Origin of the sequence: Bartonella sp. OT172YNZD (genome assembly GCF_042193725.1) — a bacterium.
Taxonomy (GTDB): Bacteria; Pseudomonadota; Alphaproteobacteria; order Rhizobiales; family Rhizobiaceae; genus Bartonella; species Bartonella grahamii_A.
The window spans coordinates 57,672-115,342 of the sequence record NZ_JBHILZ010000005.1; the positions used below are offsets into that span (position 1 = coordinate 57,672).

A 57,671-nucleotide genomic window follows, 5' to 3' on the forward strand; every position below is an offset into this window, starting at 1 on the left:
TCTATTTGGCTTTTCATGATTTGTCGAAATTGTGATTGATTAAGATTTTTTTTGGCAGTTAAGCGGTTGATGATTTGGGGAGGAATAGCATTTAAGATGACATTTGCATCGGCATTTTTAAGTGCTTTGCTATAAGCAGATGTCGCTTTTTCAAGGGCTGTGAGTTTGTGGTTGGTTATTGTATGTGCTTGAGTTGTTGATGTGATAAAGACAGTGCATAAAAAAATGAGAACGAGAAAACAAATTCGCGGCATTAGAAACCTTGTTAGTTCATTTGAAGAGATTCAATGCATTATAAAGGAAAAGCGGAAGAGCAAAAAGTCTCTTGCGCTTTTGTATGAGAAGAATATCCACAAAAATGGAGGCTTTTGCCTCCATTTTTAAAATCAAAAGAATGCGTATTGATTGTTTAAACAGAATAGTACATATCAAATTCAACAGGATGGGGTGTTGTTTCGTAGCGCAAAACTTCTTGCATCTTTACTTGAATGAAGGAATTAATCTGATCATCATCAAAAACGTCGCCGGCTTTAAGAAAGCCACGATCTTTGTCAAGTGCTTCAAGCGCTTCACGCAGACTTCCTGAAACGGTAGGGATTTCTTTGAGTTCTTTTAAGGGAAGATCATAAAGATCTTTATCCATAGCATGTCCGGGATGAATTTTGTTTTTGATGCCATCAAGACCAGCCATTAAAAGGGCTGCAAATGCCAAATAGGGATTTGCTGTTGGGTCTGGAAAACGAACTTCTACGCGTTTTGAATTTGGTGAGGAGCTCATTGGAATACGGCAAGATGCAGAGCGATTACGTGCTGAATAGGCAAGAAGAACAGGAGCTTCATAACCAGGAACCAAACGTTTATAGGAGTTTGTGGATGGGTTGGTAAAAGCATTGATTGCTTTTGCGTGCTTAATAACACCACCGATAAAAAATAAACAGGTTTCTGATAGTCCGGCATATTCATTTCCTGCAAAAATGGGTTTGCCATTTTTCCAAATGGAGATGTGGACATGCATTCCAGAGCCGTTATCACCAAAAACTGGTTTTGGCATGAAGGTTGCTGTTTTTCCATAACTGTTTGCTATTTGATGTACAACATATTTAAAAATTTGCATCTTGTCAGCTTCGCGAACGAGTGTATCAAAACGAATACCCAATTCATGTTGGCCTGCTGCTACTTCGTGATGGTGTTTTTCGACTTTTACGCCCATATCTTTGAGTGCTGTGAGCATTTCAGAACGCATATCTTGGCAGGAATCAATCGGCGGAACAGGAAGGTAGCCTCCTTTTATTCGTGGGCGATGTCCTAGATTGCCTGTTTCATATTCTGTATCATCATTCGAAGGAAGTTCACTTGAATCGAGTTTAAACCCTGTGTTGTAAGGGTCCGTTTTATAACGTACGTCATCAAAGATAAAAAACTCTGCTTCTGGACCTACATTGATTGTATCTCCAATGCCTAAAGATTTCATATAAACCTCAGCCCTTTTGGCGATAGAACGAGGATCTCTACGATAAAACTCACCAGAGACAGGATCAAGTACATTACAAAATATGACCAAAGTAGATTGAGCAAAAAAAGGATCAATATGTGCTGTTTCTGGATCTGGCATTAAAACCATGTCAGATTCATTAATTGTTTTCCAACCAGCAATTGAAGAACCATCAAACATAACACCATCACTAAAAGTATCCTCGCCGATCTCTGCGATATCCATTGTAATGTGATGTAATTTTCCTCGTGGATCAGTAAAACGTAAATCAACAAAACGGATTTCGTTGTCTGTAATTTGTTTGATAATATCTGATGCGGTTGTCATATTCAATTTCCTTAATATGGCGTTGAGGTGGATAAAAAAGTGAATTTTTTTGTTATTTATTAAAGGGCATCGATACCGGTTTCGTCCGAGCCTATACGAATGGCATCGTCAATGGAAAAGACAAATATCTTTCCATCTCCTATATGTTTGGTTTGAGCTGCTTTACGTATTGCATCAACAGTTTGTTCCAGTTTTTCATCGGACACAACAATTTCAATCTTTACTTTAGGTAGAAAGTCAACAACATATTCCGTACCACGATAAAGTTCTGTATGTTCCCTTTGACGACCAAAACCTTTCGCTTCTGTTACTGTAATACCATGTAATCCAATTTTTTGAAGCGCTTCTTTCACTTCATCAAGTTTGAAAGGTTTTATAATGGCTTCAATTTTTTTCATGCTGAAATTATCTCCAACGTTATTTTGTCTTTTTAGACTGCATCACATTATATTGACAACTGTAAGATGTCCAATAGATACTTTGTACACAAAAAGTCGAAAATAATGACATTCTATACTCTTTTAGGAGAGTTTCTTTTGTAGAATAAATTCAAATACTGTTTTTTGAAAAACATCTTACAATTCTTTTACAAGAATTAAATAATATAATAAAAGAGTTTTGTTTCTTTTTTGTTAGATAATACTTGACTTATAAGGATAATTAGACGTTTTCCATATTGATATTGAATGAAAAACCCTAATAACGTAAGATTTTTTCATTTCAGATTTTTTTTATCGTCAATCAATCAAAACGATACCTTTGTATATCATAAATAGTACGAGTGTGTGAATAAAAAGATTTGAAAAAAGAAATAAAATGCTTTTTATGAAAGCTTTCAATAACTAAAGGTTTTACAATATTAGGGAGTAGGGGAGACAAATATTGAAAAAGGGTGTGATGATACCGATTATGCTCTTTCATAAATGTAAAGGTGGTGTACAATAATGGATTTATTATTATAGCATTCATAGATGCCGTCGTGAAATGGGCTTGAGAGCGTTGAGAAATGTTTTTTTTAAAACAGATGTGTGAATTAGCAACGCAAATATATTCCGTGAATAAATACTCAATTATGCGTGCGTTCCTATTGGGCAATACGAAAACTGAAACAGCTTATAAAGCGCTAAATTGTTTCAGTATTTGCTTCAAACATGTTGCACCACTGGAATTAGGTGTTGGTTTACAGGTAATAATAAAAGTACAGGCTTTGTTAGTATGCTGTATTTTACAATGGAAAGCGTTTTTAAGAATTGGAATTATAAAGAGATGGGCGCAGTAAAACATCTTTTAGAAATTTTCCCGTATAGGAAGCTGGATCCTTAATGATATCTTCAGGGCGTCCAATTGCAACAATTTCGCCACCGCGATCTCCACCTTCTGGTCCTAAATCAATAATCCAGTCAGCTGTCTTTATAACATCAAGGTTATGTTCAATGACTATAACTGTGTTGCCTTGCTCGACTAGTTCATGCAGCACTTCAAGAAGTTTGGAGATATCATGAAAATGTAAACCTGTTGTCGGTTCATCCAAAATATAGAGTGTACGTCCCGTTGTTTTCCGTGAAAGTTCTTTTGCAAGTTTTATACGTTGTGCTTCCCCACCAGAAAGTGTGGTTGCTTGTTGTCCTACTTTTATGTAACCCAATCCTACTTTAATGAGAGTTTCCATTTTATTATGAATAGCGGGAATAGCTTGGAAAAATTCCTTTGCCTTTTCAATTGTCATATCCAAAATATCGGCTATAGACTGTCCTTTGAATTTTATTTCTAGTGTTTCTCGATTATAGCGTTTTCCTTTACAGACATCGCAAGTAACATAGACATCAGGTAAAAAGTGCATTTCAATTTTTATGACTCCATCACCTTGACATGCTTCGCAACGTCCTCCTTTAACATTAAATGAAAAACGCCCAGCTTTGTAACCACGGGCTTTTGATTCTGGAAGATCGGCAAACCACTCACGAATCGGTGTAAACGCGCCTGTATAGGTTGCGGGATTAGAGCGTGGGGTGCGTCCAATGGGGGACTGATTGATATCAATAACTTTATCAAGAAATTCTAATCCTTCAATTTTGTCATAGCTGGCAGGGTTATGATGACTGCCCATGATATGATGTGATGCTGCTTTGAAAAGCGTTTCAATAAGAAATGTTGATTTTCCTCCTCCAGAAACACCTGTTACGCATGTGAAGGTTCCAAGAGGGATGTTTGCATTGATATTTTTGAGGTTATTTCCTTTGGCGCCGATGACTTTAAGTGTTTTCATTTTTGATATTTTGCGTCGTTCGGCAGGTATTTTAACAGCCATTTTTCCTGAAAGGTATTGGCCTGTGAGAGAGGCTGAATTTTCTATAATTTCCTGTGGTGTTCCTTGCGCTATGATTTCTCCACCATGAACGCCCGCGGCAGGGCCCATATCGACAACATGATCTGCTGTGAGAATAGCATCTTCATCATGTTCAACGACAATAACTGTATTGCCAAGATTGCGCAAATGGCGCAGCATGTCCAAAAGGCGTTCATTATCGCGTTGGTGTAAACCGATAGATGGTTCATCTAAAATATAAAGAACGCCTGTAAGACCAGAACCAATTTGGGATGCTAACCGGATGCGTTGGCTTTCTCCACCTGAAAGCGTTCCTGAATTTCGAGACAAGGTAAGATATCCCAATCCTACATGATTTAAAAAAGCTAAGCGTTCGCGAATTTCTTTTAAAATACGTATGGCGATATTACGTTGTTTTTCTGTGAGATATTGATGAAGATTGGCAAACCAATTATCTGCATTTAGAATAGAAAGATCTGATATTTGCCCTATATGCATTCCGTGAATTTTTACAGCAAGTGCCTCTGGTTTTAAACGATAACCGTGACAAGCTGGGCAAGGCGAAGAAGACATATAACGTTCGATTTCTTCTCGAGACCAAGCTGAATCGGTTTCTTTCCAGCGTCTCTCCATATTGGGGATGATTCCTTCAAAAGGTTGGGTCGTTTTATGCAAACCAGAATTATTTTTATAGATAAAAGAAATTTCATCTCTTTTTGTACCGTAGAGAATAGCATGTTGTGCTTCATTAGAGAGTTCACACCATTGATCTGTGAGTTTGAAACCGTAAGCATTTCCTAATACTTCTAAGGTTTGGCTATAATAAAGTGAATCCGATTTAGCCCAAGGAGCAATGGCTCCATTCTTTAGGGTAAGATTTTTATTTGGCACAATTTTCAGTGGATCCATTGCCTTTTTGATACCCAATCCATCGCAGAGAGGACAGGCCCCAAAAGGATTATTGAACGAAAAAAGGCGTGGTTCAATTTCAGGAATAGAAAAACCAGATATAGGGCAGGAAAACTTTTCTGAAAAAATGAGTCGTTTGTGTGTATCATTTTTTGATTTATAAGCAGATTCCTTTGTCGTGTCTTTTTGTGTCAAAGGTTGGTCTGCCATTTCAGCTATGGCAAGTCCATTTGCTAGTTGTAAACAGGTTTCTATACTATCAGCCAAGCGAGAGGTGATATCCTTTTGTAAAACAATGCGGTCTACCACGACATCTATGTCATGTTTATACTTTTTATCAAGAGGTGGAATGTCAGAGATTTCATAAAATTCGCCATCAACTTTAGCTCGTTGAAATCCTCTTTTTAAAAGTTCTATTAGCTCTTTTTTATATTCTCCCTTTCGTCCTCGCACTAAGGGTGCCATAATAAAAATTCGTGTTCCTTCTGGTAGGGACATAATTTGATCCACCATTTGGCTTACTGTCTGGCTTTCAATAGGAAGTCCTGTCGCAGGAGAATGAGGAATACCAATACGTGCAAAGAGAAGACGCATGTAATCGTGGATTTCAGTAACGGTACCTACCGTTGAACGAGGATTGCGACTGGTTGTTTTTTGTTCAATCGAGATAGCTGGAGAGAGGCCGTCTATGCGGTCGACATCAGGTTTTTGCATGACTTCCAAAAATTGGCGTGCATAGGCTGAAAGGCTTTCGACATAGCGGCGTTGTCCTTCAGCGTAAATTGTATCAAAAGCTAAGGATGATTTCCCTGATCCAGAAAGTCCTGTTATAACAATGAGTTTGTCACGAGGCAGATCGAGATCAATATTTTTAAGGTTATGCTCACGTGCACCACGAATGGAGATATATTTTTGATAAGTCATATTTTACCCTTGGCATATGTGACAAAAACTGAGCACCTAAAATGGAATAAAACTGTTTTTTTAGAATTACAATGTGTTTAACTGCTTTTATGCCAAAAGAAGGTACAAGTTTTGTGAAAAGAAAAATACAAATAAGCAGCTTTTTATTCTCTCGTAGTGGAATAAACTATGCGTTTTTATCATCTTTTGTTATAATTACACGGATACAATCATTGGAAAGGATAGCAATATCCATATTGAAGGTCAATTGCAGACATGTAAATTGAAGGTCAAAATGGTTATAACTGTTATAAAACAGAGTATTTTACGAATTAAATTTTGGAGTTTATGCGATGGCTGGTAGCCTTAATAAAGTTATTTTGATTGGTAATCTTGGTGCGGATCCTGAAATCCGCCGTTTGAATTCTGGTGATCAAGTGGCAAATTTGCGTATTGCTACTTCAGAAAGTTGGCGTGATCGGAATACAAATGAGCGAAAAGAACGTACTGAGTGGCATAATATTGTTATTTTTAATGAAAATCTTGTCAAAGTTGCAGAGCAATATTTAAAAAAAGGCAGCAAAATTTATATTGAGGGGCAGTTACAGACACGAAAATGGCAAGATCAAAATGGAAATGACCGTTATACAACAGAGGTTGTTTTGCAAAAGTACCGTGGCGAATTACAAATGCTTGATGGCCGGGGAGCAGCGGGCGGGGAGCAAGGAGCGAGTCAAGGGGGGAGTTATAGTGGTAGCTTTGCCGATAGTAACTCAAATCAGAGAAATACTTTTAGTCAAAATAATAATCAATTGGGAGAAAGTTTTTCACACAAATTAGATGATGACGTACCTTTTTAAGAGTCTTTAATTGCAGTAGTTGCAGTTTTTTGAAGTTTAGCGAAGTGGAGATTGTTGATCATTATTGATAATTTTTAACACAAATTAATAACATCTTGAAAAATATTGTTAAATTTCTTTTTTATAATGGGGGAAGAAATTAGCATTTTGGTATTTTTTTCGATATAAATAAAATAAAATGATTCTTTTTTGAAAGTTTTGAAATTGTGACCGATCTTACTCCACAACCAGAACGTGATGTGCTAACCGGTATTGAACCAATCAGTATTATTGATGAAATGCAACGCTCCTATCTCGATTATGCGATGAGCGTGATTGTTTCACGTGCACTCCCCGATGTTCGTGATGGTCTTAAGCCTGTTCATCGACGTATCCTTTATGCTATGAATGAGATGGGGCTTGCTTTCAATAAGTCGTATCGTAAATCTGCTGGTGTTGTTGGTGAGGTTATGGGGAAATTCCATCCCCATGGTGATGCTTCAATTTATGATGCTTTAGTGCGTATGGCGCAGGACTTTTCTTTAAGAAATCCATTGATTGATGGTCAGGGAAATTTTGGTTCCGTTGATGGTGACCCACCCGCGGCCATGCGCTATACTGAGTGTCGTTTACAAAAAGTTTCAGAAGAACTTTTAGCTGATATAGATAAAGATACTGTTGATTTTCAGGATAATTACGATGGGCGTGAGCGTGAACCGGTTGTCTTACCAGCGCGTTTTCCCAATCTTTTAGTTAATGGGTCAGGGGGGATTGCTGTGGGAATGGCAACCAATATTCCTCCCCATAATCTTGGTGAAGTTGTTGATGGTTGTATCGCTTTGATTGATAATCCCAATATTACACTCGATAAAATAATTGAAATTATTCCTGGGCCGGATTTTCCTACAGGGGGCATTATCCTTGGCCATTCTGGTGTCCGTGCAGCTTATGAAACAGGGCGTGGCTCAATCATTATGCGTGCTAAAGTTGATATCGAAGAAATTCGCAGTGGTCGACAAGCAATTATTGTGAGTGAGATCCCTTATCAAGTTAATAAGGCAACGATGATTGAGAAAATGGCCGAATTGGTGCGCGATAAACGCATTGAGGGAATCTCTGATTTGCGTGACGAATCTGATCGTGATGGATATCGGGTCGTTATTGAGCTGAAGAAAGATGTTGTTGCGGAAGTTGTTTTAAACCAATTATATCGGTATACGCCGCTACAAACATCTTTTGGTTGTAATATGGTTGCTTTGAATGGAGGAAAACCCGAACAGATGACGTTGCTTGATATGCTTCGTGCATTTGTTTCTTTTAGGGAAGAAGTTGTCAGTCGGCGGACAAAATATCTTTTGCGTAAAGCACGTGAGCGAGCACATATTTTAGTTGGTCTTGCCCTTGCGGTTGCCAATATTGATGAAATTATAGCGCTTATTCGCAAGGCTCCTGATCCGCAGACAGCACGTGCACAGTTAATGGAGCGACGCTGGCCAGCGATAGATATCGCACCTTTGATTAAACTTATTGATGATCCTCGTCATATTATTCATGAGGATGGTACTTATAATCTCTCTGAAGAACAGGCGCGTGCTATTTTAGAATTGCGTTTGCAACGATTGACAGCCCTTGGGCGTGATGAAATCGCTGATGAGTTGAATAAAATTGGTGTGGATATTGCTGACTATCTTGATATCTTGGCATCACGCGTACGCATTATGTGTATTGTTAAGGATGAGTTGAGTGCTCTTCGTGAGGAATTTGCAACGCCGCGACGTACCGTATTTGGTTTTGGTAGCGCTGAGATGGAGAGTGAAGATCTAATCGCGCCAGAGGATATGGTGGTAACGGTGAGCCATAGTGGCTATATTAAACGTGTGCCTCTTAATACCTATCGTGCACAGCGACGTGGTGGTAAGGGGCGTTCTGGTATGTCCACAAAGGATGAGGATTTTGTAACGCGATTGTTTGTTGCCAATACGCATACTCCGGTTCTTTTCTTTTCATCACGTGGGATTGTTTATAAGGAAAAAGTTTGGCGACTGCCGCTGGGAACACCCCAATCGCGTGGGCGGGCTTTGATCAATATGCTTCCCTTACAACAAGGTGAGCGTATTACGACGATTATGCCTTTGCCTGAAGATGAAGCGAGCTGGAGTGCATTGGATGTTATGTTTGCGACAACCCGTGGAACTGTGCGTCGTAATAAATTATCAGATTTCGTTCAGGTTAATCGTAATGGTAAAATTGCAATGAAACTTGATGAAGAAGATGAAATTCTTTCTGTTGAAACCTGTACAGAACATGATGATGTTGTTCTAACAACAGCCAATGGACAATGTATCCGTTTTCCAGTTGTTGATGTTCGTGTCTTTGCTGGGCGTAATTCTGTGGGAGTTCGTGGTATCAATTTAGCTAAAGGCGATAAAGTCATTTCGATGACAATTTTAGAGCATGTCGAGGCGACGTCCATTGAGCGTTCTGCTTATATTAAACGCGTAATGAATGAACGGCGTGCTTCTGGTGCAGATGCTGATGTTGAAGATATTGTAACTCTTGATGAGGAAGATGGGGGTGCTGAAACAGAGTTAACAGATGAACGTTATGCAGAACTTCATGTACGTGAACAAATGCTTTTGACGGTGAGTGAGTTTGGTTATGGTAAACGCTCTTCGTCCTATGAATTCCGGATTTCGGGACGTGGCGGAAAAGGGATTCGTGCAACAGATCCATCTAAAACAGCTGAAATTGGTAAATTAGTAGCCGCTTTTCCGGTGAAGGCGCAAGATCAAATTATGTTGGTATCAGATGGGGGGCAGCTTATTCGTGTCCCTATTGAGGGAATTCGTATTGCTGGGCGTTCTACTAAGGGAGTCACAATTTTTAATACAGCCAAGGGTGAAAGAGTCGTATCGGTTGAACGTATTTCTGAACCTGAAGATGATACGAGTTCATTAGATGATGAAGGTGAGAAGCATTTAGATACAGTTGATATGAGTAAAGAAAAGTAATTTTGAAGAGGGTGGAGTAAAATCATGAAAATTGCTTTTTATGCAGGTTCTTTTGATCCTCTTACAAACGGTCATCTTGATGTTTTGAAAGGGTGTTTTGTGTTAGCTGATAAGGTAGTTGTCGCTATAGGGGTGCAGGCTGACAAAAAAACACTCTTTAGCTTTGAAGAGCGTGTTGATTTCATTACCCAGGTAGGGAAAGACTTGTTTGCTGCAGATTCTAATCGATTGCAGGTTCTTTCATTTAGCAACCTTCTAATTGAGAAGGCGCGTGAAGTTGGTGCTTCATTTCTCATTCGTGGATTGCGTGATGGTACTGATCTTGATTATGAAATGCAAATGGCAGGGATGAATGGCGTTATGGCTCCTGAATTGCAAACTGTTTTTTTGCCGGCAAGCGTTTCTGGGCGTGCGATAACTTCTACATTGGTACGCCAAATTGCCTCTATGGGAGGTGATGTGACACCATTTGTACCGCCCAATATTGCACAAGCTTTAAGCTCGAAATTCAAATTTTTTAGGGGAGAATAATTGTGTCTCGTAGAATTTTTGCTGTTTTGATATGTGTGTTTTGTTTTTTTTCACTGTCCGCTGTCGTCGGTAATTCTAGCCTAGCAAGTGATGCGAGTCTTCTTGTTTTATCTCTCAAGGATGGTGATGTCATTATTCGTCTGCGTTCTGATTTGGCGCCAAAACATGTTGCGCAAATCAAAAGATTAACAGAGGAGGGGGCTTATAATAATGTTGTGTTTCATCGCGTTATTCCTAATTTTATGGCACAAACTGGTGATGTAAAGTTTGGAAAAAAAGGCAGTAGAGATTTTGATCTGAAACGCGTTGGTATGGGTAGCTCAAATTATCCCAATATACCGGCAGAGTTTTCAAAGCAGCCGTTTAAGCGTGGTACTGTTGGGATGGCACGGTCACAAGATCCGGATTCCGCGAATTCTCAATTCTTCATTTGTTTTGATGATGCTGCTTTTTTAAATGGTCAGTATACGGTTGTTGGAGAGGTGATAAAGGGGATGGATGTCGTTGATAAAATAAAAAAAGGTACGACAAGTAATAATGGATCTGTAAAAAATCCTGATGTTATTAATGCTGCTACTTTACAAGTTGAGAAATGAATCAAAGGAGCTTTCTATATGGTTGAGAATAAAAATCCAGAGAATACTTTAATTCTTGAAACAACAAAGGGCAGAGTTGTTATTGAGCTTTTGGCTAATTTAGCGCCTTGTCATGTTGCACGTATTAAAGAACTGGTACGTGAAGGTGCTTATGATAATGTTATTTTCCATCGCGTTATTGATGGTTTTATGGCGCAAACTGGGGATGTGCAATTTGGAAAGAAGGATAGTGAAAAATTCAATTTATCACGTGCGGGTATGGGGGGAGCAGAAAAACCAAATTTAACAGCAGAGTTTTCAAATCTTTCTCATAAGCGTGGTACAGTTTCTATGGCACGTAGTCAGAATCCAAATTCTGCTAATTCTCAGTTTTTTATTTGTTTTGCAGATGCTCCGTGGCTTGATCGTCAATATTCCATATGGGGACAGGTTGTTGAAGGTATGGAAAATGTTGATAAAATTAAACGTGGTGAACCTGTTGCAGATCCAGATGCAATTACCAAAGCCGTTATTGCTGCAGATGCAAAATAGTATAAATTATACTGATTTCAATTGTAAGTTTCTAAGAAAAAATACTCTTTTCTGATCAATAAAGGCACACGAAACTCTTTTGGAGTATTACGCTTATTCTATTGCAGCATTATGTTTGAAATACATATTAAGACGGATAAGAGCCTTACTAGCTGCTCCAATTTTCCTAGCAAGGTGGGAAAACTAGTATATAGATCATTGGTGTAATCTTTAAAACAAGAAGACAGTTTAATTTTAGAAGAATATAAAGGCGCAGAAGTAAAACAAATGGCTAGTCTTGCCATCTCCTTTTTAATTCAGCTTTACTTTTTTAAAGTATCTAAAGCAATATCGTTTAAATAATGAAGATTATGTAGAGCTTTACGCTTGTATTTTTCTCATTTTTTAATAGAGGAACGCTCCAAACGGAATATACTTATGTTGCACATTTACGTATTTTTTTAAGAAGCATTTCTCAGTACATATCAACATTCACTTCTACGATGACATTCATGGCGTGTATAGTTTTTAAAGCTATAAATAGTATAAATTTATTATGCACCACCATCTTTAAAGCTTGTAAAGGAGGCAAGCGAGTATCATCATACGCTTTTTCAGCCTCTAATGTTACGATAGAGCTTTTGGTATTTGAGAATCTTTACCAAAAGCATTTTTAGTATTTTTATTTACACGTTAATTTCTTTTGTGAAGTATCTCAAGTGCCAAGAGCTATCTCAATATTGTGAGTGGATAAATGGTTATGCTCATTTGCGCTTTTATTAAGCGTGAGGATCGCCGTTCCCAATAGATGAAAAACGTTTATCTGTAAAAGTAAAGAATATTGTAAGCTGTACAATGCGTTCAGAATTTTCTTCTATGCGTACAAAATTACTGCTTATGGAATTATGTGAAGATGAGATTATTGTGATAATAATTTTTCAGTTCTATTAAGGCTTTAGTGCGTCAAGCGTAGGTATTTTGGGGTATGATATTATAAGGATTTTACTATTTTTCTGGAGCTAGATTATCATGTTTATTATGGTGATTTCTTAACAAAAAATGTTCTTTTATCTCTTTTAATTTTTTATGCTGGTTACAATATTGAGCAAATCAAAAATTAATTCATAAAGCTTATAACAGTGCTCTTAAGGGGATATCTTTTTTCTTTCTATAGAGATATGCATTGATGGAATCAAAAAGACAAGAGTTATGATAAAGACATTTCATTATAGAAAAATTGCTCAAGATGGGTATGCACGTCGAGGCGAAATTATAACGGGGCGAGGATGTGTTCGTACACCCGCATTCATGCCTGTTGGGACGGCAGGAACCGTTAAGGCTATGTATATGGATCAAATACGTGATCTTGGTGCAGATATCATTTTGGGGAATACTTATCATTTAATGTTACGTCCAGGAGCTGAACGTGTTGCGCGTTTGGGAGGATTACATGAATTTTCACGCTGGAGCGGGCCTATTTTAACCGATTCTGGTGGCTTTCAGGTTATGTCATTGGCGGGAATCCGTAAAATTACTGAACAAGGTGTGATTTTTCGCTCTTACATTAATGGAGCTTACTATGAAATGAGTCCAGAGCGTTCTATCGAAATTCAAGAACTTCTTGGTGCGGATATCCAGATGCAGTTGGATCAATGTGTTGCATTACCTGCAACTGAAAAAGAAATGGAAGAAGCTATGGAACTTTCATTGCGGTGGGCGCAGCGTTGTAAAACAGCTTTTGGAGATCAGCCAGATAAAGCATTGTTTGGGATTGTTCAAGGTGGTGATAATATGAAATTGCGTGAACGTTCTGCTCAAGCATTAAAAGAAATGGATTTAAAAGGTTACGCTATTGGAGGGGTTGCTGTTGGTGAGCCGCAGAGTGTTATGAAAGCAGTATTGGATACTACTTGTCCGATTTTACCAGAGGATAAACCACGCTATCTTATGGGAGTAGGGACACCTGATGATATTTTACAAAGTGTTGCTCGTGGTATTGATATGTTTGATTGTGTTATGCCGACGCGTGCAGGACGTCATGGTTTAGCTTTTACCCGCTTTGGTAGAATTAATTTGCGTAATGCGCGTTATGCAGAAGATCCACATCCTCTTGATCCACAGTCACTTTGTCCAGCAGCACATGATTATAGTTGTGCTTATTTGCATCATTTGATCAAATCTGGTGAATCTCTTGGGGGTATGTTGTTGACTTGGAATAATCTTTTTTATTATCAACAATTGATGCAGGGAATTCGTGATGCCATTGAAGAAGGCTGTTATGCTGATTTTTGCGCTGAAACTCGTGCTCTATGGGCACAAGAACGCTAAAATATTAATTGTAATATAGCGCTTCATTTTTTTATTGAATTTATTCTTGCACTTACAAATTTATCTGAAAATATGAAATTAGAAACACCTTCCAAAATTATAAAATTGTACTATCCTAAGATATATAAGATATAACAGTGCGTTTTTATAGGGCATATATTCTTTTTCTAATTACTATATAAAACAGAAACTGTTACTCCGGTACGCGCTACCTGATCCGGAGGAAAACAGTTTATTTCTGTTTCTGATGACTGTTTAAAGCAACAATGTTAATGAGGCGTTAGCGAACTCTTAAAGAAGGATGAAAATTGTATTTTTATGCGCTACTTTATGTTTTTTATTACTAATGGTAAAGAATGGGTTATATACTATCGCATAGATAAATTTTTAGAAAATTAAAAGAAAAATAAAATAATATTACAACATTTAAAGTGTTATAATTTTATATTTTAGGTTTATGTCTTAATATAATTCTTATTTACAATAGATTTATGTAATATTATTAATCTATACAATAAAAAACTATAGATTTTATGTCATAAAAAAATTTAATTATTAATCATAATAATTAGCATATTTATAAAATATCGATAAATATATTGAGACCAAGCTTATTATATTTGTTTTTTGCTTTGTTTATAGAATTTATCTGAAAATAATCATAATATATTTACGTGAATATTTTAATTTACAGATATGAGTTAGATATCTGATGCGATTTCTCTGTTAGATGAGGGAGGGATAAAGATGCCTAAAGAGGATATTTAATAAATCTAGAAACCAAGCATGAGATTTTTTTAAAGGACTCTGTAATAGTTTATAAGAATGCTGTAAAGTTGAAATTATAGCTTACCGATTTGGAGGATCTGCATTCAGGTAAGAAAAATAAAGCAACAATGATTTTGGAAGAAGTTTAATTTTTGTATCAAGATAATGATGGGATATTTTTCACTTGTTTGAAATGCATTATTCGACAAATTTTAGAATTATTTATAGGGTATAGTATATCGTTGCAAAATAAAGGTTTCACTGTAAAATTGGAACTGCTGAAAAGAGGAAACAAAGTTTATTATCTGGCAGATCTGATAAAAATAGGTAAATACATCTATAACCTTGAGGTTTTCAAAGATTTTCCGTTAAAGAATCTTACTTAAAATTTCATAAAATGCTTTATATGTTAAAATATTTCTAAAACTTTATTGAGGACTATTGGGCATGCGTATAACAATTTTTTGAATTTTTGTTTGTGTGTATTACAGATATCTACAGTTAAAACTCCTATCCAGAAGTGGTGATATGAAGGATTTTTATAAACAAAAAGTTCTTGCATTGGGAATTGATTCGAGAATACGGCGTTTAATAATTTTAGCTCTTGCAGTGGGGAGTTTTGCTATTGGTACTGCAGAGTTTGTTGCAATGGGGCTACTGCCAGAGATGGCACGAAGTTCATATGTTGATATTCCTACCGCTGGTCAATATATTTCTGCTTATGCATTAGGAGTTGTGATTGGAGCACCTCTTTTAGCTGTGGCAACAGCTCAGGTATCACGCAAAACTGTTTTGATAGGATTGATGCTTTTTTATGCTTTAGCAAATATTGCTAGTGCCTTTGTTTCTGATTTTCGCATATTAGTAGTATTACGCTTTCTCAGTGGACTTCCCCATGGACTCTATTTTGGGCTTGCGGCTATGGTTGCCTCTTCAATGGTAGAAATGAAAGAACGTTCTAAAGCTGTTGGATATGTTATGCTTGGCTTAACAATTGCAACCGTTTTGGGAGCACCCAGTGCTACTTGGATTGGTCAACTTATTGGTTGGCAGATTGCTTTTGTCCTTGTGGGTATGATTGCTTTATTTTGTTGTTTTCTTATTTGGAATTTTTTACCTTGTGATTCAAGTTTTCCAAAAACGAATCCTTTGCACGAAATGCGTGCATTAAAGCAAAAGCAGGTGTGGCTTCTTTTGTTGATGGTTTCGGTGGGAGCGTCAGGATTATTTTCTGTTTTCACTTATATCAAGTCAACACTAATGCATATTTCTGGTGTTTCACTTGAATGGGTACCATTTATCATGCCGTTAGTTGGATTGGGAATGGTGGCAGGAAATCTTTTGGGTCCTAAATTAGCTGTTAAAATTGGTATTTCTCCGATGATATTTTTTTCTATGCTTTGGAGCGTATTTGTTTTTTTTCTTTTTTTCTTTTTATCCTATGCTCCGTTAACAGCAGCAATAGGATGCTTTTTTGTTGGGACTTCTTTTGCTGCTATGCCTTCTATACAAACAAAAATTATGGATGTTGCAGTACAGGGACAGATTTTGGCAGGAGCATTAATGCAGTCTGCTTTTAATATTGCCAACGCTTTTGGTGCAGAATCTGGAGCATTAGTTTTAAAATTGGGCTATAGTTATGAATATACGGCTGTTTTAGGAAGTGTTCTAACTTTGTGTGGATTAATGGTTTTTTGCGTCTCATGGTATATGGAGAAGTATGCTTAATATTTTTCATTTTTTTAATGAAGAAGATATTTTTATGTTTATTTAATTATTGGAATGTCCTGTTGGATTTTTTAATATGCAGTAAGAAATGCGCAGCGATAATGGAATAGCAAAACAAAATAAAAAACCAATGAGCACTATAAAAAGAGTTTTTGCTGCTAAGATCATTCCTATTGTTCCTCCAGGATTAAAGAGTCCAGCAAGATTGGTGATAACTCCGGTTAGAGTTGCACTCAATGCAGCTGAAAATAGTTGTACGGAGGTAAGGGATTCACTGGCACGTAGAGCATCTTCATCATTTGTACATTGTAAAATCCGTGTGAGCAAATGTGGCCATGCTATGCCCGCGCTGATTCCAATAGAAAATAGTGCTAAGCAAATAATAAAAATACATTCAAGTGTGGAAACTTCTGTTGGGATGAGCCATAAAAGAATCGCTATGCCTAACAGTTTTAATAGGGGCGAGTATATAATGATGTTGCGAATTTTTTTTGTGGAGACAGCAGCACTTGAGAGGGCTCCACACGTCCACCCTAGGCTCATAAGTGCTGCTATATAACCGGCAATAAGTGGAGCTTGTCCATGAAGTTCTTGAAGAAAAAGTGGTAAATAAAGTTCTATACTATACACGACTGTTGTCATAACGAGTATTAATGCGTAGACAGGAAAAATTTCAGAAGAGAAAGAAAAGGATTTGCGTGGCAACATAGGATGAAAGCTAGATGATTCGATTTTTGCTAGAACAAAGAGGAGACTAAGTCCGATAACTAATCCGCAAATTTTTGCCATTGTTGTGTCCATAGCTCCTCCAACAGAAATGATAAGAATCAATAAGGTGAGTATGAGAAGCTGGAGAAGAGGGAGGGGGGATGTTGGAACATAGTTTTCATTCTTTTTAGGTAAAATTTTAAAGGCTATGAGTGAGAAGAATATAGCTAACGCGCCAATGATCCAAAAGGATGCTCTCCATAGATCATAATATACAGAAATTCCTCCGATCGCTGGTCCTAGCAAGGTTGATATTCCCCACATTCCGGAGATAACACTTAATGCGTGTGACCATAAAGAAGGGCTAAAAACAATACGTACCATGGAATAGGATAGAGACAACAGAGAACCACTTCCCAATCCTTGAATAAAGCGTCCTATTAAAAATAATGGCATAGATGAAGAAATGCTGCACAGGAAAGTGCCTAGGGTAAAGATAAGTCCAGAGATCACATAAGCGTTGCGAGGACCTAATTTCCCTAATATTTTTGTTGAAAGTGAAGTACCAAGGAGTGAAGCTGTAATAAAGACAGTTGCCACCCAAGAATAATATATCTCATTGCCAATATGCTTCATAAGGGAGGGTAAAATAGTAATAACAATATAAACGTTGGTGGCGTGTAACACAACACCACCTGTAAACGTTAAAAAGCAAAGACCATTTTTACCCAATAAAAGCGCAGACCAGCTTTGTTTTTTCACTTTTTTTTGCTATTTAATAAAAATTTATTCTCTTTTTACTTATAAGGGACTTCTTTGAATTTGCCAAGAGAAATTCAAAGCTCTATTTAGAGCTTTGAGTTTTAATTTAAGTAATAACTTAATTGCCCATTGCTTTTTTGAGATTCTCATCAATTTTATCGAGGAAGCCTGTTGTAGAAAGCCATTTTTGTTTAGGCCCAATCAAAAGTGCGAGATCTTTAGTCATAAAACCTTCTTCGACGGTTTTGATACAAACTTCTTCCAATGTCGTGGAAAAGTTTTTTAATTTTTTATTATTATCTAGTTTAGCACGGTGTGCCAGTCCACGCGTCCATGCGAAAATAGATGCAATAGAATTTGTTGATGTTTCTTCATTTTTTTGATGCTGACGATAATGGCGTGTTACGGTGCCGTGTGCTGCCTCTGCTTCAACAATTTTACCGTCAGGTGTCATGAGAACAGAAGTCATGAGACCAAGAGAACCGAAGCCTTGGGCAACAATATCAGATTGAACATCACCATCATAGTTTTTACATGCCCATACGTATCCACCTGACCACTTTAATGCAGAAGCAACCATATCATCAATAAGACGGTGTTCGTAATATAATTTACGGTTTTCAAATTCAGTTTTAAATTCCGTATCGAATATTTCTTGAAAGATATCTTTAAAACGACCATCGTAAGTTTTTAGAATGGTATTTTTTGTTGAAAGATAAACTGGAACATTCCGTTGTAGTCCATAATTAAAGGATGCGCGGGCAAAATCACGAATTGACTCATCAAGGTTATACATAGCCATAGCAACCCCTGCGCTTGGGGCATCAAAAACATCATGTTCAATAACTTGATTGTCATCACCTACAAATTTAATACTTAATTTCCCTTTTCTTGGAAATTTAAAATCTGTTGCCTTGTATTGATCACCAAAAGCGTGACGTCCGATAATAATTGGCTTTGTCCAGTTAGGAACAAGGCGAGGGACGTTTTTACAGATAATGGGTTCGCGAAAAATGACTCCTCCTAAAATATTGCGGATTGTGCCATTAGGCGATTTCCACATTTTTTTTAGGTTAAATTCTTTAACGCGTGCCTCATCAGGTGTGATAGTTGCACATTTTATGCCAACTCCATATTTTTTGATAGCATTGGCAGAATCGATAGTTACCTGATCATTGGTTGCATCACGATTTTCGACGGAAAGATCATAATATTTGAGATCAATGTCGAGATAGGGATGAATTAATTTATCTTTGATATATTTCCAGATTATACGGGTCATCTCATCCCCATCAAGTTCAACAACGGGGTTTTCCACTTTGATCTTTACCATTAGAAGTCCTTTTTCTTTTAAGCGATATTACTTTATAGTACTTTCAAGTTTATAATGAAAAGTAAAAACAAGGGAAAAAAGCATTCAAATATGAGCTTTTAGAATTTATTATCAATAGAGTGTAAAATTTTGTTGGGAGGTTTAATTTTTGAAAAGAAGTGATGTGTTTGCAAATTTATAATTATTCTATGATTGATGAAGAATCTGTTTAATAGATAAGGTAGTTAGATCACTGGGCAACAGGGATCATGCGTTCTTATTATCAGAGATTCCATTTAATAAGTTGATCGTATTCTAAATTACATTTTCTTGATTTGTTGTGTTAGGTGAATAAGAATCTATTTTTATATCGCCATTTCAATACTAAGATTACGGTCTATTTGTCCATAGAAAAGTTTAATGTGATACAAAGGCACTGTAATTAGAAATGCTTCATATAAAATGCGTTTGGGGTAAATTTCAGTTTTGAAGGTTGGAAGAAATGTATAGGTGATGTAGTTGATTTTAATTTAAAAATGAACAGTGTACGCAAGAATATGGCTTATAAATTTACCGTATCGCGAGCTAGAACCCTCTAATTTTTATATTTTATCGATTTTTATTGTTATTAACTGTACGCAGTAAAGCACTATCCTCGAAATGCAACAAAGAAATTAACCACCTAATAATTCTTGTATCCTTTTTACGAAGAGATTCCTTTTAAAATCTTATTCCCTCATTTTTATTTATGCATCCCTCATTTTTAAAAACACAAATAAAATGAATATATTACACATAGAAAAAAGGCTAATGGTACGCCCAAGGGGAATCGAACCCCTGTTTCCGCCGTGAAAGGGCGATGTCCTAACCGCTAGACGATGGGCGCAAACCAATGATGAGGCTTATAGAGAGGATTGTTTTACTTCGCAAGCCCTCTATGTCGTTTTTTTTGAAAAAAGTGTGTTTTATTGAATAATTTTTGAGCGATTCCTGTTTGGATTGTTTCTTTTCAGTTTGAGTAGTAGGCAAAAATGATCAAAAAAGCATTTTACATTTTAAATGTATTTATTTTTTGCATATTTTATCGTTTGTTATCTTTGCTTGCACATGAGAATATTATTTAACTTTCTTGAAGAGCCTTTATAAAGAAGATTTCTCATTTGAGCTTATCATAAAGCAAAAACTGTATAATTTATGAAGTAGAAAGAAAATATTTATTATAAAATTAACATATAATACATATATTCTTTCATTTTAACAAAACATAAAAATATATCTGTATGATAAAAAGAAAATATTAAAGTAATTTTTATATAATATATTAAAAAAATTTTCTTATCTTTAATTTTACATGTCTGTAAACAATTTAAAATTAAAAAAACCTTCATTTTTTCTCGCACATATTGAGAAGGTTCTTTATCTGAAAATGAATTAGCGTGGGTAAAGGGCAGATTGAGGTTTTTGTCATTTCAATTTGCTAGTTTTTTGAAGGGGTGGCAATAAGTTGAGGTAAAATATTCGAATTTTGCAAATTTATTGTCCATATTTATAATGTTTCAGAATTATGGTGTGCACATATTAAGTCTTGTTTTTTACTTTAAATGTAAGATTCTATTTTGATAGATGGTGCGTTAAGATTTTTTCATTAAAGATTTATAGTTCAAGCTATGGAATGGTAGGAAGGAATGTGGTATTATTTACTGATCTACTTTATTTTATCCATTCTCTTAATTTATCATATGAAAGAATGTTTTTTGTTCAATACTTGTTGATTTAGAAGAGATGTTTTTATTTTTTCTTACCAAGTTTTCAATATTCTTTAACTTGTTATTGATTACTTTTTAGAACTTTTTTATGGCAACTTGTATTTATTATTTTTACAGATTTTCATTCTGAATTAGATCTTTTATAAAGATTCTAAACTCTTTGAAGACAATAAATATTATATTTTCAGGAATGTTGATTGAACAAGCGGGAATAATTCTATTGGAGAAAATGAAGTGAATAGAGTGGGGTATTTCTTTTGTTCTTATGGATGTAAGTATTCTTTGTGTTGAGTAGCAAATCATTTAAACGATTTTTCAGTGAAGATAGGGATCAGTGGTTAATAATGGCAGAAGCTTTAAAAGTTGGTATTGCGGGACTTGGTACGGTTGGTACTTCAGTTGTTCGAGCTCTATGTGAAAAAGCGAATAGTTTAGCTTGTCAATGTGGGCGATTCATCAAAGTTGTTGCTGTTAGTGCGCGCGATAAAAGCCGTAATCGTGGAATTGATCTCAGTGATATAAAATGGTTTGATTCACCTGTGGAGTTGGCTGCTTCTGATGAGATTGATGTTTTTGTAGAGTTAATTGGTGGTAAATTGGATGTGGTGTATACCGCTGTTAAGAGAGCGCTTGAGGCAGGACATCATGTTGTAACAGCCAATAAAGCTCTTCTTGCTCGACATGGAGTAGAGCTGGCTATAATTGCAGAAAAAAAAGGTGTTTTTCTTCATTTTGAAGCAGCTGTTGCAGGGGGAATTCCTGTCATCAAAGCGATGAGAGAATCACTTGCCAGTAATTACATATCGCGAATTTATGGTATTCTCAATGGAACCTGTAATTATATATTAACACGCATGTTTACGGAAGGTCTTTCATTTAAAGATTGTTTAGCAGATGCGCAGAGACTGGGGTATGCTGAAGCAGATCCAACTTTTGATATTGAGGGAAATGATACTGCTCATAAATTAGCTTTGTTGACAAGCTTGGCATTTGGAACAGCTGTTTCGTTAGATGATGTTTATGTTGAAGGAATTCGTAATATTTCGCAAATTGATATTCGTGCAGCTGATGAGTTGGGGTATCGGATTAAGCTTTTAGGGGTTGCATTAAAAACGGATTCTGGAATAGAGCAACGCGTTCATCCAACAATGGTACCAACATCCTCAATGATTGCACAGATAAATGGCGTAACCAATGCTCTTTCTATTCAAAGTGATTTATTAGGTGAATTACTGTTTTCTGGTCCTGGCGCCGGAGGAATGGCAACAGCATCAGCCGTTATTGGTGATTTGGCTGATATAGCAAAAGCGCGTTCTGGTTTTCAGTATGCACCTGTTTTAAGATGTCCAGCATTAGAACTTTCTCCTCATAAAAAAGCACGTATTTCGCATCATGCAGGTGGTTATTTTATTCGTTTAAATGTTCATGATCGTACTGGTGTTTTTGCCGCGGTAGCAAGGCATATGGCTGATAATCACATTTCATTGGAATCGATTGTTCAAAGATCTTTTGTAGAAGATCAAATTGAAAAAACAATTATTTTAATTACGCATGAAACAACAGAGGCGAATGTACGACAGGCACTTGCAGAAATTGAAAAAGATGGACATCTTGTTGCAAAATCTCAATTTATTCGTATTGAACCGATGGTAGAGAATTGATAACTTATCTTGATAATGACAAAAAGGTAAGCTTGAGTTTTTTTATCTTTTGTGGAAAATTTTCATCTTTGCCAAAAACTTTATTCTTAGTATTTAATAAGGATTCATATTTTTTCTGGTATTCATTCGGTAGGATTCTTTCATATGCCCACAACTCAGAAGATTTTAAATGGACTTGATCGTATTTTGACGCTTGAATTGGTACGTGTTACTGAACGTGCTGCTGTTGCTGCTGCACGCTGGCGCGGACGTGGCGATGAAAAAGCTGCGGATCAGGCTGCTGTCGATGCAATGCGACAGGAACTTAATCGATTGCCTATTGATGGTACAGTGGTGATTGGTGAAGGTGAGCGGGATAAAGCGCCTATGCTTTATATTGGAGAAAAAGTAGGTCTTCAAAGTGGATTGGCAATCGATATTGCACTTGATCCACTAGAGGGAACAACACTTTGTGCTAAAAATATTGCCAATTCTTTGGCAGTAGTTGCAATTGCTGAAAAGGGTAATCTCCTTTACGCTCCTGATGTTTATATGGAAAAAATTGCTATTGGTCCTGGTTATCCAAAGGGAGTAGTAGATATAGATGCTTGTCCTACCGATAATATCCATTCTCTTGCGAAGGCTAAAGGAGTGGCTGTTAATCAGATTGTTGTTTGTATTATGGATAGACCTCGTCATGAAAAATTGGTTAATGAAGTACGAGCGACAGGGGCATCGATTCGCTTGATTGGGGATGGAGATGTTGCTGCTGTTATTGATACAACTGATCCAGAAGAAACAGGTATTGATATCTATATGGGGATTGGTGGAGCACCTGAAGGTGTTTTAGCTTCTGCTGCTTTGTGCTGCATTGGAGGACAGATGCAAGGTCGTTTGCTGCTTGATACAGAAGAGAAAATTGCTCGTGCAGCTAAAATGGGGATTAGTGATCCCAATAAAGCTTATACAATGGAAGAAATGGCAAAGGGTGATGTTTTGTTTTCAGCAACAGGAGTGACAGATGGCAATATGCTTTCTGGTGTTAAATTTACATCTCGTTACATTCAAACGGAAACTCTCGTAATGCGCTCCCATACAGGTACAGTCCGTAATATTAAAGCACGGCATAGAGATCATTCAAAATTTGATTAACGTTTTCTTTTTTTATCACTGAAAATAGAGGGAGTTTTTTTAGGGAATACGCTTCCATGAATCTACTTTCATGGAAGCGTTTATAGATATGAGAATACCTTATTATGAGAGTTGAACAGAATGCACCCAGCCATGGGTGTCTTCTTTATTGCCTTTTTGAAGATCAACGAGCTGTGTGCGAAGTTGTCTTGTAACTTCTCCAACTGTTTCATTTCCGATAATAAATTCACCATCTTTGTATTTGAAACGACCGATTGATGTGATAACAGCGGCTGTACCACAAGCAAAGACTTCCCTAAGGTGACCACTTCTTGCATCTTCCTTGAGCGATTCAAAAGAATAAGGGCGCTCTTCTATTTTTAATCCCATTTGTTGAGCTAACCTTAAGATTGAATCACGGGTTATTCCTGGAAGAATAGTGCCGTTAAGTGGAGGGGTTATAAGTGTATTATCTGCCATAATAAAGCAGACATTCATACCACCAAGTTCTTCAATCCATTTATGTTCAACCATATCAAGGAAGAGTACTTGGTTACAATTATTTTGCGTTGCACACTTTTGTGCCAGTAAGCTTGCTGCATAGTTTCCGCCACATTTTGCAGCGCCTGTGCCCCCTGGACCAGCACGGCTATAATCTGTTTCAATCCAGACGCTGACAGATTTTTCTTCTCCTTTGAAATATGATTCAACAGGTGAAGCGATGATGCAGAAAATATATTCTTCAGAAGGGCGAACTCCCAAAAAATTTTCATTACCAAACATAAATGGACGTATGTAGAGACTCGCATTAGGATGATCAGAAACCCATTTTTGATCAATTTTTACTAATTGATGAACGGCATCCAGAAAAATATCTTTTGGCAATTCTGGCATAGCTAAACGTTGTGCTGATTCTATAAAGCGTTGTGCATTGGCATCAGGACGGAAGAGCAAGATGCGCCCATCTTTTGCACGATATGCTTTTAAACCCTCAAAAATTTCCTGTCCGTAATGTAAAACGGTACTTGCAGGGTTAATTTCTAAAGCTTTATATTGAGAAATGATGGCATTATGCCAGCCTTTGTCTTCAGTCCATTGAATAGTACACATGTGGTCTGTAAAAAATTGACCAAAACCGGGACTTTTTAAAATTTCTTCACATCTTTCTTCTGACAGAGGAGATGGGTGTTTTTCTATTTTAAAGGGAAGCGATGATATGGGAGATTTCATAAAAAACCTTTTGAGTATGTTTCATTTTTATTAATAAAAATAATGAGATATTTTAATCACAACTCTATTATTAACAAAACCTTTGTGTCAATGTTTTATTATAGAACACAAAGAGGCTTATTATAGAATTCAAAGGTTATGGTAGATGTTTTAATTCTATTCTCGCTTCTTTTTCTCAACTTTATAAAGTACGCTGGAACTTTTTTCTATAATTATCGTTTTCTCAAAATAAGTATCTGAATAATTTTATATATGCATATTTTCTAGAAATTTAAAGGTAAGGGAATTGAGAAAAGGAATCCACTATGATTGATAAAAATTATCACACATACGAAAAACGTATGGCTGCAGAAAGAAGAGATCGTGAACAACGTGTTTCAATTGCTAAGGGTATTTTTGCTATTCTTCTTGCGGTCGTTATTATCTGGTTTATTTTTGGTTTTTTAGGATCTTTTTTTGCAAAATCTCCTGAACATAGTTCGCGTTATAATACTCCAGAAACAAGCCAAAGCGTAACAACACCTAAAAAAGATTTAAATTCGCTCCCTTCTGTACCTTATACTTATAAGGGTACGTAGTGATTTTTTTATAAATCTAATCTTTTAGATAGGGTGAAAATCGACGTAGATTAAAGAATAAAGTCAGCACAAAAACATAAAAAAGATTGGATGATTTTAAGCTCTGAAGTTTTTGATAAGTAATTAAATGGTATGGAAGTAAATAATGCAACGGTTTTAATAACTGTTGCATTATTGGTTTAGCGTGTGATGAAGCAACTTCCTCCAGAATTCTTTATATCTTCACAAAGATTTATGGCTTCATTACGGTTTTGCGTTTGAATCCGAACACGGTAATAAGTACCTTTTCCTGGTATAAAAGCAGGTTGAATATTTAAAGAACGGGCACCGATAAGGAATCCAAATTTAGATTTCATATTTTTTAAAGAACTTCTAGCTAGCTCATGCGTTGGTTGAGATGCAAGTTGTACGTAATAACTATCTGAATTTTGCGCTGCGACTCTGTTTGGTGATGTGAGGCGAGACGCGGCGAGTGTTTCAACTTCTGTATTTCTTTCTGCATGAGAAGGAATAGGGATAAATTTTTCTTCAATATTTGAGCTAGAAGTATTTTCTGCGATTATTTTATCAATATTATTTTTGAGATCATGGTCTATTTCTGGATTGTTTATATCAGAATCATGCGACGAAACAAAGGACGAATCTTGAAGTTCATTAGGAGTTTGATCAATGCTTTCTTCAGATTGAGCAGCAGTTTTACTCTTTGTTTGATGCACGGGAGCTAGTGTAACTGTACCATCTTGATTTACAATAACAGTTTGTACTTCTTGCGTGGGAATAGTATGATTTATGGCTTCTGTAATGGCATCTTCAACATCAGATTCATTTAAAGAAGAAAATGAAACGTTTGAAGATTCTTCAGGATTTAATTCTTTTAAATTTTTAGGTTGTTCAGAGTTATCAATAAGAAATTGTTGTGTATTTTCTTGTTTCTCATTTTGTTCAATTGTTTGTTTATAAATATCTAAATTATGTGCAACATCACTTTTTGTTTCAGTTGTTTCTGATTTGAATTTAAAAGGCGTATTATCAGCGTAGATAATGACCGTTTCTTCATTTTTTTGCGATGGCATAAAAAAGTGAGAATAACCAGCAAACCCAATTCCTATTAAAATAAGTATAAAAATACCTTTAATGAAAGTTTTACCAAAAATAAAACTTTTTAAGGGAGGAGGAGCTGATGGATGCGTGGGAACCTCATCTGAGCTTGTGGATGATGAATTCTTGCTAAAAGAAGGAAAATTATATTCCATATTGGCAGAAGAAAAATAGTCGGAATTTTGTTCTTTAGAGTTTATATAAACACCTTCTTTTGAATTTTGCATAGACTGATGAAAAATTTCACTAAAAACCTCATTTTTCTGTTGTTTTTGAGAAAAATTATCCGTTAGGACATTTCCTATATTGAGTACATCAGCAAATTCTTCTTCTAAACCACCACTAGTTGGCACATCATATTCTGGCGCTTCATACGGGACTTCTGGAACCATAATAGGGCCAGTTTTTTCTACGATTTCCTCTGAAAATTTATAAGTATCAACATTGGGAGGGGGAGTATCTCTGTGCGTGTAGTTATGGGCAAGAAAGCCATCCGTTTGTTTTGTATTCAAAGAGACTGATGAGGAAAGAAACTCATCTGAATTATTTTCATTATGTGAAATTTCTCTATTTGGGTTAGAGACACCTTCGTTGTTATTGATGTATTGGGCTTGAGCCTCATTATGTCTTGGAACTTTTTCGCTATAAGTTTCTTCTTGTGAGGGATTTTCTTCAAAAAAATGGGGATAATTGGTTGTATGATCTTCTTGTGAAGCCCCCTTTAAATAAGATTGTTTATCAACTAGTGGAGAATCCAAAGGTGAGGAGAAGGTACTTTTTGTTTGATTTCTTGCAGTGTTTTGTCTTTGTGACACAAGGTTAGAAGATGAGAAAAATTCGTTTTCCTCTGTAGAAGAGGAGACATCAGGATAATCTTTTTTAATCCAATTTTCTTGATCAGCTGAAATTTTATAGGGATGGTTTATAGGAGTGTCGTAGAGGTTTTGATGGTCATCATAAGTTTGTTGTATATCTGCAGTTTTAGGCTGTTGTGAATTTGTTTGTGAAAAACGATTGGTTTGTTCAAAAGATTCTGGAATCTTTCTCTTATTTTCGTGCTTTTCAGATTTATCAAAAAAGAAATTTTTTGATTCTGATTGTGAAATAAGGTTACTTTTCTCAAGAAAAGGATTAGCACTGGTTGCTGTTGTTTTCTGTTGAGGTGATTGATTTTTTGGGATTGGTAATGGAGAAAGCGCATCTAAAATTTGTTCTTCATCATGACTGCTAGATGAAGAATATTTCTCTTCAGATAAATTATTTTGTTTTGAATGGTTGAAAGAAGCAGCTTGTGCAATATCTGAGGCTGTTGCGTTGCTGGTTGCATGCAAGTCCCATTGTTTTTTTTGATCATCAAACGGTAAGTCATGTGCTAAATTATTTTCAAGTTCCTCTTCTAGAAAGGACAAATCAAAATCATCATCATGGGATGATGTTTCGGGGTGAGATGTTGGTCGATCTGTCTGTAAAGAAGATTGCTCATTTTGGTTTCCGCTTTGTTTGTGCGGATTAAAAATGCGTGTAAGCCTTTCCACAGGATCATGGTGTTCATGATCGTGTGTCGTTTCGTATAGATTCTTGCGATCGTTATCGCTCATAGCTTTTCTCACATGGTGATTTGCATCTACGTGCAATCAATGGTTGATTTTGATTTGTTATATTAAAACTATAAATTTTCCCCCTCTCATGCAAGGATACATGAAAAAGTTTATCAATAGAGTACCTATTGTATGTATTTATAGAACTTTTTCAACGCATTTCTATTGGTGCTTCGACTCCTATGATGGTAAGTCCTGATGATAAAATATTGATAACAGCTTGTATCAACCCCAATCTTGCAAAGGATAACTCTTTATCATCAGGTTGAATAAAGCGTAAATTGAGACTTTCACTCCCTTTATTCCAATGGGTGTGAAAGCTGGAGGCAAGGTCATAAAGATAAAACGCTAATCGATGCGGTTCTTTATGAACTACGGCCTGTTCAATGATACGTGGATATTCAGAAAGTTTGCGTATTAACAATATTTCATGGTCATCTGTTAATCGATGAAGATGGGCGGTTAATGTATCATTTGAAAAGCTTTTAATATGAAGCGCTTCTTGTGCTTGACGAAAGACTGAGTGACAACGTGCACTTGCATATTGTACGTAAAAGATGGGGTTATCTTTTGATTGTTCTGTTACTTTTGCAAAATCAAAATCAAGAGGTGCTTCACACTTACGATATAGCATCATAAAACGCACAGGGTCACGCCCAACCTCTTCGATAACATCCCGTAGAGTGACAAAAGATCCTGCTCTTTTTGACATCCGTACAGGATGACCGTTGCGAAAAAGTTTTACCAATTGACACAAAAAGACGCTTAATTTAGCTTTATCCCCAGAAATTGCTTTTGCCATTGCCTCTAGCCGCTTTACATAGCCAGCATGGTCTGCGCCTAGAATATAAATCATTTCATCAAAATGACGATTAAATTTATCCCGAAAATAAGCAACATCAGCAGCAAAATAAGTGTAAGAACCGTCAGATTTGACTAAAACACGGTCTTGGTCATCACCGACATTTGTTGAACGGAACAAAGTTTGTTCGCTTGGTTCCCAGTCTTCTGTATTTTGTCCCTTGGGAGGGGGAAGTTTTCCTTTGTAGATATAACCCTTTAAAGTGAGGTCGTTGATGGTGTTACGAATGGCGCGTGCATTATCTGCATAAAGCATTCGCTCAGAGAAAAAGATATCATGATAAATATTAAGAGTAGCCAAATCTTTGCGAATCATGGACATCATTGCATGAATTGCACGTTCTTTCACAAGAGATAAGGCTTCATCTTTATTCATCGTGAGGAGTTGGTCACCAAACTCTTGAGCAAGCGATTGACCCAATGGTATCAAGTATTCTCCAGGATAGAGTCCTTCTGGAATTTCATTAATTTCTTGCCCAAGAGCCTCACGATAGCGCAATAGTACAGAGTGGGCGAGGACTTCGATTTGTTGACCGGCATCATTGATATAATATTCTTTCGTAATGTTATAGCCCGTAAATTGCAGCAAATTGGAGAGAACATCCCCAACAACCGCTCCACGGCAGTGTCCTACATGCATTGGCCCTGTCGGATTTGCTGAGACATATTCAACATTGACGCGTTTTCCTTGTCCCATTGGAATACGACCATAAGAAGTGCCTAATTCAAGCATGGATTTTATAGCATCTTGCCAAAATAATTTTGTAAGCTTTATGTTTATAAAACCAGGACCGGCAACATCTATATTTTCGATAGAAGAATCATTTTTAAGAAGTTCTATGATTTTATCTGCAAGTGCACGTGGATTGATTCCAATAGATTTTGCAAGCACCATAGCAGCATTGGTTGATAAATGACCATGGGAGGAATCACGCGGAGGATCAACAGTGATTTTTGATAAATCTAGATCTTCTCCATTTTTTCCTTTTATATCAGATAATTCAATTGATCTCTTAATTTTTTTTTCGAAGTTTTTAAAGATATTCATATTTAGCTTCCATGATGATGCCAAAAGCCATTAAACGAAATTATCTGTATGGTCAAATAAACGGTGATATTCACGTAGAGCGTAGTGATCCGTCATGCCTGAAAGAAAGTCAGCAATCAAACGTGCTAATTCTTGATTTTTTAAGTGCACTGTTTTGCTCTGCCAACTTTCAGGCATTGTATTTGGATTTTCATAATAACAATTGAATAATTTTTGTACAATGCATTTTGCTGCATTGCGACGATTAAGAACTTGTTCATGGTAGTAAAGATTTTTAAATAAAAAGTTTTTTAGTTCTTTTTTATAAACGGTCATTGTTGGTGAAAAAGTCACAATAGTTTGTTTTGCTTGGTGAATATCGTTTATGCTTGTTGGTTTGATGCGTGCTAAATTTTCTTGTGATTGTTTGATGACATCTTCAACCATGGTTGTTATTTGTCTTCGTACAAGTGTGTAACCGCGACGCGCGTGGTCGAGGTGAGGATGCTCATCTGTTATATCTTTTAATATTGCTGCTGTTATTGAAACATGTTCAAATTGATCGAGTGTTAAAAATTGCGAACGTAGACCATCATCAATATCATGCGCATTGTATGCGATATCATCTGCAATAGCAGCACATTGCGCTTCTAGTCCTGCAAAACAATCGAGTGCAAGGTCTTGCTTTGCATTGTATCGTAAAATATCGATAGGAACCTCCTTATTTTTCGCGTGAGGACCTAAAAGGGGACCATTATGCTTTACAAGTCCTTCGAGGGTTTCCCATGTCAGGTTAAGTCCATCAAAATTTGCATAGCGCTGTTCTAGTTTTGTGACAATGCGTAATGCTTGTGCATTATGATCAAAGCCGCCATAATGTACCATGGCTTCATTAAGAGCATCTTCTCCAGCATGGCCAAAGGGCGTGTGTCCAAAGTCGTGAACAAGGGCAATGGCTTCGGCAAGGTCTTCATCAAGACACAGGGCACGGGCTAATGTTCTTGCAATTTGAGAAACCTCTATGGAATGGGTTAGGCGAGTACGATAATGATCGCTTTCATCAGCAATAAACACTTGCGTTTTATGTTTAAGACGTCGAAATGCATTAGAATGGATGATACGATCTCTATCTCGTTGAAAAGGTGAGCGTGTGGTGCTCATCGTTTCATGGAATAATCTACCACGGCTTGTTTGTGGATGAGCACTGTACACTGCTCGAGATTGGTAATTGAAGTTGATATTGCCTATATCCATTGCAAGCTGTCCATTATCATCTTAAAATTGAGAGTAGTTTATGACAAATAAACTTCTCTTTGAGTGTGGAATACTCTTTCTTGATGGTTTAATGCAAGGATATATAAAATGAATGTGAAAATTTCAGATGCTGCTGCTAAAAAAATTGCACAGATACTTTTGCGTGAACCCGCTAAAATAGCATTACGTATTTCTGTTGAAGGTGGTGGGTGTTCTGGTTTTTCTTATAAATATGACTTGGTTTCTGAAATGTATGAAGATGACTTCGTTCTCAAAAAAGATGGGGCAGTTGTGTTTATTGATTTACTATCACTCCCTTTCATGGAAGGAGCTGAGATTGATTTTGTTGATGATCTTATGGGGCAGTTTTTTCAAATCCACAATCCCAATGCTGTTTCATCATGTGGTTGTGGTGTGAGTTTTTCAATTTAAAATGATGGCTTTGTGATATTGCTTCTTGAAAAAAATATCATGTTGGTTAACAATGTAAAAATGGGTATTCTTATAAAAATAGTGCACCGATGTGTATGGTTGTGCGTGGTGCTTACTTTATTGACTTGGAGCCACTGTGCTTTTTCTGAAGAAGGAGAAGGGCAAGATCAGCAGCGGGGACAATCAAGGGGTTTTATTGTAAAGTCTCAAGAGCAGGAAAAAGAAAATTTAGCATCTCAAACACAACTCATTTTGAATGCTCGATTAACAAATAGTCATCCGGATATTGAAAAAGGGCTTGTCTGGCGGGTTTATGTCCCTATTCTAGGGATTGATAATAAATTACCATTAGTCGCAATCTATAAGGGGGGAAGTGCGCGTTTTGATCTCGAACCAGGAAGTTATCTTATTCATGTCTCATTTGGTCATATGAGTGCTGTGCGCCATATTCGCCTAGAAAATGGACAGAGTCTTGTGAAAAACTTTAATCTTGAAGCTGGTGGTGTCATTTTAAATGCAACACTGCTCAATGGGTTAATGAATGAAAAGGAATTACGTTTTACCATTTATGAGGATGAAAAAGAAAATGATGATACGGGGGTGATTTTATCAAATATTAAACCCCAATCAGTTGTGCGTTTAAAAGCTGGCCGCTACCATGTTGCTTCCCATTATGGTTCTATTAATGCGACGGTTCGTTCGGATATTCAAGTGGATGCTGGTAAAATGACAGAAGTTACCCTTGAACATCAGGCCGCTCAGATTGTCTTAAAGCTGGTACGACAAGAAGGAGGGGAAGCGCTTGCAGATACAAGTTGGTCTCTTGCCAATGATTCTGGTGATATCGTTTATGAAACAGTTGGTTCTTATGTTTCACTCGTGTTAGCGGAGGGAGAATACATTGCAATTGCTAAAAATAAAGATAAAATTTATCAAAAAGTTTTTTCAGTCGTTTCTGGTTATGATGAAGATATAAGTGTGGTGGCGAATGAACAAAATATGCAACGAATTAATGAAGATATGGATTGATCGTTGTTCATGGGGGTGGACTATGATGAGAGACGGGGTATGAGTTTTGATTGAAATTTCAACGGTTGGTGTATTTTTTGCTGGGGCACTCTCTTTTTTGTCGCCTTGTGTTTTGCCGTTAGTTCCTCCTTATTTGTGCTATATGGCAGGTATTGGTATTGATGATTTTCGTTCAGAAAATTGTGATGAGAAAGTCTTTATACGGTGGGCTTTATTGTCTTCTGTTATTGCTTTTGTTCTTGGGTTTACGACTGTTTTTGTTGCTTTAGGTGCCAGTGCTAGCACAATTGGGAAATTCATTGGTTATTATCGTGATTGGTTTGCCCTTGCTGCTGGAATTGTCATTATTATTTTTGGTTTAAATTTTTTGGGAATTTTCAAGATCGCTTTTTTATTTCGTGAAGCGCGTTTTCAGACCCCAAAAACACCTTCTGGCCCTTTAGGCGCGTATATTATTGGTTTAGCTTTTGCCTTTGGTTGGACACCGTGTATTGGCCCCATTTTAGGTCCTATTATAACGCTTGCTGGAACAAAAGAAACTGTGGGAGAGGGAGCTGTTTTATTAGCGGTTTATGCATTAGGTCTTGCTATTCCTTTTATGTTGGCAGCTGTATTTTCGAGCAGTTTTATGCGATTTTTAAGAGCTTTTCGTATTCATTTAGGAAAAGTTAAAAAAATTATTGGTGTTTTTCTTATTCTTACAGGGATTTTGTTTTTAACAGGCTCTATGCAGGATCTCTCATTTTGGCTTTTAGAACATTATCCTTCGTTAAGTTATATTGAAGATATTCATTGGCACGATATTATGAATTTTTTTGGATTTTCTCGTTAGTCTTATGTGTTTTTATGGTTAGAAGTTGTCTTTCTATTGTTCTTGCCGCAGGTGAGGGGACGCGCATGAAATCGTCTCTGCCTAAGGTGCTTCATAAAATTGCTGGATTGCCTCTTATATGCCATGTTCTAAAACAAATAGAATTGGCAGGCTCTTCGCAATTAGCAGTCGTTGTGGGATTTGGTGCTAAGGAGGTTACGCACGTTGTTCAGTCATTTGTAAAAGATGTGATGATTTTTGAACAAAATGAGCGTTTAGGAACAGCTCATGCTGTTTTGTCTGCTCGTTCAGCTTTGCAAAAGGAAGTGGATGATGTTCTTATTGTTTTTGGGGATACGCCTCTCATTCAGCAAGATTCATTACACCAAATGCGTGTACAGCTTGCTGATGGAGCAGATGTTGTTTTTGCAGGTTTTTATACCCAAGATCCAACAGGTTATGGGCGTCTTCTCGAGAAAAATGGTCAATTGATCGCAATTGTAGAAGAAAAAGACGCTAGCGATGAAGAAAAAAAGATTTCTTTTTGTAACGGTGGAATACTTGCTATGCGTGGAAAACATGCACTTTCTCTTTTAGAGAAGGTTGGTAATAACAATGTGAAAAAAGAATATTACTTAACAGATATTGCTTCTCTTGCAATACGCGAAGGATTAGATGCGCGTGTTGTTGAAGTTCCTTTTGAAGATATTGTAGGAATTAACAACGGTCTTGAGCTTTCTGAGGCTGATTCTTTATGGCAAAAACGTAAAGCGCGCGATTTAATGTTATCGGGTGTTACACTCTTAAAACCAGAAACACTCTATTTTTCGTATGATACAGAAATTGAACCAGGGGTGGTGATAGAACCAAATGTTTATTTTGGATTAAGTGTGAAAGTACAATCTGGTGCTGTTATTCATGCATTTAGTTATCTCGAAGGAGCTGTGGTTGGTAGGGATGCACAGATTGGTCCCTATGCACGTTTGCGTCCTGGAACAGAGTTGGCGAAGTCCGTAAAGATTGGAAATTTTTGCGAAATTAAACAAGCAAAAGTGGGAGAATCTACTAAGATTAATCATTTGAGTTATATTGGCGATGCAGAAATCGGTGCATATAGCAATATTGGAGCTGGTACCATTACTTGCAATTATGATGGTTTTCACAAATATAAAACCATGATTGGTGATCATGCTTTTGTTGGGTCTAATACGGCACTTGTTTCCCCATTGGTAATAGGGGATGGCTCTTATGTTGCTTCAGGAAGTGTTATTACTGAAAATATTCCTATGAACAGTATGGCTTTTGGGCGTGCACGACAGGTTATAAAAGAGGGCTATGCGATAAAATTTCGAGAGCGCTTGTTAGAAAACAAACAGAAAAAATGATTATTTTCAGTCTATTCCTTTGTTTCGTGTTAATCTAACGATGGATAGGATGTTTATTCTTAAAGATTGCCGTACTCCATGTTTGAATTATTTTATTATTTATAGTTTTAAATAAAGGCTGTTGGATTGTTTTATAAGATTTAAACCTTAAGATGTGGGTTGGAGCTTTTTAATGTGTGGAATTATTGGAATTCTTGGAAAGAGGTGCGTTACGTCTTCTTTGGTTGAGGGGTTAAAACGTCTTGAATATAGAGGGTATGATTCATCTGGGGTGGCAACAGTCCATAATGGGCATCTTTATCGTGTACGTGCTGAGGGGAAGCTTGTTCATTTAGAAGAAAAATTAAAAAAAACACCTCTGGAGGGAAGTTTAGGGATTGGTCATACCCGTTGGGCTACGCATGGAATTGCTGTTGAACGCAATGCGCATCCCCATGTGACTGAAAAGCTTGCGATTGTTCATAATGGTATTATTGAAAATTTTGTAGAATTACAAAAGGAACTCATAGAGGATGGTTATATCTTTGAAACAGAGACGGATACGGAAGTTATTGCACATTTAATAACGCGTGCATTAAAAGATGGTCTTTCTCCGAAAGAAGCTATACGTACCAGTTGGAAAAGGCTGCAGGGGGCTTTTTCTATTGCTCTTATTTTCGAAGGTGAAGATAACCTTATGATTGCGGCTCGTTCTGGTCCACCTCTGGCAATTGGTTATGGAAAAGATGAATTTTTTGTGGGGTCAGATGCGATTGCTTTGGCACCATTCGTTGATCATATTAGCTATATGGAAGATGGGGATTGGGCTGTTCTCACACGGGGAGGCGTCACAATTTATGATGTATATAATCAACCGGTAAAACGTCCTGTGACAACATTACTTGAAGAGGCTTTATTGATTTCTAAGGGTAATCATCGTCATTTTATGCATAAGGAAATGTTTGAACAACCTGAAGTGATTTCTCATAATTTGGCGCATTATCTTGATCTTGGAAATTGTGCCGTTCGACCCCTTGAGAATTTGATTGATTGGAAAAATATTCATCGTCTTCTTTTTGCGAGTTGTGGAACGGCTTATTATTCAACCTTAGTTGCGCGCTATTGGTTTGAGAAATTTGCCGCTTTAAGTGTTGATAATGATGTTGCTTCGGAGTTTCGTTATCGTGAACCTCCTATAACGTCTGATGTGTTATCGCTGTTTGTTTCTCAATCTGGTGAGACAGCTGATACATTGGCTTCTTTGCGTTATTGTCGTGAGCGGGGTGTAAAAACAGCAACAATTGTGAATGTAGAGCAATCAACAATGGCGAGGGAGGCTGATTTTATTCTTCCAACACTTGCCGGACCGGAAATAGGTGTTGCTTCAACAAAAGCTTTTACCTGTCAATTGGCAACGCTTGCTTCACTAGCACTTACTGCTGCTAAACAACGTGGCTATCTCTCGGCTCAAATGGAACAGCAATTGGTTCAACAGTTGGCAGAAGTTCCACGTATTTTAAATGAGGTCTTAAAATTAGAGAGCAAAATTGAATGTATTTGTCGTGATTTGGTGAATGCAAAAAGTGTTCTTTATCTGGGACGTGGGACTTCTTATCCGATTGCTTTGGAGGGAGCCCTTAAACTGAAAGAGCTTTCTTATATTCATGCTGAAGGTTATGCGGCGGGTGAGTTGAAGCACGGACCAATTGCTCTGGTGGATGAGACAATACCCGTTATTGTTGTTGCACCTTATGATCGGTGGTTTGAAAAAACTTTTTCTAATATGCAAGAAGTGGTAGCCCGTAATGGTCGTATTATTTTAATAACCGATAAAAAAGGGGCAGAGGTAGCTTGTCTTAAGACGTTATCAACGATCACTTTGCCAGATGTTCCAGAATTTATTGCTCCTATTATTTATGCACTCCCCGTTCAGTTAATTGCTTATCATACGGCTGTTTTATTAGGAACAGATGTCGATCAACCCCGTAATTTAGCAAAATCAGTTACGGTTGAATAAAAGTATATTCTTGAATCTTTTGGAGAATAATCAAGTGTAAGAAATTGATTTATAATGATAGCTTATTTTTCTATTTTTCTCTGTTGAACGAGAATACCGGAGAGAATTTTTTCTTTCTAAATTCTTTACGAAAAAATATTTTCTTACCTGTCCAAAAATAGATCAGCTATGTGGATATAATGGTAAAAAAGACGCAATATTGCTTCTACTGTTTTAATGCAAGAATAATTCAGATTAGAAGAAAAGATGCTATTGTTGGTTTTTTACTCCTTCATGAAGCATAAAGATGGTAAGGGATTGCGTAGATCATTTATGGGTTATTCTAAGAGAGAAAACCGTATTTGAACAGAGAGGTATTTTAATTTTTTATTAGAGGGTCTTTGTTATCCTGCTCGCAAAAGGCGTGTAGCATCATCGTGTCCGAAAAGATAAAGCAGCAAACGTAAAGCTTGTCCTTGCTGAGAAGAAAGATGAGGATCACGTTGTAAAAATAAACGAGCATCTTTTCTTGCCATTGACAAAAGATCGCTATGAACTGCAAGGTTTGCTATATGAAATTCAGGGACTCCGGATTGTTTTGTACCTAAAAGCTCTCCTTCGCCTCGCAGGCGCCAATCTTCTTCAGCGATTTCAAAACCATCTTCTGTATTGCGGATAATACTAAGGCGTGTTGCTGCTGTTTTAGTCAGTGGATCTTTATAGAGCAAAATGCAGGAAGATTTTTTATCGCCTCGTCCTACACGTCCACGTAATTGGTGCAATTGTGAAAGGCCAAAATGTTCCGCGTGTTCGATGATAATGATCGAAGCATCTGGAATATCTACTCCCACTTCAATGACGGTGGTTGCAACTAAAATACGTGTATTTCCACATTTAAAAGATGCTATAGCGGCTTCTTTTTCTGCTGTAGACATTTTTCCATGGATCATACCAACGTGTGCTCCAAAGCGTTCATGGAGAAATGCAAAGCGGTTTTCAATTGAAGTGAGATCAAGAGCTGTCGATTCCTCCACTAAAGGACAAATCCAATAGAGCTTTTCTCCTTTTTCTAATGCAATTGCGATTCGCTCTATAAGTTCATGAAGACGTTTCAAAGAAAGCATTGCTGTTGTAATGGGTTGTCGTCCCATTGGTTTTTCTGTAATTTTAGATACATCCATATCACCAAAAGCTGTTAAGACAAGTGTGCGCGGAATGGGCGTGGCGGTCATAACCAGCATATCAGGTTTATTGCCTTTTTCTGTAAGAGCGATACGTTGATGGACACCAAAACGATGTTGTTCATCTATAATGGTTAAGGCAAGATTGTTATAAGTAATGCTGTTTTGTATGAGAGCATGGGTTCCGATAACAATAGAAACATGACCTGATAGAATATCATTCAAGATATTTGTCCGTAATTTCCCTTTTTCTCGTCCTGTTAAAAGAGTTGTTTGTAATCCGACCTTTTCGGCAAGAGGAGCAATGGTGGCAAAATGTTGCCGAGCAAGCACTTCGGTTGGTGCCATTAAAGCTGATTGTCCTGAATTTTCAGCAATTTGTGCCATTGCCATCAATGCAATAACAGTTTTTCCTGCGCCTACATCACCTTGAAGAAGTCTTAGCATCGGTTCTGGTGAAGCAAGATCATTTGCGATATCTTCTACTGCTTTTTTTTGTCCGGTTGTGAGTTGAAAGGGGAGGACATTAAGCAATTTTTTAGTATACATTCCTGTTGAAGGTCGAGAAGTGCCAACAAGAGATTTGGTTTTCAAACGCACGAGTCCTAGCGCCAATTGACAAGCGAGCAATTCATCATAGGCAAGACGTTTGCGTGCTGTACTTTCTAAGGATAGATCGTCGGGATTAATGGGCGCATGGATACGGCGTAAAGCAACAGAAAAAGAAGAAAAATTTTGCTGCTTTTTCACATTTTCATCTATCCATTCTGGGAGGAGAGGAATAAAATCAAGAGCGTTTTGTATGGCGCGTCTTAGTGTTTTTGCAGCTAGTCCTGCAGTAGAGGGATAGACAGGTTCGATGAGAGGAATCTGGTTTGATTGTTCGCTTGGAGCAATATAGTCGGGATGCGCTATTGAAAATTGCCCATTAAACCATTCAACTTTTCCTGATACAGTGACTTTTTTCCCTTCGGGGAGTTGTTTTTTTAGCCAAAGAGGCTGAGCGTGAAAAAAGACTAAATTTACTTTTCCTGTTTGATCATGGGCAATAACACGATAGGGGATTTTGTTATGACCACGGGGCGGTGGTTGATGTTGATCGATGATAATTTCGAGCGTAACAATGTCTCCTTCTTTTACACAAGCAATGCTGGGACGCATTCTGCGGTCTATGACGGAATGGGGCATTAATTGAAGAAGATCAATAAGGGTTGCTTCGCGTTGTGTAGGATTAACATTTAAAAGTTTGGTCAGTAAACCATAGACTTTGGGTGTAATACCAGAAAGGGTTCGAATAGAATTAAAAAGAGGGATAAGAAGACTTGGAGGCATGAGCAAATTTAACCTGCTCTTTTTGTTTTTTCTAGACCTTTAGAAGAGCTTTTTGGGGATAAAGTCATAAAGAGGAGGTTACTTTATTTACATATTGAATTTTAGGAAGAAAAATTAATATGTAAAGATAAATACAATAAAAGGGTGCAAAAATTAAAGTGCTTAGATAAGGTATATTGTTTTTCTTTTTTTAGGTGTTTATTTGCTGTGAATAGAAGTATTTTCTTGATAGAACTCTCTTATAAATATTAATAAAATTGGGATATTGCTTCTATGTAGGATGATGAATTTATAGCTTTAAAGTTATGATAAACAGAAGTTTTTTTATAAGGGGTGCTGTTTGGCATTTATTTTGTAGTGGGGAATTGTGAGAGTGGTAAAAAATAAAAATAAAATGCAAGAGAATAAAAATTCTCTTCCTCGCTTTATTCATTTGAGAGTGCATTCAGCTTATTCCTTGCTCGAAGGAGCTTTAAAAATCCCCCAAATTATTCAACAGGCGATTTCAGATCATGCACCAGCGGTTGCTATTACCGATACCAATAATTTATTTGGTGCTTTAGAATTTTCACAGCATTGTCTTTCTCATGGGATCCAACCTATCATTGGTTGTCAGCTTACTGTTGATTTTTGTGATGAAAATGATCATTCACGTTTGGCTAAATGGCGTAATCCTTCTGATTTTTGCTCTATTGTTCTGTTGGCTGCTAGCGAAACCGGTTATGCTCATTTGGTTCGTCTTGTTAGCCGTGCTTATCTTGATAAATGTGATACTGATCCTCCTCATATTAAAGCTAATTGGTTGTCGGCACACAGTGAAGGAATAATTGTTTTAACGGGAGGCAAGGGAGGACCTATTAATCTTTCTTTGACAGAAGAGAAAAAAGAACATGCTGTTGAGCGCTTAATTTATTTGAAAAATTTTTTTGCTGATCGTCTTTATGTGGAATTACAACGGCATGGCTCTTATGATCGGAGAGTAGAAGCTGATCTTATTGAATTGGCTTATGCGCATGAAATTCCTCTTGTTGCAACAAATGAAGCCTTTTTTCTGAAAAGAGAAGGGTATGAAGCGCATGATGCGCTAATGGCTGTTTCAGAAGGACAAATAGTCTCTAATCCAGATCGCAATCGTGTGACGCCAGATCATTATTTGAAATCACAAGATGAAATGGTTACACTGTTTTCTGATCTTCCAGAAGCTTTAGAAAATAGTGTTGAAATTGCATTGCGTTGTCATATTGCCACGCCTCTTCGAAAACCGATATTGCCTCGTTTTATAGAACAATCTGCTAATTCAGAAACTACTTTGGAAGTAGAAGATAGTGAGTTGTTAAATCAGGCTAAAGCTGGTTTGAAGATGCGTCTTGAAACAATTGGATTGGCTGAAGGGTATACGATTGCAGATTATGAGCAGCGGCTTGATTATGAAATTTCAGTTATTACGCGTATGCAATTTTCTGGGTATTTTCTTATCGTTTCAGATTTCATAAAATGGGCAAAGGTTCATGATATTCCCGTTGGACCAGGACGGGGTTCCGGTGCTGGTTCACTTGTTGCTTATGCATTGACGATTACTGATGTTGATCCATTGCGATTTTCTCTTCTCTTTGAACGTTTTCTTAATCCAGATCGTGTTTCGATGCCAGATTTTGATATCGATTTTTGTCAAGAGCGGCGCGAAGAAGTTATTCAATATGTTCAAAAAAAATATGGACGTGATCAAGTTGCTCAAATTATTACCTTTGGTAAGTTACAGGCACGGGCAGTTTTGCGTGATGTGGGACGTGTTTTAGAAGTTCCTTATCGTCAGGTGGATTATCTTACAAAATTAATTCCTGCTACGCCAGGAAGTCAGGTAGAATTGGCTGATGCTATTAAGGATGAACCGAAATTTGAAGAGGAAAAGAAAAAAGATCCCGTTGTTGGACGCGCATTAGATATAGCACTTCAGTTGGAGGGACTTTATCGTCATGCTTCGACTCATGCTGCTGGGATTGTTATCGGAGATCGTCCGCTTTGGGAGCTTGTCCCGATGTATCGTGATCCTCGTTCTGATATGCCTGTTACACAATTTAATATGAAATATGTTGAACAGGCGGGGCTGGTAAAATTTGATTTTCTTGGATTAAAAACACTTACTGTTTTGAAAATGGCAGTTGATTTTGTTGCCAGAAAGGGGATTAAAATAGATTTATCAAATATCCCTTTAAATGATGAAGCAACCTACGCTATGATGGCACGTGGTGAAACGGTTGGCGTGTTTCAGGTGGAAAGTTCTGGTATGCGCAAGGCGTTGATTGGAATGAAGCCAGACCGTATTGAAGATATTATTGCGCTGGTGGCACTTTATCGTCCAGGTCCAATGGAGAATATTCCGACCTATAATGCACGCAAACATGGGGAAGAGGAAATTGCTTCTATTCATCCTAAAATAGATCATCTGATCAAAGAAACACAAGGTGTTATTGTCTATCAAGAACAGGTGATGCAGATTGCTCAGGTGCTTGCTGGCTATTCGCTCGGAGAAGCCGATTTATTACGTCGTGCTATGGGGAAAAAAATTCATGCTGAAATGCAAAAACAGCGTACGCGTTTTGTCAATGGAGCTGTTGCAGGTGGTGTGGATAAAGAGCAAGCTGATATTATCTTTGATCTTTTAGCAAAATTTGCCGATTATGGTTTTAATAAATCGCACGCTGCTGCTTATGCAATTGTTTCTTACCAAACAGCTTATATGAAAGCAAACTATCCCGTTGAATTTTTAGCAGCTTCAATGACGTATGATATGACGAATACAGATAAACTTAATGATTTTCGGCGTGAAGCATTAAGGCTGGGTATTGAAGTTATTGCACCTTCTATACAAACATCTCATCGTGTTTTTGAGGTTGGTGATAACTGTATTTATTATTCTCTTGCTGCCATTAAAGGTGTGGGAGAAACTGTTGTGGATCATATTGTTTCTTGTCGTGGGAATAAGATTTTTAAGGATCTGGAAGATTTCTGTGCGCGTGTTGATCCTCGTATTGTTAATAAGCGTGCGATGGAAAGTTTAGTTTGTGCTGGTGCTTTTGATTGTTTTAACATTGCACGTGAGGTTTTATTAGCTAATCTTGGAACCCTTCATGCGCGGGCACTTCGTATTCTCGATGACAATTCTAGCGGGCAGGTTGATATATTTGGAATGGCAGGCGGATTAAAAGAACCATTGATTTTATCGCAAACAACCCCTTGGTTGCCGGCTGAGAAACTTTATCGAGAATTTCAAGCTATAGGTTTTTACTTTTCTGCGCATCCATTGGAGGAGTATCAAGCTATTCTCAACAAAAAACGCATTCAGACTTGGGTTAATTTTGCCAATGCCGTTAAAGGAGGAGCAACGGCCGCACGACTTGCTGGAACTGTTGTGGCAAAAAACGTGCGCAAAACAAAATCTGGTAAAAAAATGGGAATTATTCATTTTTCTGATACGAGTGGACAATATGAAGCAGTTCTCTTTTCTGAGGCACTCTCGGATTATGAAGAGATGCTAGAACCCGGAAAATCTTTTATTATTACGGTGAGCGCAGAAAATCGTTCTGAAGGAGTTAGTTTGCGAATTGAAACAATTCAGTCGTTGGAAAAGGAAGCATTAAAACAGCATAAAATGATGCGTCTTTTTATAAAAACAGTTGATATGCTTCCACAAATTGAACAAAATTTAAATCTTGGGGGGAATGGAGAGGTTGGGCTTATTTTAATTCAAGAGGGCGGATTGCGAGAAGTCGAAATTGCGCTTCCTAAGCGATATAAGGTAAATTCTCATGTCGCAAATGCTATGAAATTAATTCAGGGTGTTGTTGATGTAGAATTGAGTTAATAGAAAGATTAAAGATGGGAGCTGATTTTGAGTGGTGTTTTTTCTTTTAGGAGAGCTAAAAATTGAGCTTTTAAAATCGGATTGTAGGTTTCGGAAAACATTGCTTTTATTTGAGTAAATTATGATAGTTTTTTAGTGTCATAGAGTCAAAAAATCTCTTTCTTTCGTAATATTCAAAGTACTGGAAGAATTTTATAAGTTTTTATCATTATTTTTTATGGAATTCATCGCATCATACATGTAAAGCCAATTGAGATCTGACATAATGCTCTCTGGTGTACGAATTTTCATCATGAGATTGCGTGCAATTGCTATAGGACCGGTTGCGTGATAGACTAATCTATTGAAATCTGCGCGTTTTTTTACTGCTGCAATACGGGGGGTGCGTGTTGTTTCGTAAAGCGAAAGTGCTTTCGTTAATGAAAAATCTTTCAATGAAAGTGCTTCTGCTAATGTGGCAGCATCTTCGATTGCCATAGCGGCACCTTGCGCTGCAAAAGGTAAGGCTGCATGTGCACAATCGCCAACAAATACTTGTCTCTCTAAGCCGATAAAACGATTTTGTTTCATTTGAAAGAGTGGCCAATAGCTCCATTCATCGATATGATCAAAGATTTGTAAGATTTTTGAATTCCAACCTTTAAAAAGAGATTTGAGTTTTTCTTTATCTCCTTTATGAGCCCATCCTTCTTTTGAATTTTCTCCATGCGTAATGGCGACAAAATTAAAATTTTTTTTTGACGATTGAATGGGATAGACAACAAGATGGTTTTTTGGTCCCATCCAAGCTGTAATTGTCTTCATATTTTGCAACGAAGAACGAAATTTTTGAGGAAGATTATCAAATGTTGTTGTTGCACGCCAAGCAATAAAGCCACTAAAATTTGCTCTTTCATGAAAAGGAGATTGTCGCCGTAATGTTGACCAAATTCCATCACATCCGATCAGGAGGGGCGTTGAATGAAGCTGTTCTGTTGTTGTATCTGTTTTTATTGTCGTTATTTTAATGTTGGTTGTAGATTGGGTAGAAGATACAATCGTTTCGCCTGCTTTGTATTTGATCAAAGGATTTTCAATCACTGCATTATATAAAATTTTTTGTAAAGCCGCGCGGTGGATCGTCATATAAGGGGCTTTCCAATATTTTTCTGTTAGATTGATAAGATGAGCCTGTAGATGTATTTTTAAAGATAATCCATCTTTTAACTCAAGAAAATGTGGGATTGTCGCGACTTCAGTGAGTTTGTTAAGAAGTTCCCAGCGAGCAAGAATAGATGTTGCATTTGGTGTCAGTTGAATACCAGCGCCTATTGTTTCAAGTTGCTTACACTTTTCGATAATGGTGCTTGCAATTCCTTTATGAGCGAGTGCTAAAGCGGTGCTTAAACCAGCAATTCCTCCTCCAACAATGATGGGAGATTGGTTCACAAATAATTTCATATTAAACAAGCAGAATTAAAAGAGTGGTTATTAAGAAAGCCCAAAAACGCGATTATAATAGCTTTTCTGGATGATATAAACATCCTGTTGGGTTTGTTTGATCGTATGATAGCGAGGGTACATAACGATAAAGGGTTGAGCAGTAAGGGCAAATTTTCTCATCTGCTGCTCCCATGTCGATAAAGATATGAGGATGATCGAATGGTTGTGTAGCGCCTACACACATAAATTCTTTCACACCAATTTCGATTGTTTTATATCCAAGGTCATTTTGGAAATGGGGAATGTTGTGATCAGCCATGGCATACAAACTCCAGAATAAATTGTCTCATCAGCTATAATTAGGCTCTTCTGTTTTATGGGCATGAGTTTGTAATAAAGCTTATAATAATGCAAGCTACTTTTTAAGACAAAATTCCCCTCTTTTATGCTATATTAGAATAATTGTCATGTTGTTAGCGCTTTGCGCATAGAAATAGTTTCAAGTATTTTTAAATATTAAATGGAAACATGATGAGGAAAGTTAGGCATTGATATATTATTATGATAATAACATATTATAAAATGTTATGTGAGATATTTCGTCAAGGATTTTAGAAAATATAAAAGAAAATTATTTAGGATATATGGAACAGAGGGTGGTAGATAAAATTTCTATATCGAATATAACAATGAAAAATCCGTTACGGTTTATTAATCGAGAGTTTTCATGGCTACAATTTAATAATCGTGTTTTGATGGAAGCGGCTAATTCGAAACATCCTTTATTAGAACGTCTACAATTTCTTTCTATTTCAGCTGCAAATCTTGATGAGTTTTTTATGGTTCGTGTTGCAGGACTAGCAGCTCAAATTCGTGCTCGCGTTACAGCGTGCAGTGCAGATGGGCACACTCCACAGGAACAACTTGATATTGTATTAGCTGAGATTTCAAAGCTGCAGGCTCACCAACTACGAGAATTGAATGTTTTACGTGATGAATTAAAGAAGAATGATATTGAAATTATTTGTTCTGATGATCTTTCAGAAATTGAAAAATCATGGCTTGAAAAATATTTTCTTGAGACAATTTTTCCTGTTTTAAAACCTTTGCCTGTTGATTCTACTCATTCTTTTCCATTTATTCCTAATTTAGGGCTTTCTATTGCGCTTCAATTGTCTGAAGAAACTGATCAGAATTCACGCGCAGTGTTGTTGTCTATTTCAATGCTTTTGAGGCGTTTTATTCTTCTTCCTCAAGAGGGAAATCATTTTCGTTTTATTGCATCTGAAGATGTTATTTGCCTTTTTATTAAATATGTATTTCCTAACTATGAGGTTAAAGGAATTGGTACATTTAGAGTAATCCGAGATAGTGATATTGAAGTAGAAGAAGAAGCTGAGGATCTAGTTCATTTTTTTGAGACTGCTCTCAAAAGGCGGCGCCGTGGGCAGGTTATTCGAGTTGAATTTGACGCAAAAATGCCAGAGAGTTTACGCCAATTTATAGCGAATAGTCTTGCTGTTCCTGATAATTGTATTAATGTTCTTGATGGATTTTTAGCGCTTAATATGGTATCAGAAATTGTTTCTATCCCCCGTGATGATCTCAAATTTATTCCTTATATTTCTCGTATTCCAGAATGTATTCGTGAACATAAAGGGGATTGTTTTGCAGCTATTCGTGCAAATGATATTGTGATTCATCACCCCTATGAGACATTTGATGTTGTTGTCCAATTTTTACGTCAAGCTGCTTACGATCCTGATGTTGTGGAAATCAAACAAACACTTTATCGTACATCAAATGATAGTCCAATTGTTGGTGCTTTGATTGAAGCAGCTGAACAGGGAAAGTCTGTGACTGCTTTGGTAGAACTTAAAGCACGTTTTGATGAGGAAGCAAATATTCGTTGGGCACGGGATCTTGAATGTGCTGGGGTTCAAGTTATTTTTGGTTTTATTGCATTAAAAACTCATGCTAAAATGTCGTTGGTTGTGAGACGTGAGGGAAAACGTCTTTGCTCTTATGTTCATCTTGGAACAGGAAATTATCATCCCATTAACGCTAAAACTTATACGGATCTTTCTTTTTTTTCCACGGATGATGATATCGCTCATGATGTTGCGTTATTGTTCAATTATATTGCGCAATATGAGCGTCCAAATGAAACAATGAAGATTGCTTTTTCACCCTTAACATTGCGTGGTCGTATTCTTCAGCATATTGAAGGAGAAATTGTTCATGCACAACAGGGAAGGTTTGCTGCTATTTGGATGAAAGTTAATGCATTGGTTGATCCTGAAATTATTGATGCTTTATATCGTGCCAGTCAAGCAGGGGTGCAAATTGATTTGGTTGTGCGGGGGATATGTTGTTTACGTCCTCGTATTCTAGGAATTTCGGATAATATTCGTGTAAAATCAATTGTTGGGCGTTTTCTTGAACATAGTCGCATTTTTTGTTTTGGGAATGGTCAAGATTTGCCTAATGAAAATGCACTTGTTTACTTAGGCTCTGCTGATATGATGCCTCGTAATCTAGACTATCGTATTGAAATATTGGTTCCAGTTTTTAATAAAATAGTGCGTCAAAAAATTCTTTTACAGATTATGTTGGCTAATATCATTGATAATCAACAAAGCTTTGATATACTTAAGGATGGAACATCAAAACGTATCACACCGCAAGAAGATGAAAGTCTGTTTAATGCGCAGGAGTATTTTATGGCCAATACAAGTTTTGCGGGGAGAAAAGAGTCTTTTGAATCTTCTGTTTCGCGCTTGGTTGCGTTGCATCGGCAACAAGCCGAAATACATAAAGACTAAAATCCAATGACATATAGAGATGCTCAAGGTCGGTTAAAAGGGCGTAAGCCTGTTGCTGTTATTGACATTGGCTCAAATTCTGTTCGGTTGGTTATTTATGAGGGGCTCGTTCGGTCACCAACAGTTTTGTTTAATGAAAAGATTCTTTGTGGTCTCGGTCGTGGTGTGGCAAAAACGGGATTTTTAGAAGAAAAATCGATGAAAATGGCATTGCAAACACTGAAACGGTTTCGTACGCTTTGTCGACAGATTGGGGCAGATGAGGTCTATACTTTAGCAACAGCAGCAGCCCGAGATGCAAAGAATGGCGTAGCATTTATTCAGCATGCTGAAGATATTTTGCAAAATAAAATATATCTTCTTTCAGGAAGTGAAGAAGCTATGTATTCAGCATATGGAGTTGTTTCTACTTTTTATCAACCAAAAGGTATTTCTGGGGATCTTGGTGGTGGAAGTCTTGAGCTGATTGATATTGATCATTCTGATGTTGGTGAAGGGATAACTCTCCCATTGGGTGGTTTAAGGCTACAGTATATGTCAAATAATGATAGTGCTGTAGCTACAAAAATTGTACATGAGCAACTTTATAAATCGTCTGTTGTTCGTACTCGTAAAGGTATAGCACGTTATTTTTATGCAGTAGGAGGGACATGGCGTAATTTGGCAAAACTCCATATGGCAATGAAAAACTATCGGCTCCCTGTTATGCATGGCTATGAAGTTGAAGCCGTTGAAATGGAACACTTTTTATGTCTTGTAGCACGTGGCAATATTGATAATATGAGAGGGATTGCAGCGGTTTCTCAGAATCGTCAAAAACTTTTATCTTATGGGGCAATAGTTCTTATTGAACTCATTCAGTATATGGAGTTTGAAAAGATAATTTTTTCTGGTGCTGGTGTTCGTGAAGGTTTTCTTTATTCACGATTGCCGCAGGCGATTCGGCTTTCAGATCCTCTCATTGCAGCATGCACAGAAATGGCTATTTTACGAGCACGTTCACCAAAACAAGCAGAAGAACTCATTGATTTTACGACGAATGCTTTTGAAGTTTTTGGAATTTCAGAAACTGAAAATGAATGCCGCTATCGTCAAGCCGCTTGTCTTCTTGCGGATATTGGTTGGCGTATACATCCAGATTATCGAGGCAATGAAGCAGCAAATCAAATAGCTTTAGGATCTTATCCAGGAATTTCTCATGAAGGGCGCCTTTATGCGGCGCTTGCTGTTTTTTTTCGCAATACGAGTTTATTGGTTGATAAAGAATCTCTTCCCATTTTTCAATTAGCAACTCAAAATATAATTGAAAAGGCACGTATTCTTGGCGAAACTATGCGTATTGCTCATCTTTTTAGTGCTTCTGTTGCAGGTATTTTACCTCATTTATTGTGGCATAAAAAAGCAGATCATATTATTTTGCAGATCCCAAAGAATTACGCTGGGTTGTTAGGGGAACGCCCTCTTGGAAGATTAAAGAAGTTATCAAAAATAATAAAACAACCTCTCGCGTTTGAAATTTTTTGATTTTTTTCCTGATTTATTCAGGTTTTATGTCTTATTAATGGTGCCATTGATAAGGGATAAACTAGGCAACCTGTCATCATGAGCTGAACAACGGGTTGTTCCATAACGCCTATGCCAGATCCCATGCAAAGTTTTTGTAATGCCCTGAGCATTCGTAAAAGAAAACATAATTTTTTATCCTGTTACTTGCGTCATAGGAGGGATTTTGCACTTCATAAGCTTCGTGTGAAAATGAAAAGCCTTGTCTATCCTTACGTGACAAGGTTTTCTTTTTATGTGGCGTCACTTTGACGTTGCTGTTTTGCTTGTTCGATGACATTGATAAGATCTGATTGTAACTAACGCGATAAAAAACAAATTTTAAAGGTTTTAAGAGAGATTTATTGGTTACATGACGCTGGAATGTTGAAACACTTATATGAAGCAGTTTTGCACTTTTGCGGTCTGTCAAAAGAATATCATTTTCTGTCATTATAAAATACTTTCACTATAAATATAAAAACAAATCATAAGCATTTATTAACCATATTTTTGAATCCTTTTAAAGTTATTTAATCTATAAAAACAATATCTTATCATATAATTTCTGATGTGATTATTTATAATTTTTATTGAGACGATATGAGAGAAAAGAGAGAGAAAGTTATCCATAAATAATGGGGTTATGTATCCCATCTGTTAACTTTGACTAGTGACATAAGCCGCCCATTTATCTATATAGACACGGCGCTGTTCTAGATAGTCTGTCCGACGATAAGTACGCTCTACTCGTCTTCCTATTGTATAACTTAGAATGGTTTCAGCGAGCTCATAGGGGGCATCGTTGTTTCAGCGAGCCAATTGTGTAAACTAGAGCGAAAGCTATAGGGACAGGCATCAAGTTTATTTTTTCTCATATACTTGACATACCTTTCTCACTAAGGGGTTACGACCGGTTGCAGAAAAAATTATTGCGAGAAAGCAAGCGCGCTTATTTTAATAATTTCTAATGTCTCTGTTGATAAGGGCACGCGAAATTCTGTTGTATCATCACGCTTTCCTTTCATATTTTCAGCAAAGATGGTCTATACATCACCATCAATCTGATCTTCACGAATGTGACACAAGGGATTGGTACGAACCCTTGTAAGAATAAGAAAAAGTAAAGCCAATTGCGTTATGATTGTTGTTTGGCAAAGTGTTTTATAAAAACCCGGCACGTTTCTCCAATCCATAGCCGGTCTATTGAGGATTTTATGACGTTGTTTTCCTAAAAGAGCGTGTGCTTTTTCTGTTGCTTGTAAATCAACATTTAAATCTAAGGCAGAAGCATGTTTAAGACAAAGAGTAAGACGGTTCAAGTGCTTTCTTTGCTGTTGCAGCTTTTGTATGCCAAATGGGAGCGAGGGTATTGCATATTTCTGTTTGCGTAATCTCTGAAACAGGCAGACAACCTAATTGGGGAGAATATAAAGGCGTAATGGTAAAAATCAATCACAAGCTTTACTATCTCTTTTTAATTCAGCTTTACGATTTTCAAAAGCATCTAAAGCAATGTTTTTTTAATCATGAAGATTACGCATTGATTCACGCTTTTGTTTATCGCGTTCTTTAATGGGGTCATGCCATCATGTAAAACAGAACGCCATTGATTTGCACATTTACGTGCTTTTTTTAAAGAGATGTTTTTTAAGGCACCCAAGCCCATTTCGCGACTCCGACCATGAATGGTATAACGATAAAGCCATTGAGCACCACTATCTTTACGTTTGTAGAGAAGCAAGCCCGGGTACCATCATTATATTTTCTAGCTCCCAATGTTGTGACAGACCTTGCATTAAGACGATTCATAAGAACCATTTTTATTCCTTTCTTATAGAGTTTGACCCACAAGCCAGCCCCGTTTGTGGTGTGTAAGAGAATGGTTTTGGTTGATTCAAGATAAACAAGTTTGAAATGAGAGAATCTTATGTTATTCGGGACTCTCATTCAACACGCAAAACAAAGAATTATCTTTATAAATCAGTATCTTACCTTTTTAGGTATTTTAGTTGTTATGCTGGTTCGTTTTTGATTGTTAGATTGGAATCTCGGTAGTTTTTTAATACGATATAGTGACGTGAGGCATTATATCTTTGTTTGTTCCTATTGCTAGGCTGCTATTTTTGTAATGAATGCGCTTTTATTATAAGAACTTTTTCTTTTTAAAACTTTTAAATGAGGAGCTGTCTGTTTTTTTAGATTTTTTTTAAATAAGATTGCTATTTTATTGACCGGATAAAGATTTAGCTGTCATTTTTAATAAGAGTTTACTATTTAAGTTTTTAACTTTGTCAGAAGTAGGCTTTATTTATCCTATTTGCGTTGGCTTATAGGGCATACCAATTGATATAGATAATAAGTAGCGTAATGGATTTTTAAAAATGAAAATGTAAATTAAAGCTGTTTTGTGCTTATTTTTCCATTGTTAAAGTAAAACCCTATCTGGCCCTTTAGCAGTTGTTCGGCTTTTTGACCAAATATTTCATAGCGCCAGCCATTCATAGCGGGAATATTTTTCTTTATTCCTCCATTGGCAATTTTTTCTAAATCATTAGATGTTGCAATAATTTTAGGGGCAATGCTGTTTTCATTTGCAACAATTTTTAATAACACTTTGAGCAAATCGATAACAGCGGCAGTCGTATCATTGAGTGGATTATGTTTAGGAATGGGGGGTAAAGTAGAAAGATCCACCTCTAAGCCTTCGTGGACAGCTTTAATTAATGATTGAGCAATTGAGAGTTTATCCCAATTCTTATTAAGACTGCGCAATCGTTTTAATGCAGATTCATCTTTTGGTTGTTGGGTTGCTATTTCTATAAGACATTCATCTTTTATGATATGACGACGTGGCATATTGTATCTTCGTGCTTCACGTTCACGCCAAGCTGCTATCTTTTGTAATATAGCAAGTTCACGTGGCTTTTTAATTTGACCTTTCACTTTTTTCCATGCTTCATCTTCTGGCATATCATAGGTTTTAGGATTTAAAAGGATTGTTATTTCATCATCCATCCAGTGAGCACGTTGATTTTTTTCTAACCTTTTTTTCAATAACAGGTAAACATCTCTTAGATAGGTTACATCGGCAAGTGCATAGAGCAGTTGTTTTTCAGACAAAGGTCGGCAACTCCAGTCTGTAAAGCGGGAGGATTTATCAAGATGATGCCCCGTGCAGCGTTGTACAATTTGATCGTAGGAGATAGAATCACCAAATCCACAAATTGATCCTGCTATTTGCGTATCAAAGAGAGGGGAAGGAATAACACCTCCAAGATGATAAATTGTTTCAATATCTTGGCGCGCAGCATGAAAAACTTTTACAACTTTTTTATCGATCATAAGGTCAAAAAAAGGCTGTAAATCAATATCTGGTGCTATGGGATCAATCAAAATTGTGACATCTGGTGATGCCAGCTGGATTAAACACAGTTGAGGCCAAAAAGTTGTTTCGCGGATAAACTCAGTATCTACTGTTACAAAATCAGAGGTACGTAGAGCTGTAAGTGCAATTTCAAGATCTGTTGTTTGTGTAATAAGATTCATCATTTTATTATAATTCGATAAATTAAATTTGTCCTTTATTGACTTTATTTTTGAGTTTTTATTCTCATATCTTGACAAATGGTTATTAAAAAGCGTTTGTAGCGCATGTGAATATTATAATCAAAGGCAAAAAACATGCACCGTTATCGCAGTCATCATTGTGCGGCTCTTCGTAGATGTGATGTAGGAGCACAAGTCCGTCTTTCAGGATGGGTTCATCGTGTTCGTGATCATGGAGGAATTCTTTTTGTGGATTTACGTGATCATTTTGGAATCACACAAATTGTTGCTAACCCTGCTTCGCCTGCTTTTAGAGTTATTGAAAAAGTGCGTTCTGAATGGGTTATTCGTGTGGATGGAGAGGTATGTGCACGTTCTGATGAGGTTATTAATGCAACGCTTCCAACAGGTGAGATTGAAATTTTTGCACAAGAGGTAGAAATTCTTTCAAAATCTGATGAACTTCCTTTACCGGTTTTTGGTGAGCCTGATTATCCAGAAGATATTCGATTAAAATATCGTTTTCTTGATTTGCGTCGGGAGACTATGCACAAAAATATCATGCGTCGAACTGAAATTATTGCGGCTATGAGACGGACTATGCAAAATAATGGTTTTACGGAATTTACGACGCCACTTTTGACAGCTTCATCGCCGGAAGGAGCACGTGATTTTTTGGTTCCAAGTCGTGTTCATCAGGGAAAATTTTATGCACTACCGCAAGCACCACAGCAATATAAACAGTTGTTGATGATGTCAGGTTTTGATCGTTATTTTCAGATTGCTCCATGTTTTAGAGATGAAGATCCAAGGTCCGACCGTCTTCCTGGTGAATTTTATCAATTAGATGTTGAAATGAGTTTTGTTGAGCAAGAAGATGTTTTAGCAACTATGGAATCTATTATGCGTTCTATTTTTGAAGAATTTGCAGATGGAAAAACTGTGACACAAAGTTTTCCTCGCATTTCCTATGATGAAGCAATGCAAAAATATGGTTCTGATAAACCTGATCTACGTAATCCGATCATTATGGAAGATGTTTCTCAACATTTTTATAATTCTGGTTTCAAAGTCTTTGCTCAAATTTTGGCGAATGATGAGAATGCACAAGTGTGGGCTATTCCGGCTAAAACGGGTGGAAGTCGTGCTTTTTGTGATCGTATGAATGTATGGGCACAAGGCGAGGGGCAACCAGGACTCGGTTATATTTTTTGGCGTGAAGAAAAAGGAAAATTTGAAGGAGCAGGGCCTATCGCCAAAAATATTGGTCAACAGCGAGTTGAAGCGCTTCGTATACAGCTTGGACTTGAAAGTGGTGATGCCTGTTTTTTTGTGGCTGGAGATCCAAAAAAATTCGCATCTTTTGCTGGAGCAGCCCGTACACGGGTAGGGGAAGAATTAAATCTTCTCGATAGAGAGAGTTTTTCTTTGGCGTGGATTGTTGATTTTCCATTTTTTGAATGGAATGAAGATGAGAAAAAGATTGATTTTGCACATAATCCTTTTTCCATGCCTCAAGGGGGAGAAAATGCTCTTGCCTGTCAAGATCCTCTTACTCTTAAAGCTTTTCAATACGATCTTGTTTGCAATGGTTATGAAATTGCATCAGGTGGAATTCGTAATCATTTACCAGAAATGATGCTTAAAGTTTTTGAACTTGTAGGACTTTCTAAGGAAGTTGTGAAAGATCGTTTCGGTGCTCTTTATCGTGCATTTCATTATGGAGCTCCGCCACATGGTGGTATGGCTGCAGGAATTGACCGCATCATTATGCTGTTGCAAGGTGTTAAAAATTTGCGTGAAGTTGCTTTATTTCCTATGAATCAACAGGCGCTTGATCTTTTGATGAGTGCTCCGTCTGATGTTTCTCCTACACAATTACGTGATTTAGGAATCCGCATGGCTCCTACTCACAAAAATAGCTCATAAAGTTGATTATGGATTGTTTTCATCTTTCTTACGTAGAGTGAAGTTTTAATGCCTCTCAAGAGCATTGGTGTGTGTGTGCTGTTTGTGAAATTTATATAGGCAAAAACGCTATTGTGTTGATTCTTTACGAGGCATTTTTATTCCTTGTTTCTATAGTGGCTCTTCCTCTAGTAATAGGTGAGGAAATGATTGTGATTGATTTATCATGAATAACTTAGATATGAGAGAATTCTATAATTTTCGGGAGCCTCATTTTAGTTGAAAAAAAATGAATTATCTTTATACGTCAATATATTATTTATTTTTATTGAAGTTTTTAAAACGTTGTAGCAGAGAATTGTGTCTCTTCGTTTTTATGAGAATAATGCGGTTTTCTGTTCTATAGACTTACTCTGAAAAGTTTAAATTTTATAAGCTTTGAATATTTTTTTAGTTTTTCATAGAAAAACTAAATGGGGTTGTTATACAATTTATCTTTATAATAAAAGATGATGTTTGAAAGGTGCTTTTGTCATTCCAAAAAGGATGAAATAACTCTTTGTGAGCCGTTAAATTATTGTCGGATTTGATAAAGCTTTCAATAAATTACTTAAAACAAGGGGAAAGGACATGTATAAATTTTTCAAATTGATATAATTTTCTGTTCATGTTCTAATTGCAGCGTTTGTTTTTATGTAATTGACTTTTAATAAAAAAGTCGACTCATAGAATATTTCATTAAATAAATCCTATAAAATAATTTCTTATTATTGTGGGAATTGTTGTTTTAATACTATGTCTGATAAAATGAAATTACCTTTTGATAAAGAACATATTGAACCAATAGAATTACGTTCTGCTTTACAGGAACGTTATTTGGCTTATGCACTTTCTACGATTACACACCGTGCATTGCCTGATGTACGTGATGGATTGAAGCCTGTCCACCGGCGGATTGTTCATGCGATGCGTCTTCTCAAACTAAATCCTGGACAGTCTTATGCGAAATGTGCCCGGATTGTCGGTGATGTCATGGGAAAATTTCATCCTCATGGGGATGCCTCTATTTATGATGCTTTGGTGCGCTTGGCTCAAAGTTTTGCTGTTCGTTATCCGTTGGTTGATGGGCAAGGCAATTTTGGTAATATTGATGGTGATAATGCTGCTGCTATGCGTTATACGGAAGCACGTATGACTGAAGTGGCTGCATTGTTACTTGAAGGAATTAATGAGAATGCTATTGATTTTCGTTTAACCTATAATGAGGAAGATGAAGAGCCGGTTGTTTTACCAGGAGCTTTCCCTAATCTTTTAGCAAATGGTTCTTCTGGTATTGCTGTTGGTATGGCAACGTCTATTCCACCCCATAATGTTGCTGAGCTTTGTGATGCAGCGCTTCATTTGATTGCGCACCCCGATGTAAATGATGAGGAATTAAATCAATTCGTTCTTGGTCCTGATTTTCCGACAGGGGGAATTTTAGTTGAGCCTAAAAAAAGTATTGAGGAATCCTATCGGGTTGGGCGTGGATTCTTTCGCTTGCGTTCACGTTGGCATCAGGAATCTGGTAGTCGTGGCTCTTATGTGATTGTTGTGACTGAAATTCCCTATCAGATTCAAAAGTCACGTCTTATTGAAAAAACAGCAGAGTTTTTGCTTGCACGGCGATTACCAATGCTTGAAGATATCCGAGATGAATCCGCAGAAGATATCAGAATCGTGCTGGTTCCTAAAAATCGTACGGTTGATCCTGAGCTCCTTATGGAGTCTCTTTTTAAATTGACTGATTTTGAAGTAAGATTTCCCCTTAATCTGAATGTTTTGTCTTTGGGAAAAATACCCAATGTTCTCTCTTTGCGTGAGAGTTTACAGCAATGGCTTGAACATCGTCAAGAAGTCCTTATTCGCCGCTCTCATTATCGGCTTGATCAAATTGATTGTCGATTAGAAATTCTTCATGGATATCTTATTGCCTATTTAAATCTCGATGAGGTTATTCAGATTATTCGTGAAGAGGATGAACCTAAAAAGCAGCTGATCAGTTGTTTTGAATTAACAGAAAATCAAGCTGAAGCTATCCTTAATATGCGCTTGCGTTCTTTGCGTAAGCTTGAGGAATTTGAAATTCGTAAAGAATTTGAAAATTTAAAAGCTGAAAAAGAAAAGCTACAGAATTTGTTAGCTTCTCCTATAAAACAATGGAAAATAATTTCAGAAGAAATCAAAAAAGTTCGAAACACTTTTGGTCCTGAAACACTTTTAGGGAAAAGACGTACGACATTTGAAGAGGCACCTAGACATGATCTTGATGATATTCAACAAGCGATGATCGAAAAAGAACCGATTACTATTGTTATTTCTGAAAAAGGATGGATGCGTGCTTTGAAGGGACATTTGAACGATTATAAAGCACTTTCTTTTAAAGAAGGAGACAGTTTAAAGTTAGCATTTCCAGCATTTACGACCGACAAGATTTTGTTGATAAGTACAGGGGGGAAGTTTTTTGCTATTGGTGCAAATAGTTTGCCTGGAGGGCGGGGACATGGTGAACCTATTCGTATTTTAGTTGATATGGATGATGAGCACGATGTTCTTACAGCTTTTGTGCATCACGCAGAGGAAAAATTTCTCTTGGTTTCATCTTACGGTAATGGTTTTATTGTTTCTTCTGCAGAAGTGATCGCCAATACACGAAAAGGAAAGCAAGTGATGAATGTAAAAGCCCCTGATAAGCTAAAGCTATGTGTTCAAGTAAATGGTGATCATGTTGCAGTGGTTGGTGAAAACCGTAAAATGCTTATTTTTTCTATTGAACAAATACCAGAAATGAATCGCGGTAAAGGTGTTCGTTTACAGCGTTATAAAGAAGGTGGTGTTGTTGATGCCAAGACTTTTAATTTATTAGAAGGTTTAAGTTGGCAAGATACAGCTGAACGAATTTTTAACCGTCAGGCGGATGATCTCGTTGAATGGATTGGAACGCGTGCAGGTGTCGGGCGTTTGGTTCCAAAAGGATTTCCAAAATCAGGAAAATTTATTAATTAAATGTATTTATAAATGAGAAAATTTCCTATGGTTTTACGATTGTGTAAGATATTAATTTATAATGATAATTTATTTTTTTATTGAAAGAAAAAACTAAAGCGTGAGTTTTTTCTTATTTCGATCTTGTTCAGGTTAAATCA

34 protein-coding genes, 1 tRNA gene and 3 pseudogenes (1 of these 38 only partly in view) are annotated in these 57,671 nt (G+C 36.9%); 20 read left to right on the forward strand and 18 right to left on the reverse strand.

Annotation, left to right across the window (positions count from 1 at the left end):
- The 4 genes from ACFIJS_RS03200 to uvrA form a co-directional block, all read right to left on the reverse strand.
- Positions 1-254 carry the beginning of a hypothetical protein gene (locus ACFIJS_RS03200; RefSeq protein ID WP_375649868.1) on the reverse strand. Its footprint begins 292 nt before the window's first position, so 254 of the gene's 546 nt are visible here — the first part of the coding sequence; its start codon is at positions 252-254; its stop codon lies off the left edge, out of view.
- A gap of 155 nt (positions 255-409) precedes the next feature.
- The gene (glnA, locus tag ACFIJS_RS03205) at positions 410-1,819 is read right to left on the reverse strand and encodes a type I glutamate--ammonia ligase (protein WP_375649870.1); all 1,410 of its coding nucleotides are present in this window, start codon (positions 1,817-1,819) and stop codon (positions 410-412) included.
- A gap of 59 nt (positions 1,820-1,878) precedes the next feature.
- Positions 1,879-2,217, reverse strand: a complete 339-nt coding sequence (locus tag ACFIJS_RS03210) for a P-II family nitrogen regulator (RefSeq protein ID WP_375649872.1) — start codon at positions 2,215-2,217, stop codon at positions 1,879-1,881.
- Between the two features lie 845 nt (positions 2,218-3,062).
- Positions 3,063-5,978, reverse strand: a complete 2,916-nt coding sequence (gene uvrA / locus ACFIJS_RS03215) for an excinuclease ABC subunit UvrA (protein WP_375649875.1) — start codon at positions 5,976-5,978, stop codon at positions 3,063-3,065.
- 332 nt (positions 5,979-6,310) lie between these two features.
- Here uvrA and ssb point away from each other — a divergent pair, with 332 nt between their 5' ends.
- The 7 genes and pseudogenes from ssb to ACFIJS_RS03250 all read left to right on the forward strand — a co-directional run bounded on the left by ssb (position 6,311) and on the right by ACFIJS_RS03250 (position 16,268).
- Positions 6,311-6,817, forward strand: a complete 507-nt coding sequence (ssb, locus tag ACFIJS_RS03220) for a single-stranded DNA-binding protein (RefSeq protein WP_375649878.1) — start codon at positions 6,311-6,313, stop codon at positions 6,815-6,817.
- A gap of 206 nt (positions 6,818-7,023) precedes the next feature.
- A complete protein-coding gene (gene gyrA / locus ACFIJS_RS03225) occupies positions 7,024-9,807 on the forward strand; it encodes a DNA gyrase subunit A (protein WP_375649881.1) in 2,784 nt (927 codons plus the stop codon).
- A 24-nt stretch (positions 9,808-9,831) separates the two neighbouring features.
- Positions 9,832-10,351: pseudogene (gene coaD / locus ACFIJS_RS03230) on the forward strand (pantetheine-phosphate adenylyltransferase).
- On the forward strand, positions 10,341-10,934 hold the full coding sequence (locus ACFIJS_RS03235; RefSeq protein WP_375649883.1) for a peptidylprolyl isomerase: 594 nt from the start codon (positions 10,341-10,343) through the stop codon (positions 10,932-10,934). The pseudogene coaD and the gene ACFIJS_RS03235 overlap by 11 nt, the downstream one beginning before the upstream one ends.
- An 18-nt stretch (positions 10,935-10,952) precedes the next feature.
- Complete coding sequence (locus tag ACFIJS_RS03240; RefSeq protein WP_375649885.1) at positions 10,953-11,465, forward strand: peptidylprolyl isomerase; 513 nt, start codon at positions 10,953-10,955, stop codon at positions 11,463-11,465.
- 1,188 nt (positions 11,466-12,653) lie between these two features.
- Positions 12,654-13,772 (forward strand): tRNA guanosine(34) transglycosylase Tgt, encoded by a 1,119-nt coding sequence (tgt, locus tag ACFIJS_RS03245; RefSeq protein ID WP_375649888.1) that lies wholly within the window; start codon positions 12,654-12,656, stop codon positions 13,770-13,772.
- 1,296 nt (positions 13,773-15,068) lie between these two features.
- Positions 15,069-16,268, forward strand: a complete 1,200-nt coding sequence (locus ACFIJS_RS03250) for an MFS transporter (RefSeq protein ID WP_375649890.1) — start codon at positions 15,069-15,071, stop codon at positions 16,266-16,268.
- Positions 16,269-16,310: 42 nt separating this feature from the next.
- Here the strand turns inward: ACFIJS_RS03250 and ACFIJS_RS03255 are convergent, their stop codons facing one another.
- The 3 genes from ACFIJS_RS03255 to ACFIJS_RS03265 form a co-directional block, all read right to left on the reverse strand.
- Positions 16,311-17,738 carry an MFS transporter gene (locus ACFIJS_RS03255; RefSeq protein ID WP_375649893.1) on the reverse strand — a complete coding sequence of 476 codons (1,428 nt, stop codon included), beginning with the start codon at positions 17,736-17,738 and terminating at the stop codon, positions 16,311-16,313.
- A gap of 118 nt (positions 17,739-17,856) precedes the next feature.
- Positions 17,857-19,071 carry an NADP-dependent isocitrate dehydrogenase gene (locus ACFIJS_RS03260; protein ID WP_375649895.1) on the reverse strand — a complete coding sequence of 405 codons (1,215 nt, stop codon included), beginning with the start codon at positions 19,069-19,071 and terminating at the stop codon, positions 17,857-17,859.
- Between the two features lie 790 nt (positions 19,072-19,861).
- A tRNA-Glu gene (locus ACFIJS_RS03265) sits at positions 19,862-19,936 on the reverse strand.
- Positions 19,937-21,160: 1,224 nt separating this feature from the next.
- Here ACFIJS_RS03265 and ACFIJS_RS03270 point away from each other — a divergent pair.
- Positions 21,161-22,477, forward strand: coding sequence for a homoserine dehydrogenase (locus ACFIJS_RS03270; protein ID WP_375649897.1), 1,317 nt, complete (start codon positions 21,161-21,163; stop codon positions 22,475-22,477).
- A 144-nt stretch (positions 22,478-22,621) separates the two neighbouring features.
- A complete protein-coding gene (gene glpX / locus ACFIJS_RS03275) occupies positions 22,622-23,608 on the forward strand; it encodes a class II fructose-bisphosphatase (RefSeq protein ID WP_375649900.1) in 987 nt (328 codons plus the stop codon).
- Between the two features lie 102 nt (positions 23,609-23,710).
- Here glpX and ACFIJS_RS03280 read toward each other — a convergent pair whose 3' ends face one another.
- Positions 23,711-24,817, reverse strand: coding sequence for a branched-chain amino acid aminotransferase (locus tag ACFIJS_RS03280; RefSeq protein WP_375649902.1), 1,107 nt, complete (start codon positions 24,815-24,817; stop codon positions 23,711-23,713).
- 305 nt (positions 24,818-25,122) lie between these two features.
- Between ACFIJS_RS03280 and ACFIJS_RS03285 the strand changes: the two genes are divergently transcribed.
- The gene (locus tag ACFIJS_RS03285) at positions 25,123-25,395 is read left to right on the forward strand and encodes a hypothetical protein (RefSeq protein WP_375649904.1); all 273 of its coding nucleotides are present in this window, start codon (positions 25,123-25,125) and stop codon (positions 25,393-25,395) included.
- Between the two features lie 179 nt (positions 25,396-25,574).
- Here ACFIJS_RS03285 and ACFIJS_RS03290 read toward each other — a convergent pair whose 3' ends face one another.
- The 3 genes from ACFIJS_RS03290 to ACFIJS_RS03300 form a co-directional block, all read right to left on the reverse strand.
- Positions 25,575-28,091 carry an SPOR domain-containing protein gene (locus tag ACFIJS_RS03290; protein ID WP_375649907.1) on the reverse strand — a complete coding sequence of 839 codons (2,517 nt, stop codon included), beginning with the start codon at positions 28,089-28,091 and terminating at the stop codon, positions 25,575-25,577.
- 151 nt (positions 28,092-28,242) lie between these two features.
- On the reverse strand, positions 28,243-30,000 hold the full coding sequence (gene argS, locus ACFIJS_RS03295; RefSeq protein ID WP_375649909.1) for an arginine--tRNA ligase: 1,758 nt from the start codon (positions 29,998-30,000) through the stop codon (positions 28,243-28,245).
- A 30-nt stretch (positions 30,001-30,030) separates the two neighbouring features.
- On the reverse strand, positions 30,031-31,233 hold the full coding sequence (locus ACFIJS_RS03300; RefSeq protein WP_375649911.1) for a deoxyguanosinetriphosphate triphosphohydrolase: 1,203 nt from the start codon (positions 31,231-31,233) through the stop codon (positions 30,031-30,033).
- Positions 31,234-31,341: 108 nt separating this feature from the next.
- Between ACFIJS_RS03300 and ACFIJS_RS03305 the strand changes: the two genes are divergently transcribed.
- The 5 genes from ACFIJS_RS03305 to glmS all read left to right on the forward strand — a co-directional run bounded on the left by ACFIJS_RS03305 (position 31,342) and on the right by glmS (position 36,886).
- The gene (locus ACFIJS_RS03305) at positions 31,342-31,665 is read left to right on the forward strand and encodes a HesB/IscA family protein (RefSeq protein WP_375649914.1); all 324 of its coding nucleotides are present in this window, start codon (positions 31,342-31,344) and stop codon (positions 31,663-31,665) included.
- 39 nt (positions 31,666-31,704) lie between these two features.
- Positions 31,705-32,694 carry a carboxypeptidase regulatory-like domain-containing protein gene (locus ACFIJS_RS03310; RefSeq protein WP_375649988.1) on the forward strand — a complete coding sequence of 330 codons (990 nt, stop codon included), beginning with the start codon at positions 31,705-31,707 and terminating at the stop codon, positions 32,692-32,694.
- Between the two features lie 46 nt (positions 32,695-32,740).
- A complete protein-coding gene (locus ACFIJS_RS03315; RefSeq protein ID WP_375649916.1) occupies positions 32,741-33,526 on the forward strand; it encodes a cytochrome c biogenesis CcdA family protein in 786 nt (261 codons plus the stop codon).
- A gap of 14 nt (positions 33,527-33,540) precedes the next feature.
- Positions 33,541-34,890 carry a bifunctional UDP-N-acetylglucosamine diphosphorylase/glucosamine-1-phosphate N-acetyltransferase GlmU gene (gene glmU, locus ACFIJS_RS03320; RefSeq protein WP_375649918.1) on the forward strand — a complete coding sequence of 450 codons (1,350 nt, stop codon included), beginning with the start codon at positions 33,541-33,543 and terminating at the stop codon, positions 34,888-34,890.
- A 172-nt stretch (positions 34,891-35,062) separates the two neighbouring features.
- Positions 35,063-36,886 (forward strand): glutamine--fructose-6-phosphate transaminase (isomerizing), encoded by a 1,824-nt coding sequence (gene glmS, locus ACFIJS_RS03325; protein ID WP_375649921.1) that lies wholly within the window; start codon positions 35,063-35,065, stop codon positions 36,884-36,886.
- A 383-nt stretch (positions 36,887-37,269) separates the two neighbouring features.
- On the opposite strand, the gene recG is transcribed toward glmS, so the two are convergent.
- On the reverse strand, positions 37,270-39,378 hold the full coding sequence (recG, locus tag ACFIJS_RS03330) for an ATP-dependent DNA helicase RecG (RefSeq protein ID WP_375649923.1): 2,109 nt from the start codon (positions 39,376-39,378) through the stop codon (positions 37,270-37,272).
- Positions 39,379-39,772: 394 nt separating this feature from the next.
- On the opposite strand from recG, the gene dnaE reads away from it, so the two are divergent.
- Entirely contained in the window at positions 39,773-43,240 is a 3,468-nt protein-coding gene (gene dnaE / locus ACFIJS_RS03335; protein ID WP_375649990.1) for a DNA polymerase III subunit alpha, read from the forward strand.
- A gap of 192 nt (positions 43,241-43,432) precedes the next feature.
- Here dnaE and ACFIJS_RS03340 read toward each other — a convergent pair whose 3' ends face one another.
- Both ACFIJS_RS03340 and ACFIJS_RS03345 read right to left on the reverse strand, forming a co-directional pair.
- Positions 43,433-44,680, reverse strand: coding sequence for an FAD-binding protein (locus ACFIJS_RS03340; protein ID WP_375649925.1), 1,248 nt, complete (start codon positions 44,678-44,680; stop codon positions 43,433-43,435).
- A gap of 52 nt (positions 44,681-44,732) precedes the next feature.
- A complete protein-coding gene (locus tag ACFIJS_RS03345; RefSeq protein ID WP_375623967.1) occupies positions 44,733-44,981 on the reverse strand; it encodes a zinc-finger domain-containing protein in 249 nt (82 codons plus the stop codon).
- A gap of 325 nt (positions 44,982-45,306) precedes the next feature.
- On the opposite strand from ACFIJS_RS03345, the gene ACFIJS_RS03350 reads away from it, so the two are divergent.
- Positions 45,307-47,487: an RNA degradosome polyphosphate kinase gene (locus ACFIJS_RS03350; protein ID WP_375649928.1), complete on the forward strand. Its 2,181-nt coding sequence runs from the start codon at positions 45,307-45,309 to the stop codon at positions 47,485-47,487.
- A gap of 6 nt (positions 47,488-47,493) precedes the next feature.
- Positions 47,494-49,011 (forward strand): exopolyphosphatase, encoded by a 1,518-nt coding sequence (gene ppx / locus ACFIJS_RS03355; protein ID WP_375649930.1) that lies wholly within the window; start codon positions 47,494-47,496, stop codon positions 49,009-49,011.
- Between the two features lie 24 nt (positions 49,012-49,035).
- On the opposite strand, the gene ACFIJS_RS03360 is transcribed toward ppx, so the two are convergent.
- The 4 genes and pseudogenes from ACFIJS_RS03360 to rnd all read right to left on the reverse strand — a co-directional run bounded on the left by ACFIJS_RS03360 (position 49,036) and on the right by rnd (position 52,581).
- On the reverse strand, positions 49,036-49,179 hold the full coding sequence (locus ACFIJS_RS03360) for a hypothetical protein (protein ID WP_375649932.1): 144 nt from the start codon (positions 49,177-49,179) through the stop codon (positions 49,036-49,038).
- 104 nt (positions 49,180-49,283) lie between these two features.
- Positions 49,284-49,483 (reverse strand): annotated as a pseudogene (locus ACFIJS_RS03365) (DNA-binding protein).
- Positions 49,484-49,689: 206 nt separating this feature from the next.
- Positions 49,690-50,850: pseudogene (locus ACFIJS_RS03370) on the reverse strand (tyrosine-type recombinase/integrase).
- A gap of 576 nt (positions 50,851-51,426) precedes the next feature.
- The gene (rnd, locus tag ACFIJS_RS03375; protein WP_375649935.1) at positions 51,427-52,581 is read right to left on the reverse strand and encodes a ribonuclease D; all 1,155 of its coding nucleotides are present in this window, start codon (positions 52,579-52,581) and stop codon (positions 51,427-51,429) included.
- Positions 52,582-52,713: 132 nt separating this feature from the next.
- Here rnd and aspS point away from each other — a divergent pair, with 132 nt between their 5' ends.
- Together aspS and parC are read left to right on the forward strand one after the other, a co-directional pair.
- Complete coding sequence (gene aspS, locus ACFIJS_RS03380; protein ID WP_375649937.1) at positions 52,714-54,507, forward strand: aspartate--tRNA ligase; 1,794 nt, start codon at positions 52,714-52,716, stop codon at positions 54,505-54,507.
- 774 nt (positions 54,508-55,281) lie between these two features.
- A complete protein-coding gene (parC, locus tag ACFIJS_RS03385) occupies positions 55,282-57,531 on the forward strand; it encodes a DNA topoisomerase IV subunit A (RefSeq protein ID WP_375649939.1) in 2,250 nt (749 codons plus the stop codon).
- Positions 57,532-57,671: the final 140 nt, after the last annotated feature.

Excerpts from the sequence above, each read along its gene's own strand:
- glnA (WP_375649870.1), bottom strand. The coding sequence starts at position 1,819 with ATGACAACCGCATCAGATATTATCAAACAAATTACAGACAACGAAATC.
- ACFIJS_RS03210 (WP_375649872.1), bottom strand. The coding sequence starts at position 2,217 with ATGAAAAAAATTGAAGCCATTATAAAACCTTTCAAACTTGATGAAGTG.
- uvrA (WP_375649875.1), bottom strand. The coding sequence starts at position 5,978 with ATGACTTATCAAAAATATATCTCCATTCGTGGTGCACGTGAGCATAAC.
- ssb (WP_375649878.1), top strand. The coding sequence starts at position 6,311 with ATGGCTGGTAGCCTTAATAAAGTTATTTTGATTGGTAATCTTGGTGCG.
- ACFIJS_RS03240 (WP_375649885.1), top strand. The coding sequence starts at position 10,953 with ATGGTTGAGAATAAAAATCCAGAGAATACTTTAATTCTTGAAACAACA.
- tgt (WP_375649888.1), top strand. The coding sequence starts at position 12,654 with ATGATAAAGACATTTCATTATAGAAAAATTGCTCAAGATGGGTATGCA.
- ACFIJS_RS03250 (WP_375649890.1), top strand. The coding sequence starts at position 15,069 with ATGAAGGATTTTTATAAACAAAAAGTTCTTGCATTGGGAATTGATTCG.
- ACFIJS_RS03260 (WP_375649895.1), bottom strand. The coding sequence starts at position 19,071 with ATGGTAAAGATCAAAGTGGAAAACCCCGTTGTTGAACTTGATGGGGAT.
- ACFIJS_RS03270 (WP_375649897.1), top strand. The coding sequence starts at position 21,161 with ATGGCAGAAGCTTTAAAAGTTGGTATTGCGGGACTTGGTACGGTTGGT.
- glpX (WP_375649900.1), top strand. The coding sequence starts at position 22,622 with ATGCCCACAACTCAGAAGATTTTAAATGGACTTGATCGTATTTTGACG.
- ACFIJS_RS03280 (WP_375649902.1), bottom strand. The coding sequence starts at position 24,817 with ATGAAATCTCCCATATCATCGCTTCCCTTTAAAATAGAAAAACACCCA.
- ACFIJS_RS03285 (WP_375649904.1), top strand. The coding sequence starts at position 25,123 with ATGATTGATAAAAATTATCACACATACGAAAAACGTATGGCTGCAGAA.
- ACFIJS_RS03290 (WP_375649907.1), bottom strand. The coding sequence starts at position 28,091 with ATGAGCGATAACGATCGCAAGAATCTATACGAAACGACACACGATCAT.
- argS (WP_375649909.1), bottom strand. The coding sequence starts at position 30,000 with ATGAATATCTTTAAAAACTTCGAAAAAAAAATTAAGAGATCAATTGAA.
- ACFIJS_RS03300 (WP_375649911.1), bottom strand. The coding sequence starts at position 31,233 with ATGGATATAGGCAATATCAACTTCAATTACCAATCTCGAGCAGTGTAC.
- ACFIJS_RS03305 (WP_375649914.1), top strand. The coding sequence starts at position 31,342 with ATGAATGTGAAAATTTCAGATGCTGCTGCTAAAAAAATTGCACAGATA.
- ACFIJS_RS03310 (WP_375649988.1), top strand. The coding sequence starts at position 31,705 with ATGTTGGTTAACAATGTAAAAATGGGTATTCTTATAAAAATAGTGCAC.
- glmU (WP_375649918.1), top strand. The coding sequence starts at position 33,541 with ATGGTTAGAAGTTGTCTTTCTATTGTTCTTGCCGCAGGTGAGGGGACG.
- glmS (WP_375649921.1), top strand. The coding sequence starts at position 35,063 with ATGTGTGGAATTATTGGAATTCTTGGAAAGAGGTGCGTTACGTCTTCT.
- recG (WP_375649923.1), bottom strand. The coding sequence starts at position 39,378 with ATGCCTCCAAGTCTTCTTATCCCTCTTTTTAATTCTATTCGAACCCTT.
- dnaE (WP_375649990.1), top strand. The coding sequence starts at position 39,773 with ATGCAAGAGAATAAAAATTCTCTTCCTCGCTTTATTCATTTGAGAGTG.
- ACFIJS_RS03340 (WP_375649925.1), bottom strand. The coding sequence starts at position 44,680 with ATGAAATTATTTGTGAACCAATCTCCCATCATTGTTGGAGGAGGAATT.
- ACFIJS_RS03345 (WP_375623967.1), bottom strand. The coding sequence starts at position 44,981 with ATGGCTGATCACAACATTCCCCATTTCCAAAATGACCTTGGATATAAA.
- ACFIJS_RS03350 (WP_375649928.1), top strand. The coding sequence starts at position 45,307 with ATGGAACAGAGGGTGGTAGATAAAATTTCTATATCGAATATAACAATG.
- ppx (WP_375649930.1), top strand. The coding sequence starts at position 47,494 with ATGACATATAGAGATGCTCAAGGTCGGTTAAAAGGGCGTAAGCCTGTT.
- ACFIJS_RS03360 (WP_375649932.1), bottom strand. The coding sequence starts at position 49,179 with ATGTTTTCTTTTACGAATGCTCAGGGCATTACAAAAACTTTGCATGGG.
- rnd (WP_375649935.1), bottom strand. The coding sequence starts at position 52,581 with ATGATGAATCTTATTACACAAACAACAGATCTTGAAATTGCACTTACA.
- aspS (WP_375649937.1), top strand. The coding sequence starts at position 52,714 with ATGCACCGTTATCGCAGTCATCATTGTGCGGCTCTTCGTAGATGTGAT.
- parC (WP_375649939.1), top strand. The coding sequence starts at position 55,282 with ATGTCTGATAAAATGAAATTACCTTTTGATAAAGAACATATTGAACCA.